This window comes from Streptomyces sp. NPDC040432, assembly GCF_055595445.1.
In genome coordinates this window covers 113875-168076 of record NZ_JBVIVP010000006.1, presented here as the reverse complement: position 1 = coordinate 168076, position 54202 = coordinate 113875, and the positions used below count along the sequence as shown (strand labels likewise).

Annotated in this window: 53 protein-coding genes and 1 tRNA gene (1 of these 54 cut by a window edge); 14 read left to right on the top strand and 40 right to left on the bottom strand. The window is 73.6% G+C overall.

Going from position 1 to position 54202, the window contains the following annotated elements:
- The first annotated feature begins 38 nt into the window (after positions 1-38).
- On the top strand, positions 39-1349 hold the full coding sequence (locus tag ACZ58N_RS16025; protein WP_471159509.1) for an alpha/beta hydrolase: 1311 nt from the start codon (positions 39-41) through the stop codon (positions 1347-1349).
- A gap of 18 nt (positions 1350-1367) precedes the next feature.
- Here the strand turns inward: ACZ58N_RS16025 and ACZ58N_RS16020 are convergent, their stop codons facing one another.
- Complete coding sequence (locus ACZ58N_RS16020) at positions 1368-2825, bottom strand: carboxylesterase/lipase family protein (RefSeq protein WP_471159507.1); 1458 nt, start codon at positions 2823-2825, stop codon at positions 1368-1370.
- Positions 2826-3051: 226 nt separating this feature from the next.
- Between ACZ58N_RS16020 and ACZ58N_RS16015 the strand changes: the two genes are divergently transcribed.
- Both ACZ58N_RS16015 and ACZ58N_RS16010 read left to right on the top strand, forming a co-directional pair.
- The gene (locus ACZ58N_RS16015; RefSeq protein ID WP_471159505.1) at positions 3052-3381 is read left to right on the top strand and encodes a hypothetical protein; all 330 of its coding nucleotides are present in this window, start codon (positions 3052-3054) and stop codon (positions 3379-3381) included.
- Between the two features lie 95 nt (positions 3382-3476).
- Positions 3477-3767, top strand: a complete 291-nt coding sequence (locus ACZ58N_RS16010; protein ID WP_471159503.1) for a chaplin — start codon at positions 3477-3479, stop codon at positions 3765-3767.
- A gap of 77 nt (positions 3768-3844) precedes the next feature.
- Here ACZ58N_RS16010 and ACZ58N_RS16005 read toward each other — a convergent pair whose 3' ends face one another.
- From ACZ58N_RS16005 to ACZ58N_RS15975, 7 genes are all read right to left on the bottom strand, one after another.
- Positions 3845-4708 carry a tyrosinase family protein gene (locus ACZ58N_RS16005; RefSeq protein ID WP_389705643.1) on the bottom strand — a complete coding sequence of 288 codons (864 nt, stop codon included), beginning with the start codon at positions 4706-4708 and terminating at the stop codon, positions 3845-3847.
- Between the two features lie 31 nt (positions 4709-4739).
- Positions 4740-5111: a tyrosinase family oxidase copper chaperone gene (locus ACZ58N_RS16000; RefSeq protein WP_471159501.1), complete on the bottom strand. Its 372-nt coding sequence runs from the start codon at positions 5109-5111 to the stop codon at positions 4740-4742.
- A gap of 59 nt (positions 5112-5170) precedes the next feature.
- Complete coding sequence (locus ACZ58N_RS15995; protein WP_471159499.1) at positions 5171-5725, bottom strand: GNAT family N-acetyltransferase; 555 nt, start codon at positions 5723-5725, stop codon at positions 5171-5173.
- A gap of 373 nt (positions 5726-6098) precedes the next feature.
- Positions 6099-7148 carry a hypothetical protein gene (locus tag ACZ58N_RS15990; protein ID WP_471159497.1) on the bottom strand — a complete coding sequence of 350 codons (1050 nt, stop codon included), beginning with the start codon at positions 7146-7148 and terminating at the stop codon, positions 6099-6101.
- A gap of 115 nt (positions 7149-7263) precedes the next feature.
- On the bottom strand, positions 7264-8385 hold the full coding sequence (locus ACZ58N_RS15985; RefSeq protein WP_471159495.1) for an acyl-CoA dehydrogenase family protein: 1122 nt from the start codon (positions 8383-8385) through the stop codon (positions 7264-7266).
- Entirely contained in the window at positions 8382-9572 is a 1191-nt protein-coding gene (locus ACZ58N_RS15980) for an acyl-CoA dehydrogenase family protein (protein WP_471159493.1), read from the bottom strand. The genes ACZ58N_RS15985 and ACZ58N_RS15980 overlap by 4 nt, the downstream gene beginning before the upstream one ends.
- Complete coding sequence (locus ACZ58N_RS15975; RefSeq protein ID WP_471159491.1) at positions 9569-10552, bottom strand: NADPH:quinone oxidoreductase family protein; 984 nt, start codon at positions 10550-10552, stop codon at positions 9569-9571. The genes ACZ58N_RS15980 and ACZ58N_RS15975 overlap by 4 nt, the downstream gene beginning before the upstream one ends.
- A gap of 221 nt (positions 10553-10773) precedes the next feature.
- Here ACZ58N_RS15975 and ACZ58N_RS15970 point away from each other — a divergent pair, with 221 nt between their 5' ends.
- Positions 10774-11898 carry a hypothetical protein gene (locus ACZ58N_RS15970; protein WP_471159489.1) on the top strand — a complete coding sequence of 375 codons (1125 nt, stop codon included), beginning with the start codon at positions 10774-10776 and terminating at the stop codon, positions 11896-11898.
- Between the two features lie 138 nt (positions 11899-12036).
- Positions 12037-12933, top strand: a complete 897-nt coding sequence (locus ACZ58N_RS15965; RefSeq protein ID WP_471159487.1) for an SDR family oxidoreductase — start codon at positions 12037-12039, stop codon at positions 12931-12933.
- Between the two features lie 90 nt (positions 12934-13023).
- Here ACZ58N_RS15965 and ACZ58N_RS15960 read toward each other — a convergent pair whose 3' ends face one another.
- From ACZ58N_RS15960 to ACZ58N_RS15940, 5 genes are all read right to left on the bottom strand, one after another.
- Complete coding sequence (locus ACZ58N_RS15960; protein WP_471159485.1) at positions 13024-13857, bottom strand: enoyl-CoA hydratase/isomerase family protein; 834 nt, start codon at positions 13855-13857, stop codon at positions 13024-13026.
- A 69-nt stretch (positions 13858-13926) separates the two neighbouring features.
- Complete coding sequence (locus tag ACZ58N_RS15955) at positions 13927-14691, bottom strand: PIG-L deacetylase family protein (protein ID WP_471159483.1); 765 nt, start codon at positions 14689-14691, stop codon at positions 13927-13929.
- A gap of 212 nt (positions 14692-14903) precedes the next feature.
- Positions 14904-16214: an alpha/beta fold hydrolase gene (locus ACZ58N_RS15950; RefSeq protein WP_471159481.1), complete on the bottom strand. Its 1311-nt coding sequence runs from the start codon at positions 16212-16214 to the stop codon at positions 14904-14906.
- A 245-nt stretch (positions 16215-16459) separates the two neighbouring features.
- A complete protein-coding gene (locus tag ACZ58N_RS15945) occupies positions 16460-17545 on the bottom strand; it encodes an S-(hydroxymethyl)mycothiol dehydrogenase (protein ID WP_471159479.1) in 1086 nt (361 codons plus the stop codon).
- A 128-nt stretch (positions 17546-17673) separates the two neighbouring features.
- On the bottom strand, positions 17674-18657 hold the full coding sequence (locus tag ACZ58N_RS15940) for a LysR family transcriptional regulator (protein WP_471159477.1): 984 nt from the start codon (positions 18655-18657) through the stop codon (positions 17674-17676).
- 70 nt (positions 18658-18727) lie between these two features.
- Here ACZ58N_RS15940 and ACZ58N_RS15935 point away from each other — a divergent pair, with 70 nt between their 5' ends.
- Together ACZ58N_RS15935 and ACZ58N_RS15930 are read left to right on the top strand one after the other, a co-directional pair.
- Positions 18728-19795, top strand: a complete 1068-nt coding sequence (locus ACZ58N_RS15935; protein ID WP_471159475.1) for a dihydrodipicolinate synthase family protein — start codon at positions 18728-18730, stop codon at positions 19793-19795.
- 371 nt (positions 19796-20166) lie between these two features.
- On the top strand, positions 20167-20874 hold the full coding sequence (locus tag ACZ58N_RS15930) for a transglycosylase SLT domain-containing protein (protein WP_471159473.1): 708 nt from the start codon (positions 20167-20169) through the stop codon (positions 20872-20874).
- On the opposite strand, the gene ACZ58N_RS15925 is transcribed toward ACZ58N_RS15930, so the two are convergent.
- The 6 genes from ACZ58N_RS15925 to ACZ58N_RS15900 form a co-directional block, all read right to left on the bottom strand.
- On the bottom strand, positions 20858-21787 hold the full coding sequence (locus ACZ58N_RS15925; protein ID WP_471159471.1) for a squalene/phytoene synthase family protein: 930 nt from the start codon (positions 21785-21787) through the stop codon (positions 20858-20860). The two genes, ACZ58N_RS15930 and ACZ58N_RS15925, sit on opposite strands and share 17 nt — an antisense overlap.
- 83 nt (positions 21788-21870) lie before the next feature.
- On the bottom strand, positions 21871-23595 hold the full coding sequence (locus ACZ58N_RS15920) for a serine/threonine-protein kinase (RefSeq protein ID WP_471159469.1): 1725 nt from the start codon (positions 23593-23595) through the stop codon (positions 21871-21873).
- A 27-nt stretch (positions 23596-23622) separates the two neighbouring features.
- Complete coding sequence (locus tag ACZ58N_RS15915; protein ID WP_471159467.1) at positions 23623-25278, bottom strand: peptide-N4-asparagine amidase; 1656 nt, start codon at positions 25276-25278, stop codon at positions 23623-23625.
- Positions 25279-25364: 86 nt separating this feature from the next.
- On the bottom strand, positions 25365-25850 hold the full coding sequence (gene rraA / locus ACZ58N_RS15910) for a ribonuclease E activity regulator RraA (protein WP_471159465.1): 486 nt from the start codon (positions 25848-25850) through the stop codon (positions 25365-25367).
- A gap of 219 nt (positions 25851-26069) precedes the next feature.
- Positions 26070-27008, bottom strand: coding sequence for a DMT family transporter (locus ACZ58N_RS15905; protein WP_471159463.1), 939 nt, complete (start codon positions 27006-27008; stop codon positions 26070-26072).
- On the bottom strand, positions 27005-28012 hold the full coding sequence (locus ACZ58N_RS15900) for a phosphatase PAP2 family protein (protein WP_471159461.1): 1008 nt from the start codon (positions 28010-28012) through the stop codon (positions 27005-27007). Before ACZ58N_RS15900 ends, ACZ58N_RS15905 begins: the two co-directional genes overlap by 4 nt.
- A 250-nt stretch (positions 28013-28262) precedes the next feature.
- On the opposite strand from ACZ58N_RS15900, the gene ACZ58N_RS15895 reads away from it, so the two are divergent.
- Entirely contained in the window at positions 28263-28865 is a 603-nt protein-coding gene (locus tag ACZ58N_RS15895; RefSeq protein ID WP_471159459.1) for a TetR/AcrR family transcriptional regulator, read from the top strand.
- A 161-nt stretch (positions 28866-29026) separates the two neighbouring features.
- Here the strand turns inward: ACZ58N_RS15895 and ACZ58N_RS15890 are convergent, their stop codons facing one another.
- The 3 genes from ACZ58N_RS15890 to ACZ58N_RS15880 all read right to left on the bottom strand — a co-directional run bounded on the left by ACZ58N_RS15890 (position 29027) and on the right by ACZ58N_RS15880 (position 31068).
- Positions 29027-29572: a TerD family protein gene (locus tag ACZ58N_RS15890; RefSeq protein ID WP_471159457.1), complete on the bottom strand. Its 546-nt coding sequence runs from the start codon at positions 29570-29572 to the stop codon at positions 29027-29029.
- Between the two features lie 179 nt (positions 29573-29751).
- Entirely contained in the window at positions 29752-30888 is a 1137-nt protein-coding gene (locus tag ACZ58N_RS15885) for a leucine-rich repeat domain-containing protein (RefSeq protein ID WP_471159455.1), read from the bottom strand.
- Positions 30889-30995: 107 nt separating this feature from the next.
- Positions 30996-31068 (bottom strand) — tRNA-Arg (locus ACZ58N_RS15880).
- Positions 31069-31439: 371 nt separating this feature from the next.
- On the opposite strand from ACZ58N_RS15880, the gene ACZ58N_RS15875 reads away from it, so the two are divergent.
- Entirely contained in the window at positions 31440-32252 is an 813-nt protein-coding gene (locus ACZ58N_RS15875) for a glutamate ABC transporter substrate-binding protein (protein ID WP_471159453.1), read from the top strand.
- A 268-nt stretch (positions 32253-32520) separates the two neighbouring features.
- Here ACZ58N_RS15875 and ACZ58N_RS15870 read toward each other — a convergent pair whose 3' ends face one another.
- Positions 32521-33087 (bottom strand): DJ-1/PfpI family protein, encoded by a 567-nt coding sequence (locus tag ACZ58N_RS15870; protein ID WP_471159452.1) that lies wholly within the window; start codon positions 33085-33087, stop codon positions 32521-32523.
- Positions 33088-33306: 219 nt separating this feature from the next.
- Between ACZ58N_RS15870 and ACZ58N_RS15865 the strand changes: the two genes are divergently transcribed.
- Positions 33307-34155, top strand: a complete 849-nt coding sequence (locus ACZ58N_RS15865; RefSeq protein WP_471159450.1) for an endonuclease I family protein — start codon at positions 33307-33309, stop codon at positions 34153-34155.
- Positions 34156-34195: 40 nt separating this feature from the next.
- Here ACZ58N_RS15865 and ACZ58N_RS15860 read toward each other — a convergent pair whose 3' ends face one another.
- Together ACZ58N_RS15860 and ACZ58N_RS15855 are read right to left on the bottom strand one after the other, a co-directional pair.
- On the bottom strand, positions 34196-34840 hold the full coding sequence (locus tag ACZ58N_RS15860) for a hypothetical protein (RefSeq protein WP_471159448.1): 645 nt from the start codon (positions 34838-34840) through the stop codon (positions 34196-34198).
- Between the two features lie 233 nt (positions 34841-35073).
- Entirely contained in the window at positions 35074-35679 is a 606-nt protein-coding gene (locus ACZ58N_RS15855) for a TetR/AcrR family transcriptional regulator (RefSeq protein ID WP_471159446.1), read from the bottom strand.
- Between the two features lie 93 nt (positions 35680-35772).
- Here ACZ58N_RS15855 and ACZ58N_RS15850 point away from each other — a divergent pair, with 93 nt between their 5' ends.
- On the top strand, positions 35773-36204 hold the full coding sequence (locus ACZ58N_RS15850) for a VOC family protein (protein ID WP_471159444.1): 432 nt from the start codon (positions 35773-35775) through the stop codon (positions 36202-36204).
- Positions 36205-36339: 135 nt separating this feature from the next.
- Here the strand turns inward: ACZ58N_RS15850 and ACZ58N_RS15845 are convergent, their stop codons facing one another.
- From ACZ58N_RS15845 to ACZ58N_RS15820, 6 genes are all read right to left on the bottom strand, one after another.
- The gene (locus ACZ58N_RS15845; RefSeq protein WP_471159441.1) at positions 36340-36723 is read right to left on the bottom strand and encodes a hypothetical protein; all 384 of its coding nucleotides are present in this window, start codon (positions 36721-36723) and stop codon (positions 36340-36342) included.
- 89 nt (positions 36724-36812) lie between these two features.
- Positions 36813-37658, bottom strand: a complete 846-nt coding sequence (locus ACZ58N_RS15840) for a C40 family peptidase (protein ID WP_471159439.1) — start codon at positions 37656-37658, stop codon at positions 36813-36815.
- Positions 37659-37856: 198 nt separating this feature from the next.
- Positions 37857-41660, bottom strand: coding sequence for an nSTAND1 domain-containing NTPase (locus ACZ58N_RS15835; RefSeq protein WP_471159437.1), 3804 nt, complete (start codon positions 41658-41660; stop codon positions 37857-37859).
- Positions 41661-41831: 171 nt separating this feature from the next.
- Positions 41832-43463, bottom strand: coding sequence for a beta-N-acetylhexosaminidase (locus ACZ58N_RS15830; protein ID WP_471159435.1), 1632 nt, complete (start codon positions 43461-43463; stop codon positions 41832-41834).
- Between the two features lie 80 nt (positions 43464-43543).
- A complete protein-coding gene (locus tag ACZ58N_RS15825; RefSeq protein ID WP_471159433.1) occupies positions 43544-43978 on the bottom strand; it encodes a GlcG/HbpS family heme-binding protein in 435 nt (144 codons plus the stop codon).
- Between the two features lie 46 nt (positions 43979-44024).
- A complete protein-coding gene (locus ACZ58N_RS15820) occupies positions 44025-45251 on the bottom strand; it encodes an MFS transporter (RefSeq protein WP_471159431.1) in 1227 nt (408 codons plus the stop codon).
- Between the two features lie 246 nt (positions 45252-45497).
- Between ACZ58N_RS15820 and ACZ58N_RS15815 the strand changes: the two genes are divergently transcribed.
- A complete protein-coding gene (locus tag ACZ58N_RS15815) occupies positions 45498-45959 on the top strand; it encodes a MarR family winged helix-turn-helix transcriptional regulator (RefSeq protein ID WP_471159429.1) in 462 nt (153 codons plus the stop codon).
- Between the two features lie 273 nt (positions 45960-46232).
- Here ACZ58N_RS15815 and ACZ58N_RS15810 read toward each other — a convergent pair whose 3' ends face one another.
- The 6 genes from ACZ58N_RS15810 to ACZ58N_RS15785 all read right to left on the bottom strand — a co-directional run bounded on the left by ACZ58N_RS15810 (position 46233) and on the right by ACZ58N_RS15785 (position 50672).
- On the bottom strand, positions 46233-46784 hold the full coding sequence (locus tag ACZ58N_RS15810; RefSeq protein ID WP_471159427.1) for a hypothetical protein: 552 nt from the start codon (positions 46782-46784) through the stop codon (positions 46233-46235).
- Complete coding sequence (locus ACZ58N_RS15805; protein ID WP_471159425.1) at positions 46781-47464, bottom strand: RNA polymerase sigma factor; 684 nt, start codon at positions 47462-47464, stop codon at positions 46781-46783. Before ACZ58N_RS15805 ends, ACZ58N_RS15810 begins: the two co-directional genes overlap by 4 nt.
- 8 nt (positions 47465-47472) lie before the next feature.
- Positions 47473-47949 carry an LAETG motif-containing sortase-dependent surface protein gene (locus tag ACZ58N_RS15800; RefSeq protein WP_471159423.1) on the bottom strand — a complete coding sequence of 159 codons (477 nt, stop codon included), beginning with the start codon at positions 47947-47949 and terminating at the stop codon, positions 47473-47475.
- A 223-nt stretch (positions 47950-48172) separates the two neighbouring features.
- On the bottom strand, positions 48173-49084 hold the full coding sequence (locus ACZ58N_RS15795; protein ID WP_471159421.1) for a nitroreductase/quinone reductase family protein: 912 nt from the start codon (positions 49082-49084) through the stop codon (positions 48173-48175).
- A 417-nt stretch (positions 49085-49501) separates the two neighbouring features.
- A complete protein-coding gene (locus tag ACZ58N_RS15790) occupies positions 49502-50131 on the bottom strand; it encodes a class I SAM-dependent methyltransferase (protein WP_471159419.1) in 630 nt (209 codons plus the stop codon).
- 169 nt (positions 50132-50300) lie between these two features.
- Positions 50301-50672 (bottom strand): YbjQ family protein, encoded by a 372-nt coding sequence (locus tag ACZ58N_RS15785; protein ID WP_281210661.1) that lies wholly within the window; start codon positions 50670-50672, stop codon positions 50301-50303.
- 145 nt (positions 50673-50817) lie between these two features.
- Here ACZ58N_RS15785 and ACZ58N_RS15780 point away from each other — a divergent pair, with 145 nt between their 5' ends.
- Complete coding sequence (locus ACZ58N_RS15780; protein WP_471160120.1) at positions 50818-51552, top strand: S66 peptidase family protein; 735 nt, start codon at positions 50818-50820, stop codon at positions 51550-51552.
- Between the two features lie 170 nt (positions 51553-51722).
- On the top strand, positions 51723-52544 hold the full coding sequence (locus ACZ58N_RS15775) for an SAM-dependent methyltransferase (protein ID WP_471159415.1): 822 nt from the start codon (positions 51723-51725) through the stop codon (positions 52542-52544).
- A gap of 7 nt (positions 52545-52551) precedes the next feature.
- Here the strand turns inward: ACZ58N_RS15775 and ACZ58N_RS15770 are convergent, their stop codons facing one another.
- From ACZ58N_RS15770 to ACZ58N_RS15760, 3 genes are all read right to left on the bottom strand, one after another.
- The gene (locus tag ACZ58N_RS15770) at positions 52552-53460 is read right to left on the bottom strand and encodes a helix-turn-helix domain-containing protein (protein WP_471159412.1); all 909 of its coding nucleotides are present in this window, start codon (positions 53458-53460) and stop codon (positions 52552-52554) included.
- Positions 53461-53585: 125 nt separating this feature from the next.
- Complete coding sequence (locus ACZ58N_RS15765) at positions 53586-53819, bottom strand: DUF397 domain-containing protein (RefSeq protein WP_471159411.1); 234 nt, start codon at positions 53817-53819, stop codon at positions 53586-53588.
- A 156-nt stretch (positions 53820-53975) separates the two neighbouring features.
- Positions 53976-54202: the 3' portion of a bifunctional serine/threonine-protein kinase/ABC transporter substrate-binding protein gene (locus tag ACZ58N_RS15760; protein WP_471159409.1), read on the bottom strand. It continues 1936 nt past the right edge of the window; 227 of the gene's 2163 nt are visible here — the last part of the coding sequence; the start codon falls outside the window, past its right edge; it ends in the stop codon at positions 53976-53978.

Here is a 54202-nt window from a genome sequence, read left to right as displayed (position 1 = left end):
CCCCGACGGGGCCAGCAACAGCCGGAGAGCCACCGCACATGTCGTACTCACCCGACGGGCCGCACCAGCCGCCGTACCGGCCGCAGGGGCAGCCGCCACAGCCGCAGCCGCAGCCGCAGCCGCAGCCGCCCTACGGTCAGCCCCAGTACGCCCGGCAGCCGCAGGCCCGACCTCCCCACGACCCGCCCGGGCCGTACGGCCAACAGGACCACGGACAGCAGGGCTACGGACAGCAGGGCCACGGGCAGGAGGACCGGTACCAGGGGTACGGGGGGTACGAGCCGCCGTACGAGGAGGAGCCGCCCCGCCGCACGTCGCGGGTCAGGCGCTGGGTGATCGCGGGCACCACCGTCCTGGCCCTCGCGGGCATCGCGGCGCTCGTGATGAACCACTTCGAGATACCCCCGTTCACCGACAAGGGCAAGGCCGTGTCCTTCGGCGGCCCGACCGGCAAGGGCGGCGCGAAGGCCGCCGCGAACTCGAAGATGTCCATGCCCACCGGTCCGGCGGCCGACTTCAAGAACTCGATGACCCTGGGCGACGGCACTCACGTCGCGGTGACCACGGTGACCGGCAAGAAGTCCGGGTTCACGGGCAAGGTCTGGGTGTGGGCGCCCAAGGAGTACGACGACCCCAAGTTCGCCAAGAGCGGCTTCCCCGTCATGATCGCCCTGCCCGGTGGCGCCGGCTACCCGAGCAACTACTGGATGGGCACCGACCTCGGCCTCCAGACCAGCATCAGCAAGTGGTACTCCGAGGGCAAGAGCAAACCCTTCATCCTGGCCATGCCGGTGCTGAACCCGGGCCCGGACGACAAGGGCGTCTATTGGGACGGCTCCGACATCCCCGGCCAGCCCAAGATGGGCACCTGGCTCACCGAGGACGTCCCCGACCTCATGCGGGAGAACTTCCGCACGGTGAAGTCCCGTGACGGCTGGGCCTTCATGGGCTCCTCCACCGGCGGGTTCGCGGGCCTGAAGGCCGTCCTCAAGCACCCCGACAAGTTCAAGGCCGTGATCGCCTCCGGACCGGACGTCGTCCCGGACTCCTCCCTGTGGAAGGGCCACGACAAGGAGAAGGCCGAGAACAACCCCGAGCTGCTCGCCAAACAGCTCATCGACAAGAAGGGCCCGGAGGTCTACCTGGCCTTCCAGGTCGGGGACAGCGAAAGCAACAAGAAGACCCTGCCCGACGTCCAGAAGTTCGTCGCCACCTACGGCAAGGGCCCCATCCACACCAGCCTGAAGGTCATACCCGGCGGCAAGCACAACGCCAAGACGTACGTGCCCAACATGGGCGAGGGCCCGATCCAGTTCATCAGCCAGGTCATGGAGGGCCCGGTCGAATAGCGGGTGCCCCGCCGAGCCCTACGGGGTGAGCACGGCTCCGGCGTCCGGTCCCACACCCCGTTCCTCCCGCTCCGGCCCGCCGAACCCCTTCGGCGGGCCGACGCCGTCCCAGGGCTCCCAGCCGGGCTCCCCCGAGACCGCGAAGCGCACCCAGGCCGCGTGCATCTCGTCGGCCAGCGCCTGCGGGGCGTCGGGCCCGGCCAGCCAGGAGGACTCCGGGGCCCCGAGCGTGTCGAACACGAAGCCCAGCTCCAGGGCGTGGCAGGCACCGAGGCCCGGGACGCCACTGCTCCAGCGGAACTCGTACAGGTGGCTCGGCGCCCGCCGGGGGGCCGCCGCGAGCCGTCTCAGGGGGTCGCGCAGGATCCGGTCGGTGAGCAGTTGCCCGGCGAGGTCGGCCGGTCCGGCCCCGGGATGCGCGGCGCGCAGCGCCCGTACGGCGGCACGGTCCTTGCCGCTGCGGACGCGCGCCAGGGACACGGCCGAGGGACCGAGCCGGTCCAGCAACCGCATGCCGCCGGTGGGAGCGAGCCAGAGTCGGTGCTCCTGCGCGGTCCAGCCCAGCAGCAGCGGTACGTCCGAGCCGGTGGCGGCCTCCAGCGGGTCGACGGGGAGCGAGTCCGGGTCGGTGACCAGGCCGAAGGCGGGGCCGCCGAGCACGGGCGAGGAGCGGCGCAGCACCGCCGCCTGCGCGGCGAGCAGGGCGGGTGTCCCGGCCGCCGTGAAGGCGGAGGCGGTGGCCGGGACCTTGAGCAGGGACGCCATCCGGCGCACCATCGCGCGCACCTTCTCACGGGGCGTCGCCTCGGGGGCGCCGCTCTGCAGGACGGCCCGGGCGAAGAGGCCGGACGCCCGGGGGGCTCCGAGCAGGGCGCCGATGCTGATCGCCCCGGCGGACTCGCCGAAGAGGGTGACCCGGTTCGGGTCACCACCGAACGCCTCGATGTTGTCCCGGACCCACTCCAGGGCGGCGATCTGGTCGAGGAGGCCGCGGTTGGCGGGGGCGTCGGGGAAGAGGCCGTAGCCGAGGACGCCGAGCCGGAAATTGATCGAAACCAGGACGACACCGTCACGGGCGAACGCCGAACCGTCGTAGACGGGCACGGCGGAGGAGCCGCGACTGTGGGCGCCGCCGTGGATCCACACCATGACCGGCAGTCCGGCCCCGGGGGTGGGGTCCGGGCTCCACACGTTGAGGTTCAGGCAGTCCTCGCCGGGGATCTCCGGGTCGGGGAGCAGCGCCGCGAACTTCGGCGGGTAGGGGACCTTGGGGGCGGTGGGCCCGAACGCGCCCGCGTCCCGTACGCCGTCCCAGCGCGCCGGGGGCGCGGGGGCGGCGAAGCCGAGGGCGCCGACCGGCGGGGCGGCGTAGGGGATGCCGCGGAACACCGCGGTCCCGCCGGCCTCGCGGCGGCCCTCGACGACGCCCCGTCCGGTGACGGCCCGGGGCCTTTCTCCACCCGCCGCTGCGTTCATGCGTCCCTCCTGATGTCCCTCGTGCCTGCCGTGCCGCCGGGGGCCAGTCGGGGCGGTGGCGCCGTCCGTCGGCCGTCCGTCCCGTCGTGGACCGTCGTGGACCGTCGTGGACCGTCGTGCGGCGGCCGGTGTTGTCCCTGCACGTCACACCTTGCGGCACGGTCGCACAGCCGTCCAACGGGTGACAAGGCGTGACCCCGGCGGGGCCCCGCCGGGTTGACCGGCCATGCGAGCGATTCTCGGGCCCCGCGCCCTCAACGGTCTCCTTCCCCTCCTGCTGCTGGCCGCGGCGGGTGCGACCGGTCCCGCCCTGGCGGCCGGTCCCGACTTCCAGTACGTGGGCCAGGACGATCAGGTCCACGGGCTGACCGCGCCGAAGGGCTGCGTGGAGGCGGAGGGCGGCGGTTCCCGGGCCGTCACGAACCGGACGCGGGGCACCGCCACGCTCTACCGCGAGCCCGGCTGCAAGGGCGTCGCGGTGGCAGAACTGAGGCCGGGAACGGTCACTCAGGTACGTCCGTACTTCGCTTCCGCCCGTTTTACGGTCACCGGTTAGGCCCCGGAGCCGTGACCACTCGGCGGTCCCAGCGTTGTATGCCATGTCAAATGCCGCAGCTTTTGCGGCGCCCCACGTTTCACGAGGAGATCTTGATGTCGCGTATCGCGAAGGCATTCGCCATCACCGCCGTCACCGGTAGCGCCGTGGTCGCCGGTGCGGGTCTGGCCGTCGCCGATGCCGGAGCGCACGGTGCGGCGGTCGGCTCCCCCGGTGTTCTGTCGGGCAACCTGCTCCAGGTTCCGGTTCACGTCCCGGTCAACGTCTGCGGCAACACCGTGAACGTGATCGCCCTGCTGAACCCGGCCTTCGGCAACACCTGCGTCAACGCCTCGGGTGGCGGCGAGCACCACAGCGAGCACCACACCGAGGGCTACGGCGGCTGATCGCGCCCCACTGGTCAAGGCCCCCGGCTTACGGCCGGGGGCCTTTCGCGTGTGCGGCGTCGGGCCCCCGAGCGGGGTCATTCGTAGCGGTAGGTGCCCTGGTGGCCGAGCATCTCGCGCGGGGTGACGTCCCAGGGGGGCATCGGCTCGTCGAGGGCGATGACCCTGCCGCGCTGGAGATCGCCGTAGCCGAGGGGGGCGGCGGGCAGGTAGCCGGAGCGGGGGTGCTTCTGCTGCCAGCGGTCCCAGATCAGGTCGACGAAGGCGTGGTGCAGCCAGAAGGCCGGGTCGTTGGGGGCCGTCCCGCCGGTCATGTGCCCGCCGATCCACTGGTGGACCTTGTTGTGGTTGCGCCAGCGTTCGCTCTTCGGGGCGGCCCACCCCTCCAGCTTGTTGCGGAAGCCGCCGGCGGTGGCGGTGGAATCCCACGGCGAGGTGTCGTAGGCCGGGTCGTCGAGGGCCCACTGGAGTTCCGCCGCCGTCGGCAGGGTGATCGGGTTCCCGGGGCGGCCGAGGTTACGGGTGAGGAAGCGGGCCTCGGTGACGCCGACGGTGACCGTCCAGTTGCCCCGGTCGTAGGCGAAGGGGCCCGTCATGACCCGCCGGTCGCTCTCCCGGCCGGTCCCGCCGAGGAAGTCGTCCGCCCACAGCGAGGAGACGGGGCTGGTGTCGGTCGTCCAGTCCCAGTAAGGGACGGAGACCCCCGGATCGACGGTCCGCAGCTGCTGTTCGAACTCCAGCAGGTAGCGCCGGTGCCAGGGGAAGAACGACGGGGACATGTGGCCCACGCGGAGCTTGCGGTCCCGGTCCGGGACGAAGTACTTGTCGTGGGTGCGCACGAACGCGTCGTAGGTGCCGTTGCGCTTCAGTTCCAGCACGGCCGCCGTGAAGCGCTTCTTCTGGGCACTGGTCAGGTTCTTCTGGTTCTGCCGGGTGTACAAGGGGCTCCTCCCGATTCCCGATTCCCGTCCCTCAGCCGTGGTGCGGGGCCGCGAGGGCCAACTGGGTCGTGCCCAGTTCGTCGACGGCCGCCCGGGCCAGCTCCATCGGGGTCCCGTAGGACTGGAAGTGGTTGATCCCGCTCAGGTAACTGCCGTCTGCGCGGCGCATGACGTGCAGGGGGCGCCCGTCGATGCGGACCGTCGCGGAGACCGGGTCGATCGCGATGTGCCTGCCGCGGTACGTCTCCTCGGCGAGGGGGGCCGGGGTCAACGTCTGGCGGGGGCGCCGGGCCCGCAGTACGGGAGCCACGGCAGCGGCCGTCCCGGCGACCACGGCCGCGGTGAAGGCCGTACGGAGGAACGCGCGACGGGTGGGTGGTGCGGCGCCGGGGCTTGCGTACATACGGTCTCCCTCGCTCTGTGGTCCGCGTTACGGGGTCTAACGCGGAGCGGCGGGCGAGGTCACCTCTCCGGCTCGTCGTCCTTCGGGTGCTTGTAGAAGAGGGTGGTCGGGCGCAGTCGGCCCTCGGGGTCGGTGGCGTAGTCCGGGATGGTGCCGGCCTCGGTCCAGCCCGCCGAGCGGTAGACCCGCTCGGCACCGCTGCCCGTCTCGGTGTCGAGGAACAACAGCACCACTCCGGCGCGGGCGGCCTGCGCCTCCGCCTCGGCGAGCAGCGCCCGGGCCGTGCCGCGGCCACGGGCGGCCGGATGGACCATCAGCTTGCGCAGTTCGGCACGGTGACGGCCGTTGGGCTTCGATTCGCGGTACCAGGCGACGGTGCCGTCGAGGGCGCCGTCCGCGCCACGGGAAATCCACAGGGCGAGGGAGCCGTCCTCGACGGAGGGCGCCAGGGAGTCCCACCAGTCGACGGCGCCCGCGTGGTCGAGGCCGGAGAGGAATCCGAGGGAGGCGCCGCCCTCGACGATGTCGACGAGGAGAGCGGCGAGTTCGTCGCGGTGGGCGCGCAGGTCGGGGGCGGAGAGCCGGGTGATGGCGGCCGTCGTACGGTGCGTCATGCGGTGAGGATAGGGATCGGCCCCGGCTCCCTCGCGGGCGGGGCGGGCGGAGTCCGCGGGAGTCAGCGGCCGACCTGAGGGCGAGGCGAGGCACCCGCCGGCCCCGGTGCGGGGCTCCGGCCCGGTGGAGGCCCGGGGAGGGCGTGCGGCACGGCGTCTCCTTCGCGGTGCCGGCGGGCTGCGGCGGACCCTCCAACGGCCGGGCGACTCGTCGAGCGGCCGGCCGGGCGACTCGTCGAGGCTGCGCGGACCTTCGCCGAACGCCCCGTCGGCCGTGGTGCCGCTCCCGCCCTCCTTCGACCGCCGAGCGTGCCCCGACCAAACGTCGCGCCGTCCCGTGCTCCGCCTCCGGGGCCCGCACCCCCGGCCAGGTTCAGCCGAGCCGTGTCGCGCCCGGTCCCGCCGTCGACCTCGCGGTGTCCGCCGCCGGGAAATCGTGAGCCGGGAGATCGGTGGCCGGAGGATCGACGGCGGGCGGATCGGCGGGCGGGGACGGTATGCGGGTGTGCGTCAGGGTGCGGAGCATGGCCGCGCCCGCCAGCACGGCGGCCAGGTGCACCGTGCAGGAGACGGCGGGATGCTCCGGCGGGATGAGGTCCGGGGGCAGGGCCACTGCCGCGTACAGGGTGAGTGGCAGCTTCCACGCGCTCCACGCGAAGAGCGAGCCGGAGCCGATCCAGCCGAGCACCAGGGGCACCCCGCGGGGCAGCCCGGCCGGACGGCTCCGTGCGAGCGTCCAGACGGCGGCGGAGCCGGTGAACGCCCAGAAGGCACCGATGGCACCGAGGACGTAACCGTCGGTGGTCCGCCGGTCCGGGTGTGCGACGCCGATCGTCCCGCCGAGCGCCCAGTGGAGCCAGACCAGGCCGACAAGCGCGCCGAGGACGGCTCCCCACGGCGGTGAGCTGCGCGGGCCGTCGCCGACGCGCCCGGAGAAGGCAGCCGGCCGGCGGCGCCGCAGATACGCGGGGACCGCGAGGGTCAGGCCCAGCCCCACCCCCAGGAGGCTGGCCTGGAGGAGAAGCCCTTCCCAGCGCGGCATGACGGGGTCTTCCCCTCCGGACCCACCACCGCCCGAACCGCCCGGGTCCCCGCCCGCTTCCAGGAGCGTCGAGAGCACGCCGAACGGCAGGAGGGAGACGAGGAATCCCGACCCCACCCACGCGCAGAACGCGACGGGCGCCAACGGCATCCGCATCCCCCAGGGCCGCACCAGCGCGAGGGACATGACGATCCCCGTCGCGGCCATGACGACGGTGACGGTGTTGAGCACCACCCATTCGGCCAACCCGAGGCCCTGGCCGACGGGCAGCGCGCCCGCCAGGGCCCCGGCCACCCACACGACCTTGATCACCAGGTACGGCGTCAGCGCGAGCGCGGCCCCGTGGGCCGCGATCCGCCCGGCCTTGTCCCACCCGTCCATCGGGTCCCCCTCCTCCGGCAGTGATCCCACTCTCGGACACCACCGGCAAGGGCCACGACCCCCGCTCGGGGGATGCGTCTCCCCCACCCGGGGGAGACGCATCCCACCGCCGGGCCTACGGAGCCGGGAGCTCCGCGAAGTCCGCGACGAGACCCCTGTGGTGGCCGGCCGTACCGAGCGCCAGCGAATCCGCCTTGGCCCGCTTGAGGTAGAGGTGGGCCGGATGCTCCCAGGTCATGCCGATGCCGCCGTGGAGCTGGACGCACTCCTCGGCCGCCCGGACGGCGACGCCCGAGCAGTGGGCCTGGGCCACGGCGACCGTGAGGGGCGCGTCCGCGGCTCCGGTGGCGAGGGCGTCTGCGGCGGCCCTGGCCGCCGCGCGGGCGGAGGCCACGTCGAGCCACAGCCGCGCGAGGCGGTGCTTGAGGGCCTGGAAGGAGCCGACCGGTCGGTTGAACTGGTGTCGGCCGCGCACGTATCCGACGGTCTCCGTCAGGCACCACTCGGCGATTCCGAGCTGTTCGGAGGCGAGCAGGCCGGCTCCGCCGAGCAGGGCGCCGGCGACGGCCGCGCGGGCGGTGGCGGGGTCGGCGAGCAGGGTGCCGGGCGAGCCGTCGAGGGTCACTCCGGCGAGGGGACGGGTCAGGTCCAGCGGGACGGACGCCGTGAGGCGGGCGGAGGCCGCGGGGACGGAGTGGAGTCCGGTGTCGGCGATGACCAGCAGGACATCGGCGGCCCCGGCGTCCGCGACGGAGGTGATCCTGCCCGTCAGCACGCCTCCCCCGGAGTCCCGCGCGGGCTCCGGCAACGGGGCTCCCGGGGCCAGGGTCAGCGGCAGGGCCGGTACGCAGACCTGCCGTCCGGAGGCGAGTTCCCCGAGCAGCGCGGCGACTTCGGGGGTCGAGGTGTCGCAGCCGAGCAGGATCTCCGTGGCGAGGACGGAACTCGTGAGGTACGGGAGGGGGGCGACCCGGCGCCCGAGTTCCTCCAGGACGACGGCGGCCTCCCGGTGGCTCGCACCCTGGCCGCCGAGCTTCTCGGGAACGAGGAGTCCGGCGGCTCCGATCCCGGTGGCCAAGGTGCGCCAGAGCTGCGGGTCGTGGGGCCGGCCGGTCTCGGCGCGCGCGAGGACGGTCGCCGCGTCGCACCGGTCGGCGAGCAGGTCCCTTACGGCGGAACGGAGTTCCTCCTCGGTTTCGGAGTACAGCAGGTCGAAGGGGGCGCGCTCGGCCGTCATCGGGAGAGGTCCTTCCAGGCGAGGTCCTTGTCGTCGCGCGGCTCGGCGGGCAGGCCGAGAACGCGTTCGGCGACGATGTTGAGGAGGATTTCGCTGGTGCCGCCCTCGATGCTGTTGCCCTTGGCGCGGAGGTAGCGGTATCCGGCGTCGCGGCCGGTGAAGTCGACGGTTTCGGGCCGGCGCATCGTCCAGTCCTCGTACAGCAGTCCCTCCTCGCCGAGGAGTTCCACCTCCAGGCCGCTGATCTCCTGGTTGAGGCGGGCGAAGGTGAGCTTCATGCCGCTGCCCTCGGGGCCGGGTTGTCCCGCGGAGAGCTGCTGGCGCAGCCGTTCGCCGGTCAGGCGGGCCACCTCGGCCTCGACCCACAGTTCGAGGAGCCGCTGGTGCAGGGCGTGGGTGCGCAGGGCGGGGCGTTCGCGCCAGGCCGCGGCGACGGGGGCGATCATGCCGCCCTCGCGGGGGATGCGCATGCCGCCGATGGAGACGCGTTCGTTCATCAGCGTGGTGCGGGCGACCGCCCAGCCGTCGCCGACGGCGCCGAGGCGGTGGGCGTCGGGGATGCGGACGCCGGTGAGGAACACCTCGTTGAACTCGGCCTCCCCGGTGATCTGGCGCAGCGGCCGGACCTCGACGCCGGGGGCGTGCATGTCGCACAGGAAGTAGGTGATGCCGCGGTGCTTGGGCAGGGTGGGGTCGGTGCGGGCGATGAGGATGGCCCAGCGGGCGGTGTGGGCGCTGGAGGTCCACACCTTCTGCCCGTCGACGACCCATTCGCCGTGTTCCTCGTCGAGGACGGCTCGGGTGCCGAGCGCGGCGAGGTCGGAGCCGGCGCCGGGCTCGCTGAAGAGCTGGCACCAGACTTCCTCGCCGGTCCACAGGGGGCGCAGGAAGCGGGCCTTCTGCTCGTCGGTGCCGTAGGCGAGGATCGTGGGCGCGGCCATGCCGAGACCGATGCCGATGCGCCGCGGGTCGTTGTCGGGGGCTCCGGCGGCTTCCAACGCGGCGTCCACGGCGGCCTGGAGGGCGCGGGGCGCGCCGAGGCCGCCGAGTCCCTCGGGGTAGTGCACCCAGGCGAGGCCGGCGTCGAAGCGGGCTCGCAGGAAGTCGATCGGCGTGGCGGTGGCCGGCGGGTGGTTGGCGAGGAGTTCGTCGGTGCGGGCGGCGAGGTCGGCTGCGGTGACGGTCATCGGGTGCCTCCGTGGAGGGCGGGTACGACGACCAGCCGGCCGGTCGTGGTGCCGTCGGCGAGGCGCTGTACGGCGTCGGCGGCGTCGGCGAGCGGGACGCGTTCGCTGATCAGGGGTTTGATGGCGCCTTCGGCGGCGAGGCGGGTGAGTTCGCCGTGGCAGGCGAGGACGGCCGCGGGGTCCTTGGTGGCGTACAGGCCCCAGTGCAGGCCGAGGACGGCGTAGTTCTTGACGAGGGCGTGGTTGAGGGCGGGGGTGGGGACCGTGCCGCCGGCGAAGCCGACGATCACGATGCGGCCCTCGAAGGCCACGCACTTGGCGGAGGCGTTGTAGGCGTCGCCGCCGACGGGGTCGTAGACGACGTCGGCGCCGTGTCCGCCGGTGAACTCCTTGACCCGGGCGGCGATCCCGGCGGTGTCCTCGTCCGTGCGGTCGATGACGAGGTCGCAGCCGAGTTCCTCGGCGATGAGCGCCTTGGCCTTGCCGCCGACGACGCCGATGACGGTGGCTCCGGCGGCCTTGCCGAGTTGGACGGCGGCGCTGCCGACGCCGCCGGCCGCGGCGTGCACGAGGAGCGTCTCGCCGCTCCGCAGGCGGGCGCGGCGGTGGAGACCGAACCAGCCGGTCTGGTAGCCGACGTGCAGGGCCGCCGCTTCGGCGTCGTCGAGGGTCTCGGGGGCCGGGAGCAGGCCCCGCTCGGGGGCGGTGACGTATTCGGCGAAGCCTCCGTGGGGCAGGCTCGGGTTGGCGATGACGCGACGGCCGTCCTCGGTCTCTCCGCAGATCTCCACGCCGGGGGTGAAGGGCAGCGGGGGCCGGATCTGGTACTGCCCGCGAGCCAGTAGCGCGTCGGGGAAGTTGATGTTGGCGGCGAGTACCTTGAGCCTCACCTCGCCCTCGCCGGGCACGGGTTCGGGAACCTCTTCGAGGCGCATGGCCTCGCGGGGCTCTCCGTGGGTGTGTACGCGCCATGCCTGCATCCGGGGCCTCCAGCCGCCGTCGAGGAACCATGCTCGGCGGCATACTAAGCGGTCGCTTGCACTCTTGGGAACCGGCCCGTCCGGGGCGAAATCCGGACGTTCCCGAAACGGTGGGCATCCTTCCGGCCAGCGCACGACGTCTCTGCGGGCAGCATGTGACCCGTACGCGTCATGACATGGCGTGGTACGTCACCCGACCCGGGGGGAATCGAATGAAGCGCATGACGGCAGCGGCGGGGGCCGCGGTCGCTCTGGCGGGGCTGATCACGGCGGGCGGTCCGGCCGCCGCGGCGCCTCCGCTCTGCAAGCCCGACGTCCTACGTCTGCAGGCCCTGCCCGACGGGCCGGCCGGCGGTTCCTTCGGCGACCGGGTGAACGCGCTGGGCTCCGGCGACCTGGCGGTCGGCACCTCGAAGCAGCGTCCCGCGTACTGGCAGGGCACCCGCGTCCACGCGGTGCCGCTGCCCGCCGGGTACGCCACGGGCGAGGTCCGGTCGGTCAACTCCAAGGGGCTGATGGCCGGCACCCTGAAGCAGGCGAACAGCGACAACCGGGTGCTGTTCACCTACCGGAAGGGCGCGCCGGCCGTACGGCTGCTGAGCGCACCGGCCCCGTCACCGTACGAGGGCAAGGCATTCGTCAATGACTCGGGCCGCGTGGCGGGCCTGGACGGCACGGTCGCCAAGGAGTGGGTGAACGGGCAGCCCGTCCGCACCCTGGAACTCCCGCCGGGCACCGATTCCCGGACCCGGATCACCGAGGTCAACGGCATCAACGGGCGGGGGGACATCCTGGGCTCCGCCCTCCTGCAGCACGAGACGCAGGACGGGATCGTCCACCGCTCCTTCCCCGTGGTGTGGCCCGCCGGCGGCGGGCCCGCGCAGGGGCTGACGCCGGTGAGCGAGGGCGACTACTTCCGCACGACCGTTCCGACGGGCATCGACAGCGCGGGCACGGTCGTGGGCCACGAATCGGAGGGTTGGCGCGACGTCCGGCGCGATGTCGCCCACCTGTGGCGGAGCCCGTACACGGCCGCCCCCGCGGCGGTTCCCGACCTGCCCGGTCAGACCGAACTGCTGACGAGCGGGATCAGTCCGACCGGCCGGGTGATGGTGGGCACGGCCTACTCCTGGGAGGACTACTCCTACCCGAAGCCCACCCAGGCCGCCCATTGGACCGGCAACGGCCCGGTGAAGGCCCTCCCCACGCCGACGGCCGGGGCGCACGGCGAGGCGACGGCGGTGTCGGGCGACGACCGGGTCGCCGGAGCCGAATGGTCGCCGGCCACGAACGGGTTGCTCGTGTGGACGTGCGCGTCACGGCAGGCGACCATCCCCCAGCCCTGACGGTCGGGCGTCGGAGCCACCCGACACCGTGCGGCGGATGACGACCCGGCGGGCGCGGCGGGACCAGGGAGGTCCCGGATCCGGTCCGGCCCGTCACGGGCATGGTGATCCGAGCGTCCGCACGCTATCGATGGGCGCATGGACAACCAGCCGCGCGGCCTGCCCGCGCCTCCCCCGCCCGGATCCGCCGCGCTGCCCCCCGGTACCTACGCGGGGCAGGTCGTCCTCGTGACGGGTGGCGGGTCGGGGCTGGGCAGGGCCATCGCCGCCGAGTTCGCCCGGCTCGGCGCCGATCTGGTCATCGCGGGCCGTCGCTCCGAACAGTTGGCGGCGGCCTGCGGGGAGTTGGCCGCCGTCCCCGGGGCGGGCCGGGTGACGGCCGCCGTCTGCGACATCCGCGACCCCGAACGGGTCGCGGACGTCTTCGACGCCTCGGAGGCGGCGCTCGCCCTCCCCGACGTCCTCGTCAACAACGCCGCCGCCAACTTCCCCTGCCCGGCGGAGGACCTGTCCCCCAACGCGTGGCGGGCCGTCGTCGACACCACCCTGACCGGCACCTGGTTCATGACCCGCGAGTTCGGTCGCCGCCACCTCGCGGCGGGCACCCCGGGGTCGATCGTCAATATCGGTGCCTCGTACGCCTGGACGGGCGGCCCCGGTTTCGCCCACAGCGCCGCGGCGAAGGCCGGCGTGAAGAACCTGGTGGAGACCCTCGCCGTCGAATGGGGCCCCTACGGAATCCAGGTCAACGGCCTCGTCCCCGGGCTGTTCCCCCACGAGGACATGACCGAGGACATCCGCGGTGGGCTGGAGCGGGCCGCCCCCGGCGCCAAGGACGCCCGGCAGCCCGCCCTGCGGGTGGGCGTTCCCCGTGAACTGGGCTGGGCCGCGACCTTCCTGGCCTCCCCCTACGCCCGTTTCGTCACCGGGCACACCCTCGTCGTCGACGGCGCCAACTGGCAGCGCCGGAGCCTCGTCAGCCCCGAGGTCGTCCCGCTGCGCGACCAGCTGGGGCGTCCGCCCTTCGGGCACTGACCCGCCGGGGCCGGCACGCGGGGACGGCCGAATCCGCGCACGGGCCGGACGACCGGGCCCGGTGCGAGCGGTACTCCACCCGGCCCGTCCTCACGTCCCCTTGAACTGCGGGGGGCGGTGCGCGGCGCCCGCTCCGTAACCCTCCCGGCAGTCGTCGGAGGTGAGGGTGAGGGCCGCGGTCATGGCGACCCGGTCCAGGGCGGCGGGCAGGGCGGCGTCCGCGAAGGAGTCGACAGCCCGTTTGATGCCCTGGACCGCGAGCGGCGCGTTGGCCGCGATCTCGGCGGTCAGCGTGCGCGAGGTCGCCTCCAGTTCGGACTCGGGCACGACCAGTTGGACCAGGTTGAGGCGCTCCGCGGTGGCCGCGTCGATCCGACGGCCGGTCAGGGCGAGGTACTTGGCCCAGCCCGCGCCGGCCTCACGGGCGATGCGCAGGTCGCCTCCGGCGTCGACGGCCACGCCCAGCCGGGCCTCGGGGAGGGCGAAGACGGCGTCCTCGGAGGCCACCCGGACGTCGGCCATGAGCGCCAGCTCGAAGCCGAAGCCGAGGCAGTAGCCCTGGACGGCGGCGACGACCGGCTGCGGGAGCCGGGCGAGGACCGCGAAGCGTTCGTGGACCCAGCGGATGCCCTCGTAGTAGTTGCGGGTCCGTTCCGCGGCCGACCCGCCCGTGATGGCTCCGCCGGGGGCGGTCACGTCGATGCCCGCGCAGAAGGCCCGTCCCTCGGCCCGCAGCAGGACGGCGCGCACCGAGGGATCGAACCGGATCCGGTCCGCGAGGAGGCCCAACTGGCGGGTGGACTCCCAGCTCCAGCCGTTCAGTTTGTCCGGGCGGCACAGGGTGAGGACCGCGACCGAGTCCTCGACGTCGAGCCGGATGCGTTGCGCACCCTCGCCGATCTCCGTGCCGATGGTGTCGATCACCGTGTCCCGCCCCGTCCCCGTCGAAGCACCCACCCACATCTGACGTACCGTCAGACTAGGGTGCGCGGATCAGCGGGGGAAGACCTCGAACGGCACTGCCGGACGGCCGTCGAAGCGGACCGCGGCCTGCTGGACGTTGCCCGTCAGGAACGAGCGCACGTACTCCTCGGGGTCCTGGTCCGTCAGCACCTCGATGTAGGCCTTGTGCTCCAGCAGCGACTTGATGGCGCGCTCCAGACCGGGGCCGGCGTCGGAGGCGTGCGTCGGCGTGACGGACCCGGACACCGCGACCCAGCGGACCCCGTTCCACGGCTCCAGGCCCTGCTCGGAGATCAGCTCCGGGAAGATCCACCGGTTGCCGGCGTCGGCGGCGGCGTCCAGGGTGGCCCGGCCGACCGCCCGGTGGTCGGGCGTGTTCCAGAAGCCGCCGCCGTCCGCTCCGCCCCAGGTGTCCCGGTGGTTGAGGGTGATCACCAGCTCGGGGCGGTGGCGTCGGATGGCCGCCGCGATGTCCCTGCGCAGGTCCAGGCCGTATTCGACGACCCCGTCGTGGTGGTCGAGGAACTCGACCGTGGACACGCCGACGACGGCCGCGCTCGCCCGCTGCTCCGCCTCGCGCAGCGGGGCGCATTCCGCCGGGGCGATGGTGTCGATGCCCGCCTCGCCCCGCGTGGCCAACACGTAGACGACCTCGCGGCCACCGTCCGTCCAGTCCGCGATGGCCGCCGCGCAGCCGTACTCCAGGTCGTCCGGGTGCGCGACCACCGCGAGGGCGCGCCGCCAGTCGGTGGGCATGGGCTGCAAGGGGGCCTGCTGATCGGCTCGTTCGCTCATGCCCCGCAGAATAGGCGAACGGTGCCCACGGGCAGGTGGTGGCCCTGCGCGACGCGACCGGAATGTTCTTCGGCTCCGCCCGCACCGTGTCCCCCGGCGCGGGGGACACGGCCCGGACGTCGACCGCTCGGTCCGGGCCGCTCGGTCCGGGTCGCTCCTTCGGGGGCGGCGCCGGCGACCGGTCGGTCGTCGAGCGGTTCCACGTCACATCCTCACGGTCGGTCGTCGAGCAGGGTGAGCAGCCGGTCCAGGACGCGGGGGCCTCCGGCGCGGACGCCGTCGTGCTCGAACTCGTCCGTCACCCAGGTCCTCAGGCCCCTGATGGCGCGGGCCGTGCGCAGGGAGTGGTCGGTGTCGACGTACATGTCGTCGTGATAGACGGCGGCCGCGACCGGAACCTCGTTGGCGGCGAGGCGGTCGGCGTCGTACAGCGGCTGCCACCCGGTGCGGGCCGCCAGCAGTTCGGCGGTCTCGCGCAGCGGGGCGAGGGCCGGGTCCGAGGTGAAGTGCCAGGGGTGAATGGTCTCCCCGGTGAACAGGAGCGGTTCGTCGCCCGTGAGGGTCTTGGCCGCGTCGAACCGCGCCAGGCCCGCGCGGACCCGTTCGGCGGCCCAGCCGGTGGGCACGGCCGGGTCCTGGGCGTAGATCGACTCGTGGAGCAGCGCGTAGAGGGGGTGCCCGGCGAAGGAGAGCTGCGCGTGGACGTTCTCCAGGAAGGCGTCGGAGAGGGCGGGCCCGCCCACGGTCGGGACGAAGGCGTCCTCCAGCAGGTGGTGCAGGTGGTGGCTGCCGTCGCCGGAGCCCAGGAGCATGCCGAGGGACTGGAAGGCCTCGACGGTCAGCCGGTAGCCACCGGGGAGCAGGGCGGGCCGCTCGGCGAGGTGGGCGGCGATACGACGGGCGCGTTCCACGTCCATGGGGTAGCGGGCGTAGTGCGCGAGGTTCTTGCGCTCGACGCGCGGGTACGCGGCCTCGTACACCTCGTCCGCGGTGGCGTCGAGGGAGGGCAGTCCGCCGGTGACGACGGCTGCGGTGAGGCCCTCGGGGGCCGTCGAGAGGTAGCGGGTGGCGCAGAACCCGCCGAAGCTCTGACCGAGGACGGTCCAGGGCGCGCCTCCCGTCAGTCCGGGTCGCACGGCCTCCGCGTCCCGGACGATGGAGTCGGACCGGAAGTGCGCCAGGTACTCGGCCTGCTGGGCGGGATTCCCCCGCAGGGGCAGCGTTTGCCGGGTGAGAGGTGTGGAGCGCCCCGTGCCGCGCTGGTCGAGGAGCAGGACGCGGTAGGTGGTGAGCGCCCGCTCCAGCCACGCCTGCCGGCCGACGAACCGTCGCGCACCGAAGCCCGGACCGCCCTCCAGGTACAGCAGCCAGGGCAGTCGTTCGGGGTCCTGTCCACCGGCCACGACCTCACGGGCGTAGAGCTCGATCCGCTCGCCGTCGGGGCGGGAGTGGTCGAGGGGGACGGTGAAGTGGTGGTCGGTGAGGACGACACCGGGCTGGCGGTAGCTGTGGGCGACGGTCACGAACGGCCCCTGGGGTGTGGGTACGGATCCCGCGCGCCCGCGCCCCGGCCGGATCGCGGCGGGGTGCGGGGCGGGGATTTCGGCGGACGGGCCGAGTGTAGGTCGTGGCCCCGCGGCCCGGCCGAGCAGCGCGGTGCCGGGGCGGGCGCCACGGCACCGGCCATCACGCCGCCACGGCATCCGGCCGCCACGCCACCCGGCCGCCGCGTCCTCGGATCCGGGCCTCCGTCAGAACCGGGCCTCCGTCAGAACTGGACCACCGAGCGGAGGACCTCGCCCCGTTCCATCCGGGCGAAGGCCTCCTCCACGCCGTCGAGCGGAATGGTCTCGGAGACGAAGGCGTCGAGGTCCAGCCGTCCCTGGAGGTACAGGTCGATCAGGAGGGGGAAGTCGCGCTCGGGCAGGCAGTCCCCGTACCAGGACGACTTGAGGGCGCCGCCGCGCCCGAAGACGTCCAGCAGGGGGAGTTCGAGCTTCATCTCGGGCGTCGGGACACCCACCAGGACGACGGTGCCGGCGAGGTCGCGGGCGTAGAAGGCCTGCCGGTACGTCTCGGGGCGGCCGACGGCCTCGATGACGACGTCGGCGCCGTTGCCGCCCGTCAGTTCCTGGATCGCCTTGACGACGTCCTGCGTACCGCCGTTGACCGTGTGGGTGGCTCCGAGGCCGCGCGCCCACTCCAGCTTCCGGTCGTCGAGGTCGACGGCGATGATCCGGGAGGCTCCCGCGAGCCGGGCTCCGGCGACCGCCGCGCTGCCCACTCCCCCGCAACCGATGACGGCGACCGAGTCCCCGCGGCCGACGTTGCCCGTGTTCAGGGCGGCGCCGAGGCCGGCCATCACCCCGCAGCCCAGGAGGCCGGCGGCGGCGGGCGAGGCGGCCGGGTCCACCTTGGTGCACTGTCCGGCGGCCACGAGGGTCTTCTCGGCGAAGGCTCCGATGCCCAGCGCCGGGGACAGCGGCGTGCCGTCCTCCAACGTCATGGACTGACCGGCGTTGTGCGTGGCGAAGCAGTACCAGGGGCGGCCGCGGCGGCACGCCCGACAGTTCCCGCACACCGCGCGCCAGTTGAGGACCACGAAGTCACCGGGGGCCACTGAGGTGACGTCCGGGCCGACGGACTCGACGACGCCGGCCGCCTCGTGGCCGAGGAGGAACGGGAACTCGTCGTTGATCCCGCCCTCCCGGTAGTGCAGATCGGTATGACAGACCCCGCAGGCCTGGATCTTGACCAGGGCCTCTCCGGGCCCCGGGTCGGGCACGAGGATCGTGGTCACCTCCACCGGTGCGCCCTTGCCGCGCGCGATGACCCCTCGTACACGATGCGTCACGTCGTACCCCGCTCTGGTAGTTCGGTCCCGGTGCCGCGGTCCTGTGGTCTCAGGGTCTCTGGACCTCGGATCTCCGGCACCTCTGGATCAACGAACGTACACGGGCCGCGGGCGGTGCGGGAGCCGTGTCACGTTCCGGCGCTCCGACCGGCCAGATCCGACGGTAGGGCGGATCGCAGCGAAGCGGTGAACGCGGCCACGGCGGGGTGCGCGCCGGCTCCGCTGCGGAAGGCGATCCGGGTACGTCGTTCCATGCGCAGCCGGGTGAGGGCGACGCCCGGCACCTCGGGTCCCGGGGTCCCGAGCTGCGGCACCACGGCGACCCCGAGCCCCGCCGAGACGAGGGCGAGGACGGTGGCGAACTCGTCGACCCGGTGCCGGACGCGCGGGCTGAAACCGGCGGCCTGGCAGGCCCGGACCGTCATGGCGTGGCAGAGCGTCCCGGGCGTGGCGGTGATCCAGGGGGCGTCCCGGTGGGACCGCAGGACCTCGTCCTGGCCGGGCGCGGCACCGGGGTCGGGGGCGCTGCCGGGGAGCGGGCCGGGGAGCGGCGTTCCGTCGGTGCCCGGCTCCGGTCCGGTGGCGGGGGCCGCCAGGTACATGGCCTCGCGGTACAAGGGACGGGTGGTCAGGCCCGGTTCCTCCGGGTCGGGGACGAAGTCGTAGGAGTGGACCAGCGCCACGTCCAGCTCACCGGCCCGCAGCGCGTGCGCGACGGCGGCCGGATCGGTCTCGCTGAGCATCGGCTCCAGCCCCGGGTGGCGCCGGGCCAGGTCGGCGAGGGCCGCCGGGACGATGGCCCGGGTCGCGGTGGGGAAGGCCCCGATGCGCAGGGCTCCGGCCAGGCCGGTGCGGGCCTCGGCGAGTTCCGCGTCGGCCTGCTCCAGTCGTTCGAGGACGACCTCGGCGTGGCGGACCAGGTTCTGCGCGGCCGGGGTGAGGCGGACCCGGCGCCCGGTGCGTTCGAGGAGCGGTAGCCCCGCCTCGCGTTCGAGGACGCCGAGTTGCTGGGATACCGCCGATGGGCTGAAGGACAGGGACTCGGCCACGGCGGCGATGGTGCCGCGCCGGGCGAGTTCGCGCAGCAGGCGCAGGCGGCGTACGTCGAGCATCGGATCAGCTTACGGTTCGGGTAAGGAATACGAACTGGATTCGACGGTCGTCGCGGGCGAGGCTCTGCTCATGCACCAGGAAACCTTCCAGGACATCGCCCACGCCCCCGCCCGGGGCACCACGTACGGCATCGCCCGTGATCCGGCCCCGGGCACCGCTCCCGACATCGTCCGGGATCCCGCCCCGGCCCCCGCGCACGACATCACCCGGGGGCCCGTACCCGGCGGGATCCACGTCCCGCTCGTCACGCCCTTCACCCCGGCCGGGGACGTGGCCGCCGAGGCCTTGGAAGCCCTCGCCCACGAGGTGCTCGACGCCGGGGCGGCCGGGATCGTCGCCCTCGGCACCACCGCCGAGAGCGCCTCACTCGACGAGGCCGAGCGGGACCTCGTCACCGGGGTCTGCGCCCGGGTCTGCGGGGAGCGCGGCGCGCTGCTGACCGTGGGCGCCAGGGCGAGCGCCACCCGCGCCGCGGAGGCCTCGCTGCTCCGACTGGCACGGTGGCCGGAGGTGGGGGCGGCCCTGGTCACGGTGCCGCCGTTCGTGCGGCCCTCGGCGGCGGGGGTGCTGGCGCACTTCGAGCGGCTGGTGGAGGTGAGCCCGGTGCCGCTGATCGTCTATCACGTCCCGTACCGCACGGGGCAGCGGTTGGACGCGGCGGCGCTGGTGGCCCTGGGGTCCCTGCCGGGGGTGGTCGGGGTGAAGTACGCGTCCGGCGGGATCGACCGGGACACGGTCGAGCTGATGGGCGCGCTGCCGGCCGGCTTCGCCGCGCTTGCGGGGGACGACGCGTACCTGTCGCCGATGCTCGCCCTCGGCGCGGCGGGCGGGATCCTGGCCTCGGCGCACCTGGCGACGGGGCGGTTCGTGGAGCTGACCACGGCCTGGGAGGGCGGTGACGTCATGCGCGCCCGAGCCCTGGGCCACGCGCTGGCCCGGCTCTCCTCGACGGTCTTCACGGAGCCGAACCCGACGGTGCTCAAGGGGGTGCTGCACGCCCTGGGCCGGATCCCGTCGCCGGACGTACGGCTCCCCCTGCTGCCGGCGTCGGACGCGGCGGTCGGAGCGGCCCTTGAGGCCCTCGCTGAACTCCCGGCGTCCGGACCGAACGCAGCGGGCCTGCCCGCGCACCCCTGAGGGATGTCCCGTAATCCCCGGTATGGGCGATTCACAACCAACGACCCGGTAGCCCGAATCAGGAGCATCGGGCGGGTAATTGACCGAAATGGATTCGAGCCCCTGAAACCGTGATGTCAGTCACGCGGAGCGGGACAACATCATTTCTACGGAATGGCGGATTCCCTTTCCCCCGAAAGGAAATCCGCCATCGGCCGGATCTCCTTTTCATGGTCATTTGGCGGCGGGAACCGGGGAGTCGATCCACCTCGGCAATTCGCATCTTGTTGCGGCCCCGCGCACTCGCCTACGGTCACCCTCACTCCCAGCGGCCGACGCCGAATAAGGCCGCCGCCGGGGCTCTCCCGTACCCCCACGTGAGGAATAGCGCCATGCCCGCAAAGGGAAAGCACCGCAGGCCGAAGCAGAACCCGCTCACCCGTCGCCTGGCATTCGCCGGCACGGGCACGGCCGCTCTCGCCCTCCCGCTGATCAGCGCCACGACGGCCGGCGCGGCGGAGACCGTGGCGGCGCCCGCCGTGCATTCCGTAGCCGCGCCCGCCACCTATTCCGTCGTCGCCGGCGACACCCTGTCCAAGATCGCGGCGAAGCATTCCCTCACCGGCGGCTGGGAGCAGCTGTACGCGGCGAACCGCGCGGCGGTCGGCAGCAACCCCTCGGCGATCCGTCCCGGGCTCACCCTGCAACTCGGCGTCGCCGCGAAGGGTGCCACCCAGGCGGCCTCGAAGACCACCGCGAAGGCCGCCGCCGAGTCGTACCCGGACAACCTCGACGGTTGGATCCGGGAGTCCTTGGCCGTCATGGCCCGGCACGGAATTCCCGGCAGCTACAACGGAATTCACCGCAACGTGATGCGGGAGTCCTCGGGGAATCCGCGGGCGATCAACAATTGGGACTCCAACGCCGCGGCCGGGATCCCCTCCAAGGGACTCCTCCAGGTCATCGACCCGACCTTCCGCGCCTACCACGTCCCCGGCACCCCGCACGACTCCTACGACCCGGTCGCGAACATCACCGCCGCCTGCAACTACGCGGCAGCCCGCTACGGTTCGATCGACAACGTCAACGGCGCCTACTGACGGGCTCTGCCGCACGACGCCGCACCAGCGCCCGCGCCAGGGTGCGCAGCGGGGCCACCAAACCGTAGCCGACGTCCTTGCGCAGGGCGCGCGTCCCGGCCCGCTCCACGGCCGTCAGCTGGTGGCCCATCAACTCCGTCATGGTCGTGACCACGGGCCGCAGCCCCGGTTCGGCCAGGTCGACGATCCCGTCGGCGGCGCGGAGGGCGGTACGGGCGCGCAGGCATTCCGCGGCGAGCAGGCCGCGGACGGCCGGGGTGTCACGGGCCGCCTCCAGGTCGGCGCGGGTCACGGCGTGTTCGGCGAGCCGCTCCCGGGGGATGCACAGCCGCCCGTCGGCGAGGTCCCCGGCGAGGTCGGCCAGGAAGTCGACCCGCTGCGCGGCGTCCACGAACCTGCGCCAGCCCGCGGCCTGTTCCTCGTCCGGGCCGCACCGGTACTGGAGGCCGGTGAAGGCCATCACCCCGGGCCAGGCGTAGGCGTCGAGGTAGTCCTGGAAATCCCGCTCGGTCGCGAAGCCGTCGAACACCGCCTCGGCGGTGGCGGCGCCCTCCAGGAAACGGGTGACCACGTCGACCGGCAGCCCCCGGCCGCGTACGGCGTGGGCGTAGGCCCGCAGCAGGGGGTCGGCGCTCTCCCCGGTGGCCAGGGCGGCCCCGGTCCGCTCGGTCAGGGCGGCGAGACCCGAGGCCCGCGCGGCCGGGGCGCCGCTCTCCGCGACGTCGTCGACCCGGTTCATGAAGGCCAGACCGGCCGCGAGGGCGGGGACCAGCGGCGGCGCGGCCAGCAGGCGCAGCGTCAGGTACGGAGCGGGCTCGCGGCGCAGGACCCGGCGGGCCGCATGGGTGTAGTCGGCCCTCAGCCGGGGGTCGGAGATCCCCGCCCCGGTGAGGGTGGTGCGCCAACTGGGCATGGTGTCCGTGCTCCTCGAACCGTGTCGGTCGGACCGTACGCGCCGAACCGTACGCGTACGGGTGCGGGTGCCGGTGCACGATGTCAGGAGGGCACCACCTTCCTGACCTTGCCGTCGATCCCGGCCAGGACGTAGCCGCCCTGGCCGTACTCGTCGCTGAGGTAGGGACGCATGCAGGGCTCCTGGTCCATCATCCACGGGTCGACGATGACGTAGCGCGAGGTCGGCTTCTCCACCTTCAGCTCCCGTTGCGCCTGCTCCAGCAGGCCGGGCAGCGCGTCCCAGCTGACGGCTCCCATGTCGATGAGCGGTGCGCCCTCCTTCACGGTGCCGTTGGGGCCGGTGCGCCTGGCCACGCCGTCCCGGTACTGCCAGGAGTCGACGGTCCTCGCGCCGGGGGCGGTGGGGACCGCGGCGATCACGTACTCCTCGTAGACCTTCATGTCGACGAAGGTGGTGGTGCCGGTCTTCTCCTTCAACGCGGCCAGGGCCGTGCGGACCCCGTCCGGGGTGAGCAGGCTCCCGCCGGCCTTCCTGTCCGTACCCGCGGTCGGCGCCTTGGACGTCGCCGCCTTCGGGGTTCCCGTGGCTCCGGCCGCCGAGGGGCCGGGCGTGGCCGGGGTGGAGGCGGTGGACCTGCCCCCCTTCGCCTCGTCGTCGCCGTCCGTCCCGCCGTCGGGGAGCAGTTGGACCACGCCGAACCCCGCACCGGCCAGGACGGCCGTCAGGAGGACGGCCGGCACGATCCGGGACCGGGCGGGGCGAGCGGCACCGGACGTCCCCGACACCGAGGTGGTCCCGCTCCCGGGTACGAACGGCTGCCGCGGGAAGGGTGCCGGCGTCGCGTACGGGTTGGGGCCGCCGGTCGGGGGCGTTCCGGGCAGCGGGACGGGGCGGGTGGTGGTGGCGGGCGGACCGTACTGTCCGAAGGCGGCCGGCGCAGCCGGCCCGGGTCCGCCGGTGGCGCCCTGCGCGCCGCGGAGCAGCGCTTCCAGGGCGGCGCCGTCGGGCCGCACGGCCGGATCCCGTACGAGCAGCCGCTCCAGCACGGGGGCCAGCGGGCCGGAACGGGAGGGAGCGGGGATCGGCTCGTCCAGGATCGCCACGACGGTGGCGAGGCTGGTGGCGCGGCGCAGCGGGTGGACCCCCTCCGCCGCGACGTACAGCAGCATGCCGAGCGACCAGAGGTCCGAGGCGGCCAGCCCTTCCTCGCCCCGCACCCGCTCGGGTGCGATGTACTCCGGCGAGCCGATCAGGACCCCGGTCGAGGTGAGGGCGGTCGAGCCGTGCAGGGCGGCGATGCCGAAGTCGGTCAGGACGGCCGAGCCGTCGGGCCGCAACAGGACGTTGGCCGGTTTCACGTCCCGGTGGAGCACCCCTTCGGCGTGGGCGGCCCGCAGCGCGGAGAGGACGTCGAGCCCGAGCCGCAGCACGTCGGCGACGGGCATCGGGCCGGCGGCGAGGCGGTCGTGCAGGGAGCCGCCCTTGACCATTTCCATGACGATCCAGGGGTGGCCGTCGGAGCCTTCCGCCGGTTCGACGATGTGGTGGATGGTGACCACGTTCGGGTGGGCGAGGCGGGCGAGGGCGCGGGCCTCGCGGACGGCCCGTTCGCGCAGTTGGACGGCGAGGTCGGGCTGGGCGGCGGCCATGGCCGGGTCCGGCGGGCGCACCTCCTTCAGTGCGACGTCGCGGTGCAGGGCGATGTCACGGGCGCGCCACACCGTTCCCATGCCGCCCGCGCCCAGCGGGCCGATCAGCTCGAATCTGCCGTCCACGAGCCGTCTGCCGGCCTCACTCGTCTCCATGGGGCGTCATCGTAGGGGGCGCTGCCGTCAGCAGTGGCGGCGGTCCACCGTGAGGGCGCCCTGGGCGGTTGCCACCGTCCGGTCGTAGCAGCCGTCTCCGCTTCCGGTCCCGTACAGGCGGTATCGGGCGGTCGTGGTGCCCACCGCGTGCCGCTGGTCGCGCGGGACGTTCGTCGTGTACGTCGCGTCGCCCGTGTACCGGTCGTCGAGCGCCGACCGGTCGACCTCGCGGCCGCCGCGGAGGGTGACCGTGTCCGCGCGGTCGCCGAGCGAGAGGACCGTGCGCAGCCGGTCACCGGCGCCGAGGGTGGTCGCGCCGTCCATGGTGTACGTGCGGACGGTGCGGGTGGTCGTGGTGCCCCGGGTCACGCTCTCCTCGTCGTTCCACGAGGCGGTCAGCGCGTCCCGTGCCTCGCCGTCGGTCCAGCGGTGCGCGGAGGTGTTGCGGACGGCCCGGGTGACGGTGGTGGTGACCCGGCCGTGGGAGGTGTCCAGGTATCCGGCGACGGTGAGCCGGTGGCCGCCGGTCGTGTCGAGGCGGTGTTCGCCGCCCGTGGGTGCGGGGGTCCAGTGGGTGGAGCGGGTCGGGGTGTCCTCGTCGTGGCGGGTGAGGGCGCCGGTGACGACCCGGCGGCCGTGGTCCTGCCAGAGCAGCAGGTTGGCGGGGGTGCTCCAGCCGCTCTGCCCTGCCGGTACGCCGGTGACGGAGACCTCGACGCGGTGGGGGCGGCCGTCGTTGAGGAGGGCGGCGTAGGGGCTGAGGTCGTAGCGGATCGGTTGGACGTCGAACGCGCGCGGCCCCGGGGTGACGTACCAGAGGAAGGGGTTCGACCAGCCGCCGGTCCAGACGGTGGGGAAGGGCGCGGCGATGCCGGCGAGCCGGCCGTCGACCGACACCCGCACTTCGCGGTAGGGGCCGTCGGTGGCCTTGCAGGAGTAGGGCGCGGCGTCCGGGACGGTCAGGTACCAGTACTCCTCGCAGCCGCCACCCGAGCCGGTGGCGTACACCTCGGCGATGACCCGCTCGGTGTTGCGCGGGGTGGTGACGGCGGGGGTGGTGAGCGGGAGGACCAGGTCCGGGGTGTCGGCGGGGGCGGTGGCGCCTTCGGCGACGTGGAAGGTGAGGGTGACCCTGACGTCGATGACACCGGTGTAGGTGTCGTTGACGACGTTGCCGATCAGCATCTCGACGGGTTGCGGCCGGCTGAGGGTGTCGCGGTAGTGGGTGACGTCCTTCTCCACGTTCCAGGTGATGCCGTCGGGCGAGGGCTGCGGGGTGGAGGTGCGCAGGATCTCGACGCCGCCGAGGGTGAGGTTGCCCAGGCGGTCGTACTGGCGTCCCTTGACGCTGCCGTCGAGGCGCAGCACGACCTTCGCCCAGCGGCTGCGGCCGCAGTCCTCGGGCGGGGTGTAGTTCCCGCGGTAGGGGGTGAAATCGCTGAACCGGGCCTCGGCGAGGGTCACGCGGCAGGAGCGGGTGGCCGGCCGTTCGACGGGCGGGGCGGCGGTGACGGGGTCGTGCCAGTCCGTCCCGAACTCGGCGGGCGGTTCGGGGGTGGGCGACGCGGTGGCTCCCGCGGCGGCCCGGGCGGGGGCCGCCGCCGCGGGTCCCGCGGTGGTCACCGGGGTGCCCGCGGCGAGGGTGAGCGCGGTCAGCAGGCCCAGGATCCGGAGTCTTCTCATGGCCCCGCAGTGAAACGCGTCGGGGCCGCGGGCCGCCAGGGTTGCCGGCCCGGACGTGGCGGGATCCCGCCCCTGTCCGGCGGCGGTCAGTGACCGGCGGGCAGCACCACGACGCCGTCGTCGTCGACGTACACGGTGTCGCCCGTGCGGAAGGTCACCCCGCCGATGGTGACGGGTTCGTCCACGGCGCCCGCGCCGGTCTTGCCGCTCTTGCGGGGGCAGGTGCCGAGTGCCTGCACGCCGAGGTCGAGCCCGCCCAGGGCGACGCTGTCGCGGACGGCGCCGTTGACGATCAGGCCGGCCCAGCCGGAGCGCTGCGCCGCGCCGGCGATGAGGTCGCCGACCAGGGCCGTGCGCAGCGAGCCTCCGCCGTCCACGACCAGGACCGCGCCGTCACCGGGCGTGTGGAGGAGTTCACGCAGCAGGGCGTTGTCCTCGTGGCAGCGGACGGTGCGGACGGGTCCGGCGAAGAGGGCCCGACCGCCGATGCGCCGGAAGGCGGTGGTGCAGATGCCGAGGCCCTCACCGTGCTCGTCGTACAGGTCGGCGGTGGGGACGGGGGTGACGCTCATGTGGATCCGGGCTCCTCGCGGTTCGTTGCGTCGCGCCGTGCGGGCCCAGCGTAGGCGCGGGCCCGCACGGCACGACACAGGTGTCCACGGGCCGGCGGAATGTGGCGGGTCGTACGGCGCCCCGGTGCCGGTGGGGGCCGACCGGGCCGGCCCTGTCGGCTCCTGCCGGTTCGTTGTCGGTTCCCGCCGGGGGCGGGGCCCGACGGAACCGACAGGGATCTACGGTCGCGGCAGTGCGGGACCCGTCGGGACCTGGGCGATGGGGGGACGGACCGGAGTCGGGGCCGGGGCCGGGGCGTGGGACAGGGCTTCCCCGCCGGCTCGTTCCCGGGACGCCGGGGGTTCCGACGTACGGGTCAGCAGTAGGACGCCGCGGGTGGCGGCGAGGGCGCCTCCGGTCGCGAGGAGGACTCCGACCGCACCGCCCTGGAGTCGTTCGCCGAGCAGGACCATGCCGATCGCGGCGGCGGCCAGCGGGTTGGCGAGGTTCACGACGGCCAGCGGAGCCCCGAGACCGCCCCGGTAGGCCCGTTGGGAGAGCAGCATGCCGCCCACCGCGAAGACGGCCACGAGCAGGGCGACGGCGGCGACCCGAAAGCTCAGCAGGGCTCCGCCGCGACCCGCCGCGACGGCCACGGTCTGGGTCAGCGCGGAGGCGGCGGCGGAGGCCAGCCCGGAAGCGGTCGCGTGCCGCAGCCCCGTACGGGGGTCCTTGCGGGCGGTGAGCAGCAGGATCACGGCCGCGGTGGCCCCGGAGACGGCGAGGGCCTCGGTGAGGGTGAGGGTGTCGTCGGGGGCGGGGCCGGAGGCGGGGAGGAGGAGCAGTCCGAGGCCGGCGACGGTGGCGGCGGTGCCCCTCCACTCGGTGGCCGCGACCCGGCGTCCGGCTCCTCGGGCGCCGAGCGGGACGGCGGCCACCAGGGTGAGCGCGCCGAGGGGCTGGACCAGGGTGAGGGGGCCGTAGCGCAGGGCGGCGGCGTGCAGGAGGGCGGCGGCGGCGTTCAGCCCGGCCGACCACCACCAGTCGCCGTTGCCGAGGAGGGCCTTGGCGCTGCGGGCGACGGCCCGACGGGCGAGGCGTTCCTGGGCGACGGCGGCGGCCGCGTACGTCACCGCGGAGGCCAGGCAGAGGACCACGGCGAGGGCGGTGGCGTTCACCGCCCGGCCCCTCTCGCCCCGGAGGCCGCCACGGCCACCCCGTCGGAATCGGCCGAGGGAGCGCCGTCCCGCACGGGTGCGGGCACCACGGCGCGGCCCGGTGCGCCGCCCCGGGCGGAGCCGGGCCCGGGCGACCCGATCGGGACGTGGCCTCCGCCGGGAGCCACGTCCCCCACCGGAACCGGTCCGACCGGTGCAACCGGTGCATCCGCCTCGGCCGGGGCGACCGGCCCGCCCGGCGGTGTCGGCGCGACCCGCCCCGCCGGCACGGAGGCCCCGACCGGCCGGGGAACCAGCAGGAGGGCGCCGCCCAGCAGGGCGGTCGCCACGAGGGCGTCGAGCCAGTAGTGGTTGGCCGTGCCCACCACCACGAGCAGGGTGACGAGCGGGTGCAGCAGCCACAGCACGCGCAGTCGCGAGGACGTCGCGGCGATCATGCCGAGGGCCAGCATCAGGGCCCATCCGAAGTGCAGCGACGGCATCGCGGCGAACTGGTTCGCCATGGTGTCGGTGGCGGGGGCGGCCCCGTAGACGGAGGGGCCGTAGACCAGGCCGGTGTCCACCATGCGCGCCGCTTCCAGCATGCGCGGGGGCGCGAGCGGGAAGGCGAGGTGCAGAGCGAGGGCGGCGCCGGTGAGGAGCGCGAGGACCCGCCGGGTCCACAGGTAGTGGGCGGGTCTGCGCAGGTAGAGCCAGATCAGGAACAGGGCGGTCGCCGGGAAGTGCACGGCCGCGTAGTACGTGTTGGCCGTGTGCACGACGGCGTCCGAGTGGAGGAGGAGCCGCTGTACGGCGCCCTCGCCCGGCAGGCGCAGGGCGCGTTCGGCGTCCCACACCAGGTCGGCGTTGCGGAAGGCTTCGCCGGTGCGGCCCGTGGAGAGCGTCCGACCCGCCTTGTAGACGGCGAACAGTCCCGCGACGAGCAGCAGCTCGCGTATGAGCCGCCGCCTTTCGTCCTTCTTCCCGGCGGCGCGTGGCCCGCCGGGTGTGGTGTGGGAGGTCATCCCCCGGTCTCACTTCTTTCGGGTGTCCTGCTGGTGGTGCTGCTGGTCGTGCCGGTGCTGCTGGTGCTGCTGCCGATCGGGGCGGGAGGGACCGCGACGGGGTGGCCGCCGGCCGAATCCGTTCCGCATCGACACGCCAGTGTATCGATACATTGGCGTATCGATACGCTGGTGTTCCGATAGTCTCCATGAGCCGTACACTCGGAGCACGGAACAGGCCGCCCGGAAGCAGCGAGGAGAGCCCACCCCCATGACGTCGACGCCGCAGGTCACCGCGCGCCGCTCCAAGATCAGCCCGGAGCGCGAGCAGGAGTTCTACGACGCCGTCCTGGACGCCCTGCGCGAGCACGGGTACGAGGCCCTCACCATGGAGGGCGTCGCCGCCCGCGCCAGCTGCGGAAAATCCACGCTCTACCGGCAGTGGCGGACCAAGCCGCAGCTCGTCGCGGCGGCCCTGCGTGCGAGCCGGACCGACCGCACGCTGGCCAGCGTGGACACGGGAACACTCGTCGGGGACCTGCGGGAGGCCGCCCGCATCGCGGCCGGCACCTCGGGCAGCGACACCCGGCTCACCCAGGCCCTGGGGCACGCCGTCCTCAGCGACGAGGAGCTCCAGCGCGCGCTGCGCGAAGCCCTGGTGGAGCCCGAGCTCGCCGCCTTCGACGCGATCGTCGCGCGGGCGGTGGCGCGGGGCGAGATCCGCGCGGACCACCCCGCGGTGGAGTTCCTGCCGGCGCAGCTGATGGGTGTGCTGCGCATCCGGCCGGTGCTGGAGGGCCGGTACGCCGACGCCGACTACCTGGTCAGGTTCGTCGACGCGGCGCTGCTGCCGGCCCTCGGCATCACCCCCTGAACCGGTGGGCCGCCGTCCACGATGACCGGACGGCGACCCGCTCGCGCTGCCTCGTGGGGACGGCGGCAGCGCGCCACCGGACGGGGTGGCGGTCACTCCCGAGCAGAGTGACCGCCACCCGGTCCGTAAGGGTGGCGCACCTCACCGGGCGGCGCCCGGGATCACCCGTGCACGGCGCCCATGACCCGGGCGAACTCCTGCGGTTCCACGTCGAATCCGTGCGGCCGGGCCTCCAGGGCCCAGCCGCCGTGCGTGTCGCGGACGAACTCGGCGACCCGGGCCGCCGTCGCGTCCGCGACCCCGGCGAAGTCGGTCTCGGCGAGGTTCTCGTAGCCCTCGCGGATCCGCAGTCCGGTGCCCGCGACCGCGGCGAAGGTCTTGCGGTGCGCCGGGTCCGCGGCACCGGAGTCCTGGATCACCACTCCGACCACGACGCGAACCAACTCGGGTGCCAGTCGGTCCAGTTCGAGGACCATCACCTCGTCGAAGCCGAAGCCCTGACCGGTACGGCTGTCCCGACTCAGGGTGATGGTGCCGTCGGGCGCCCGACTGCCGAAGTGCACCAGGTAGACGGGCTCCCCCTGCGGGTCGGCCGTGGCGTACACGGCGGCGACGATGTCGAGGTCGTTGGCGGGTGCGCCGGCCGGACTCGGGTCCCAGCGCAGGGCTATCTCCACCTTGGCCAGGCTCTTGCGTACTCCGCTCACCGAACTCCCCCTCCGCTCGGGCACTTTGGCCCGTGTTGCCTGTTCCACGCTGCCCCGCCATGCTGTCACGGCCGGTCGATCGCGGGTCGGGCGACCGTACGTTCCCGGCCAGTCGCGACCGCCCGGGACGGCTCGGACGGTATCGGGGTTGGGGGCTCCGGCGAGCGGGGCGACCCCTGTCAGCGGTACACGCTTCCGATGGCCCGCACGTCGGGGTGGGCGGCCCGGGCCGGGCGCAGCCGCTCGGCGAAGGAGCGCTTGACCCGGCGGGGCGTACCGGGGCCCAGGCCGATGTGTTCGAGGGGGGCGCCCTCGGGCAGGGCGGCGAGCAGGCTCTTGGCGCCGCGTCCGGTGATGCCGGTGTGGCGCAGGTCGAGGCGGCGCAGCGGGCTGCCGGGCAGGGCGGCGGCCAAGGCGTACGCCCCTTCGTCACCCGGGTGGTTGCCGGCCGCTCCGAGGCTGCGCTCGGACGGGGTCCGGCCCAGGTCCAGGGCCTCGATGCCGGCGAGGGCGGCCGCGAGGGCGTGGACTCCGGGCACCCCGATGCCGTTGCCACCGAGCCCGAGACGGACGGGGTGCGCGAGGTCGGCCGCCGCGGCGGCCAGGGTGGCGACGCCCGCGTCGCCGAGGTGGTTGGCCGGTACGTACAGTTCGCGCACCCCTGCGTGGCGGATCAGGGCGGCCAGGAGCGGGGCCGCCTCGGCGGTCAGGCCGTTGCCGCCGAGGAAGATCCGCTCCAGGGGCTCCTCGCGGACGAGGAGGGCGTCGAGGACCAGGCGGATGCCGTCGGCCCCGATGCCGGTGTTGACGAGGTCGAGGGTGCGCAGCGCGGTGTTGCGGCGCAGCAGGCCAGCAAGGGTTCGGGCACCTTCCTCGAACAGGGGGTTCCGCTTGAGCCAGAGGGCGCGGACGGTGGTGTCGTCGGTGAGCGCGGAGGCCAGGGCGAGGGCGCCGTCGGGGCCGATCCGGTTGCAGCCGAGGTAGAGGGTGCGCAGACCGTGGGCGCCGCGCAGGGAGCCGGCCAGGATGCGGACGCCGTCGTCGGCGAGGGCGTTGGTGCCCAGCAGGAGGTGCTCCGCATGCGGGGAGGCGACGGCCGCGGGCAGCAGCAGGGCAGCTCCGGCGGGACCGAGGCCCTGCTTGCACAGGTCGACGCGGCCGTCCGCGCGCAGGGTTCCGAGGGGAAAGGCCTCGTCCACCTCGACCGGCCGGTTCTCGGCCAGTCGGGCCAACAGGGGGCGCAGGTCCGCCGGATCGGCGAGCGGCAGATCAGGATGTTCGATCGCGGGGCACCGTACGGGCGTCGACCCTGTCATCACCACTCCACCACTCCACCGCTTCATGCGCCGGCGCCCGGTGGCCGACTGTTCGACGACGCGGCCGTGACGGCACGCGGATGCGCCTCCGCGGCGGGAAGAAGGCGCAAGACCGGTCGGATTCGAACCGACGTCCTCCAGCTCGACGCTCGGGCGCGACGACCTCTGCGCCACGACCTTGCTGCGGCGATCATAGCGGCCGGGAATTCCGCATTCGATCATGCGTTTGAGCAACTCCCTCGCGGGACAATGTCCGGATGAGCCCGATCCGGGGCGCTTCCGCGACAGCGGGGAGTGTTCGGCGGCTCACTCCGCGCAGGCCGTCCCGGCCGACAGCCTTCCCCCGCCGGGGCCGGGCCGCCGCAGGATCTTCGGCCGAACCGGATCGTTATCCTCAAGTTTTACTCAGATCTAGTGACGCTGAGCCCGAGACCTTCCTAGCTTCCTCGTACACGTGCGTTCACGTGCGTTCACACGCCGCGGTCCCCCACGTGCCCCGTTCCCGCGATTCACGCCTCCGTGGTTCCGCGTTCCCGAGGAAAGAGTTCAGCATGAAGGTTCCCAAGGCCGGTGCGGTCGCCGCCGCGATCGCCATCGCCGCCACCGCCTCGGGCTGTGCCGGTGAGGAGCCCAAGGAGCCCATTGCCATCGGGATCAAGTTCGACCAGCCCGGCATCGGGATGCGGGAGAGCGACGGCACCTTCACCGGTTTCGACGTCGACGTGGCCACGTACATCGCGAAGGAGCTCGGCTACAAGCCGAGCGAGATCGAGTTCAAGCAGGTGTTCAGCTCCGACCGGGAACTCCTGATCCAGTACAACGAGGTCAAGTTCGTCGCGGCCAGCTACTCGATCAGCGACAAGCGCAAGGAGAAGGTCGACTTCGCCGGCCCGTACTTCGTGGCGCACCAGGACCTGCTCGTCCGCGCGGACGACACTTCCATCACCAAGGCCGAGGACCTCAACACCAAGAGGCTGTGCTCGGTGACCGGCTCCACCTCCGCCGAGAACGTCAAGCGCAACCTCGCCCCGAAGGCGAGCGTGCTGGAGCTCGGCGGGTACTCCGAGTGTCTCGTCGCCCTCCAGGACAACCTGGTCGACGCGCTGACCACCGACAACTCCATCCTCGCCGGGTACGCGGCGAAGAAGGGCAACGAGGGCAAGTTCCGGCTGGTCGGGCTGAGCCTGAGCAACGAGAACTACGGCATCGGCGTCAAGAAGGGCGACGGGGACCTCCAGCGCAAGATCAATTCCGCGCTCACCAAGATGGTCTCGGACGGAGCCTGGGAAGCCGCCGTGAAGAAGAACTTCGGGCCGGCCAACTACAAGCACGAGCCCGCCCCGCAGGTCACGACGAACGGCTGAGCCAGCGGCTCGCGGACACCCTTGACCACCCCCGGGTCCGCCCCGACCCGGGTCACAGACCCCCGCGCCCGCCGGCCGCGGCCCCACGGAGGCCTGCGGACGGCGGGCGCGGCGCTCCGCGCCGGCCCCGGCGGCCGGTCGCGCCTCGCCTCTCACGCCTCGCCTCTCGCGCCCGAACATCACTCCGGCGCCTCGCGCCCGCGGGTCACGACTACGGATCCGCGGGTCACGACTGCGGATCCAGGGGCCGTGACCGCGGATCCACGGCTCAGGACTGCGGCGCCTTGGCCCGCAGCACGGTGAGGAACTCCCGCATCCAGGCGGAGTGGTCGGGCCACGCCCGGGCGGAGACGAGCGTGCCGTCGACAACCGCCTCGGAATCCTCGAAGGAGGCCCCCGCCGCGCGCATGTCCGGCTCCAGCGCCGGATAGGCGGTGACCCTCCGACCGTCCAGCGCCCCGCTCGCGGCGGTGATCAGCGGGCCGTGACAGATCTGCGCGATCGGCTTGTCGGCGCTCGCGAAGGCCGCCAGGATCCGCCGCACCTCGGGGTCGTTGCGCAGGTACTCGGGTGCGCGACCGCCCGGGACGACCACGGCCGCGTACTCCTCGGTCACCACGTCGGCGAAGGCGATGTCGGCCGGCCAGGTGTAACCCGGCTTCTCCGTGTAGGTGTCGAAGCCCTCCTCGAAGTCGTGCACCACGAAGCGCAGTTTCTTCACGGCGGGTGCGGCGATGTGGACGTCGTAGCCCTCCTCGCGCAGCCGCTGGTAGGGGTAGAGGACCTCCAGCGACTCAGCGGCGTCACCGGTCACGATGAGGATCTTCACTGCCATGTACGGCTCCTGTCGGGGCTGTTCGGGCTCGGTCGGACCCCACCCGGGGCCACCCGTACCCTGCCCCTCGGGAGGGCCCGAAACACCCTCGGGATCTTCACGCCCGACACATGGAATCAACCTGTAGGGCACATGACAATGTGAACCTCGCTCTGCCACCAGACACCCCGCCAACTGCCAGGTCGGGGACGGTGCGTGTGGAGAGGTATCCCCCACGTCATGAGAATCTCCCGTTCGGCCACCTGGGCGAGCGCCCTCGCGGCCGCCTCCCTCCTCCTCATACCCGCGACCGCTTCGGCGGTCCAGGACCGGACGGCGGCGCATCCCCACGCCGACCTCCGCGACACCACCGCGGCCGCCCCGGCCGCAGCCGCGGTCGACCCCTACGCGGACTACTACGCACCCGCCGCGGGCAAGACGGGCGCGGCTCTGAAGTCCGCCCTGCACGGCATCATCAAGAACCAGTCGAAGGTGTCCTACGACGGGGTGTGGAACGCGCTCAAGGTCACCGACCAGGACCCGGCCAACTCCAACAACGTCATCCTGCTCTACTCGGGCCGCTCCCAGTCCAAGTCCACCAACGGCGGTGGCGCCAACGACTGGAACCGCGAGCACGTCTGGGCCAAGAGCCACGGCGACTTCGGCACCGCCACCGGTCCCGGCACGGACCTGCACCACCTGCGGCCCGAGGACGTCACGGTCAACAGCACCCGGGGCAACAAGGACTTCGACAAGGGCGGCAGCCCGGTCTCCGAGGCCTCCGGCAGCTACACCGACGGTGACTCCTTCGAGCCGCGCAACGCGGTCAAGGGCGACGTCGCGCGGATGCTGCTGTACATGGCCGTGCGTTACGAGGGCGGCGACGGCTTCGCCAACCTGGAGATGAACGACAGCGTCAACAACGGCAGCGCCCCGGCGATGGGCCGGATCAGCCTGTTGAAGCAGTGGCACCAGCAGGACCCGCCGGACGCCTTCGAGCAGCGCCGCAACCAGGTCATCTTCGACTCCTACCAGCACAACCGGAACCCGTTCATCGACCACCCGGAGTGGGTCGGCGCCATCTGGTAGACGGCCCGCGAGCACGCCCGCCCCGGTCGGGGGGAGGGCGTCAGGGAGTGAAGACCTGGTCCAGGGTGTCGATCGCGGGGCCTTCGCCGGAGCCCCCGTCGACTCCCAGGTGGTAGCGGAAGACGAGACCCTGGTCCGGGTGGGCGACGAGCCAGTCGATGAGTCGCTGCAGGGTGATCCTCTGGTTCTCGGTGCTCGCGACGATCGGGGTGACCGCGGTGACCTCGGCATCGGCGGCGATCGGGAGGAACGTCTCCTTGCCCACCGTCTCGAAGGGTGCGCCATCGGTGTCGGGGGCGCCGCAGCCCCAGTTGCCGTGCTTGACGATCAGGCTGTGGAATCCGCCCTCGGGCGTGTAGCGGTCGACCTGGATCTCGTCCGGGGAGATCGGCATCCTGTGGTCGCAGGTGGCCGCCGGGGCCGGGGACTCGGGCTTCTTGCTGGGGGTCGCCGCGACGGCGGCGGTCGCCGTCGGCGTGGCCTTCGGCTTCTGCGACGCCGATACCGCCGCGGACGCCGTCCCGGCGGGCTTCGCCCCGGCCGAGGAGGTCGCGGCCGGGGCGGCGGGCGACGCGCCCGGCGACGCCCCGTCGTCGCCGTCGTCACCCTGGCATCCCGAGAGCGCCAACACCCCGCACAGGGCCACGGCCCCCAGGGTCGCCCGTCGGTGTCGTACTGCTCGCATCGCCGTCTCCCTCTGCCGCCGCCACGTGCCGCCGCCCGGCCGCGCCCGGCCGGGCCGAAGCGTCGGGCGTCAACGTGGCGCGGGAATCCGGCCAGGGCGATGGCCCGATCCCGTTCGTCACCGAGCCGGAATCGCACCGTTGCCGACACCGGACGTCCATGACGCCGCCACCCGCCCGGTACGGCCGTGAGCCGACCGGGCCGGCCTCGCCGCGGGGGTCGGGGTCGTGCGCGCTACGGTGCCCGCAGGCCCGACAGGAGCCGGTCCAGGGCGCGTTCCGTGGCCGGCAGGTCACCACCCCTGGCGAGCCAGAGCACCGCCTCGTTCATCGCCCCGGAGAGCAGCCGCGCCAGTGGTTCCACCGGTTGGGCGGGGAGGACCCCGGCAGCGACGAGGGCCGTCAGTGCTTCCGCCAGGTGCCGGGCGGAGTGTTCCTCGTCCAGCGCCCGCCACTCGTCCCAGCCGAGCACCGCCGGCGCGTCCACGAGCAGGATCTGCCGCACCGAGGGGTTGGACCCCGCGGCCAGGAAGGCCCGGCACCCGGCCCGGAGCTGCTCCCAAGGGTCCGCGTGCTCCTCCGCCGCGGCGGCGACCCGCTCCCCCAGCTCGCGTTGGACCTCGGCGACGACGGCCCGGAAGAGCCCCGCCTTGCTGTCGAAGTGGTGGTACGCGGCCCCCTTGGTCACCCCGACCGCCTGCGCCACCTCGGCGAGCACGACGTGGTGGTACCCGTCGTCCGCGAACCGTCGCCGCCCTTCGGCCAGCAGCGCCCGGCGCGTGGCCTCCCGCTGCTGTGCCCGGTTGACCGCCATGGCACGTACCGCCTTCCCATTTCGCATACCCGGGGTATGCTAACCCCAAGGTTCACATACTCCGGGTATGCGAATGGAGCGGGCCGGCGTCGAACTCCGGCCGGACGTGAGGAGACGGTCATGACCAACGCACTCGGCGGCTTCTACCCGGTGATCGCCACCACGGACGTGAGCGCCTCCCGCGACTTCTACACCCGCCACCTCGGCTTCGAGATCACCTTCGAGGCCGACTGGTACGTGAGCATGCGCCGACCCGACGCCCCGCAGTACGAACTGGCCCTGCTGGACCCGGCCCACCCGACCGTCCCCGAGGGCCACCGCGTCCCCCTGCGCGGCGGCCTCCTGCTGAACTTCGAGGTGGCCGACGTGGACGCCGAACACCGGCGCCTCGTGGCCCGCGCGGGACTGACCGAGGTCCTCCCGCTGCGCACGGAGGAGTTCGGCCAGCGGCACTTCATCGTCGGCGCCCCGGACGGCGTCCTGATCGACGTGATCACCGTCGTCCCGCCGACCGCGGCGTACGCCGCCCAGTACTCCGACGCGCCCGCGTGAGCACCCCCGGCCCCGACCGACGGTCGGAGGTACCGCACCCGGGCGCGCGAAGGGCCGCTCCTCCCCGTACGGGAAGGAGCGGCCTCGGCCCGTAGGCCCGGGCTCGGGTCGGCGGGCCGGCGGACGATCAGGCCGTCAGCACTGGCGCAGGCCCGGCGCGGGGTCGACCGACGTGTGGACGTCCACGGCCGGGACGTTGCCCCACTGGCCGTTGTCCAGCTGGGTCCAGTACCAGACGTTGTTGCCGCCGGAGTGGTTGTCGCCGCGGCCCCAGCACTGGAACCAGCTGAAGCCCGTGTTGAGCGGACCGCGCACGGCGGAGCCGTAGGAGCGGTGCTCGTAGCCCCTGGCGCCGGCCCTGTTGCCGCACCACAGCTTGCCGTCGGAGCGGACCCCGCATTCGGCGGCCGCGCCCTTCACGGCCGTGGGCGTCGCCATCGCCGGTCCGGTGGCGGTGGCCAGGCCGCCCGCCAGGGCTGCGGCGGCGAGACCGAGGGCGATCTTCTTGCGTGCGGACATGTTTCCTCCTCGAAGGGGCTCCGTCGGGAGCCGGTGATGGGTGTGGTGGTGAGGGGTAGGTCTGGTGGTGAGGGGTCGCCGGCCGGTGGTCAGCGGCAGGTGGGCACGCCGTCCAACCAGGCGGGGCCCTTGAGGTAGATGTTGGTGATCCACGCCCGGTACTCGGGCAGGTAGGACCAGGCGTCGTTGGTGTAGCCCTCCGCCGTCACCGTCTCGGCGTGCTTCTGGCACTCGACGCGCACCGATGTCGGACCGGGGAAGCGGTGGACCCGCTCGCTGCCCGTCGACGGTTCCGTGTGGGTCCACACGTCGGTGCCCCAGGTGCTGAACGTTCCCGGGGCCTGCGAGGCCGCGTCGATGCGGACCGCGCCCGCGTAGTCCCCGCCCGTCCGTACGTCGCCGACCGCGATCCGGGTGCCCGACTGCCGGGCCTCCACCATCCTTCCGGCACCCAGGTAGATCGCGATGTGGTGGACGGAGCCCCCGGTCCCCCAGGCAAGGAGGTCGCCCGGCAGCAGCGGCGCCGTCCCCCGGGCCGCCGGGAAACGCTGCTTCACCTGCGGGGAGTTGAACTGGTGGTACGCGTTGCCCGACAGCGGATCGCCACCGGCGGCACGGGCGTAGGCGTACCGGACCAGCCCGGAGCAGTCGAAGCCCAGCCGCTCCGGGTCGTGTTCACTGGCCGGGTCGCTCGGGTCGACCTGGCCGTACGTCGGCCCCGGTCGTGATCCGTGACCGCCGCCCCAGGTGTACCAGACGCCGACCTGCTCGCAGGCGGCCCGGACAGCGGCCTCCGCCACCGCCGAGGCCCCGGGGGCGAGCACCCCGCAGGACGCCGCCCCCGCCACCGGCGCCGCCGCCGCGCGGACCCCTCCCCAGCCGGCCAGGAGCAGGATCGCCGCCACCGCCGCCCCCACCGTTCTGCGCATCCCCATGTACGTCTCCCCGTCCCCGTCGCGGTGTCGCCGCGGGTGTCGTCGCCGTGGTCGCGGTCCGGTCGTCCACCGGGCCGTCGGGCACTCCGAGACTGTGCCCCGGTACCCCCGGGTGTCGAGGAGCCCGCGGTCGCCCACCGGGACGGGAAACGGGAAACCTTCGGGAAACCCCCTCCCACCAGGCATGTTGATCCGGCGTCAGCCCGGCGGGGCGGCGCCGGGAGCGGCGGACGAGCACGGTGGCCGGTACGGGCGTCCCGGCAGCAGGAAACGCCAGCGCCCCGGCGTCGGATCCCCGATCAGGGTGCAGATCTCGGCCGTCCGCCCGCCCGGATCGACGGACCAGAAGCGGACGGTCCCGTCGGTGCCGCTGCTCGCGGGCCGCCCGCTGGACGGGTCGTAGGCGACGCCCCACACGGCCCCGCCGTGTCCCGCGAGGGTGGCGACCGGTCGGAAGCCGACCGCGTCCCACAGCCGGACCGTGCCGTCGATGCCGCCGGAGGCCAGGACCCGCCCGTCGGGCCCGAAGGCCACGGCGCGGACCGCACCCGTGTGCCCGGTGAGGGTGGCGAGGGAACGACCCGACGCGGGCTCCCACACCCGGACCGTCCCGTCGTTGGCGCTGCTGGCCAGGCGCTCCCCGTCGGGACTGAAGGACAAGCTGCGCACCGCGCCCCCGTGGCCGCGCAGTACGGTCCGCGGCGAACGACCGGCGACGTCCCACAGCCGCACCGTCAGGTCGTCGCTCCCCGAGGCCAGGACCCGCCCGTCCGGGCTGAACGCGACCGCGTTGACGAAGTCCTGGTGCGCGGTCAGGGTGCTGAGCTGGGTCCGTCGGGCGGTGTCCCACAGTTTCACCGTGCGGTCCGCGCTCGCCGACGCGAGGGTCCGGCCGTCCGGTGAGAACGCCAGCGCGAAGACCGACCCGCCGTGCCCGGTGAGGGTGGCGATCGGTGTCCGCCGGGCACAGTCCCACAGTCTGACCGTGCGGTCGGCGCCCGCCGACGCCACGAGGCGTCCGTCCGGGGAGAACGCCACGGCGAAGACGGCCCCCTGGTGCCCCGTCAGCATCCCGGCGGGGCGGCGCTGCCGCAGGTCCCACAGGCGGACGGCCCGGTCCGCGCCCGCCGAGGCCAGCAGCCCGCCGCCCGGTGCGAACGCAGCCTGCCACACCTCGGCGAAGGGCCGGACCACCAGCGCGGTCCGGCCCGGGTCCCACACCACCGCCGACCGGTCGAACCCTCCGGTGGCCAGCAGGTCGCCCGGTCCGACCGCCACCGCGAGCACGTAGTCGGTGTGCCCGGCGAGGACCTGCGTGACCCGGTGTCCGGCCGTGTCCCACAGCTTGGCCGTGCCGTCACCGCTGGTGCTGACGACGGTGGTGCCGTCCCGCGTGTAGGCGACGGCGTTGACGTCGTCGCTGTGCCCGCGCAGCACCTCCGTCTGCGCGGCCCGGCCCGGCCCGGAGAGGTCCCAGATCCGGACGGTACGGTCCGCGCCGCCCGAGGCGACGGTGCGGCCGTCCGGTGCGAAGGCCACCCCGAGGACCCCGTCGTCGTGTCCTTCGAGGACCTCTTCCCCATCGGTTCCCGCATCGGCGTCGATCACCTCCCACAACCGGACCGTGCGGTCGGCGGCCCCCGAGACCACCCGGCGCCCGTCCGGGGAGAACGCGACCCCGTGCACGGCGTCGGTGTGGCCGCGCAGCGTGCTCCGCGGCTGCCCGGACGCCGTGTCCCACAGGCGTACCGTCCCGTCGACGCCCCCCGACACGAGGGTCCGGCCGTCGGGCGAGAAGGCGACGGCGCGGACCCCGCCGCCGTGTCCGTAGAGCGTGCCCGCGGGCTGGCGTTCCGGGAGCCGCCACAACCGGACCGTCCCGTCCGCGCTCGCCGACGCCAGCAGCCGGCCGTCCGGGGCGAAGGCCACCCCGAGCACCGGCCCGCCGTGCCCGGTGAGCGTGGCCACCGTCGAGCGGTGGCCGGCGCCGCCCCACAGGCGTACGGTCGCGTCGGCGCTGGCCGTCGCGAGCAGCGTGCCGTCCGGGGCGAAGGCCACACCGTTGACGGGGCCCGTGTGCCCGGACAGTCTGCCGGTGAAGGCCTGCGCCTGGGTGCTGAGGAGCGCGCCGCGCGCCTCCGTGGTCGGGGCCGTCCGGTACGCCTCCGCCGCCAGCAGCATCGACGCCTCGGGCTGGCCCGAGGCCAGCGCCCCGGACCGCACCGCCAGCGCCTGGGACTGTGCGACCAGGCGTTCCTGCACCGCCCGGGACCACTGGTGGAAGGCCAGGCCGCCGGCGGTCAACGCCAGGACCAGCAGCAGGCCCAGCGTCACCAGCAGCCTGCGTCGCGTCCGCGCCCGGCGCAGGGACCGCAGCCGCCGTCCGTGTTCCTCGCCCCGGCTCGCCGCGAGGAACTCGCGCTCCCAGGGCCCGGGCGGGTCCCGGCCGTCCTGCCGCTCGGCCCATTCCCCGGCCGCGGCCAAGCGGCCTCCCCGGTAGAGCAGTTCCGCGTCCCGGCCGCCACGCACCCAGGCCGCCGCGGCGTCGGCGAGCTGTTGGCGCAGCAGGAGCCCCGCCCGGTCGGAGTGGATCCATTCGCGCAGCCGGGGCCAGGCCCGCAGGAGGGCCTCGTGGGTGATCCGCACCGCGGACTCCCCGGCCGTCACGAGGCGGGCCCGCACGAAGGCGTCCAGCGCGGCGCCCGCCGCGCCCGCGTCGCGCAGCCCCGCGAGCAGCCGGTCGGGTTCGACGCGGCGCCGGGTCTCCACGTCCCCCTCGCCGATCTGCACCAGCCGCAGCAGCACGCGCCGGGCCGCGTCCTTCCCGGCCCGGTCGAGTCCGGTGAACACGTCCTCCGCCGTCCGCGCCACCGCGCCGCGCAGCCCGCCCGTGGCCTCGTAGCCCGCGACCGTGAGGGTGCGCCCCGAGCGGGCGCCCCAGGTCACCAGGAGGGCGTGCGACAGCAGCGGCAGGGCTCCGGCCGAACCCGCCGGGGTGCCGTCCTCCGCTCCGGCGTCCCGTGCCAGCAGTTCCACCAGGCCGGGTTCCAGCAGCAGCCCGGCCCGCTCGGCGGGGCGGGTGATGGCCGCGCGGAGCTCCTCGGGGGTCATCGGGGCGAGGACGAACAGGCCGCGGCTGAACACGTCGGCGAGCTCGGGGTGGGCCAGGCAGCGCCCGCTGAAGTCGGCGCGCAGGCCCAGGACGACGAGGGCGGGGGTGTCGGTGTCGCCGCCGGAGAGGGCCGACAGTTCGGTGAGCGCGGTGATGAAGGCCCGCCGTTCGGCCTCCTCGCGGCACAGGGTGAACACTTCCTCGAACTGGTCGACCACCAGGACCAGTAGGGCCCCGACCGGCGCGGGACAGTCCTCCGACGGCGCCGCCGGCGTCGGAGCGGCAGCGGGATCCAGCACCCGCGCCAGCTCCCGCATCGGGTGGGCCGTCGGTGTGCAGAGCACCACGCGCGGTGCCCGGACGCCGAACGGTCCACCGCCGCCCTCCCGCAGGGCGGGCACGAGCCCGGCCCGCAGCAGTGAGGACTTGCCGGCGCCCGAGGGCGCCACCACCGCCAGGGGACCTTTGCCCGCCTGGCCCGCAAGCCGCTGCAACAGCGTCGATGTGGCGCGTTCCCGTCCGAAGAACCAGTCGGCGTCGCCGGGACCGAACGCGGCCAGACCCCGGTACGGGCAGGCCGCGGGCTCGGCCTCCGGTCTGCGTGCCTGCGGCAGCGTGTCCGGCACCAGCCGGGCCAGTGCGCCGCCCGCCCCGAGCGCCTCGTCGCAGCGTTGCGCCAGATCGGCGGTGGGCGGCTTGGTGCCGTTCTCGATCTTGCTGAGGTAGCCCTTGCTGTAGTGCATGAGCCGTGCCAGCGCGGAGAGCGACAGCCCGCGTTCGGTCCTGGTCCGACGCAGCGCCGCCCCGAAGGCCGCGGTCGGCCCGGCGGTGCCCGCGCCGGCCGGGGCGGACCCTGCGGCTCCGTCCGGCGACGGGTCATGTGCGTCCATGGGCGCCTCCGTTGAGATCCGGCGGCCCACGCTAGCGAGGCGCCCGGGGCCCCCGCGCCGCACGCCCACCCGTTCGGCTGAATCCGCGTGGCGGCGGCATGGAAGTCCAGGCAGGGGGTAGCGCCGCGAGATTCACGGTTGGCGATTCGGGTGCTTCAAGCGCTACGGGCGCTACGGGGTCCGCAGGCGGTCGGCGAGGGCCTGGAAGCCGGTCCAGGGCTGCTGCGGGGGCCGCGCGTCCCAGACCTTCTGGGACAGGGCTGCCAGCGGCATCCGGATCCCGGCCGCCACCTGGGCGGGGGTCTGCGCACCGGCCAGATCGGCCCAGATGGCGAGCCGGGCACCGAGTATCTGCGGGTCGTAGCGGGCGGGCACGGCCGTGGTGCCGCGCAGGACCCGCGGGGTCCACTGCTCGTAGATGCGGCGGCCGGTGGGGTAGGTGAACTCGTTCGGCTCACCGAGCACGTAGTAGAGGTACTCGTCGTTGAGGTTGACGACCTCGCGGCCCGCGTCGAGGTACTCCAGCGGCGGCCGCGCGCCGATCTCCTTGCCGGTCCAGTACTCGGCCTGGATTTCCGGGGCCGCCGCGACCACTCCCCCGCGGAAGAACCCGTCGTTCCACGCCTTCAGGGCCTTGCCCGACGGGCGGACGACCGCCGCCCTGTCGTTCAGCCATCCCGCCGCGAGGTCCTGGACCCGGGCCGCGGGGCCGTAACGCTGCCGGGCGGCGGCCGCGAGCTGCGGGAAGGAGGCCTGCGGGTCGCGGACGACCAGGGCCTGGTATTCGTCGGCTCCCAGGTGCCAGGCTCCGGCGGGGAACAACGGGATGAACTCGCGCAGCAGTTCGTCCACCAGCTTGGCCGACGCCGGGTCGGATATGTCGACGGCGCCCTTGACGGCCTTGCCCTGCGCGTCGCGCAGTTGCAGGTTCGGATGGGCGCGCAGGACGGCGCCGAGGTGTCCGGGCGAGTCGATCTCGGGGACGACCGCGATGTGCAGCCGGGCGGCCAGCGCGGTGATCCGGCGGACCTCGTCCTTGGTGAGGTGGGGGGTGGAGACGATCTCGGGGTGACTGTCGGACTGGATCCGGAAGGCCTGGTCGTCGGAGAAGTGCAGGCCGAGCTGGTTGAGCTTGAGGTCGGCCATTTCGCGCAGCCGGTCCTCGATCCACTCGGGGGTGAAGTACTTGCGTGCGATGTCGAGGTTGAGGCCGCGCTGCGGTTTGGCCGGTGCGTCCTTGACGATGCCCTCCGGGGCGGATCCGGCGCCGCGCACCGCCTGCTTCAGGGTGCGGGTGCCGTAGAAGACGCCCGCCTCGTCGGGTCCGGATATGCGGACCCGACCGTCCCGGACGGTGAGGGTGTAGGACTCGGCTTGGCCGGAGCCCTTCGCACCGAGGTCCAGTTCGACGTCGCCGGACCTCACCTCGTCCGACTCCGCGTACCCGAGCTTCAGCTCGCCGGCGAGCAGCTTCCCCTCGTCGGCGAGGGCCGCGCTGTCGGCGGGGGCCACGACCACGCGCGAGCCGGCCGCGGGCTTCCAGCCGGGGCCCCGCGCGGCCTCGTGTTCCCGTACGGCCGGGACGGTGAGCGGCGCGGTGGACATCGGGTAGGAGGACGCCGGCGGGGGCGTCGGGTCGGGGGCGGCGCTCGTGGTGGTCGCGGAGGCTCCGGGACTGGCCGGGGCGGCGGGCGCGGTCCCGGAGGAGGCCGAGCACGCGGGCACCGCGAGGGTGACCAGGGCGGCGGCCGTTGCCGTCGCGATGGTCCTGCCTCTGCCGAACTTCCCGGTCGTCTGTCGCATGGTGTGCCCGTGTCCCCTCTACCAACCTGGCACGGGGGACACGGGCGCGCGACCCGGGACAGCCCTTGGGGCCTGTCGCCCTAGGCCAGGGCGTCGAGGGCGGCGGCGGCGAAGCCGTGGTCCTGGTCGGGGGCGCCGCCGCCGACGCCTATGGCGCCGATGAGCCGACCGTCGCGGTGGACGGGCAGGCCGCCCGCGATGAAGAGCAGCGGCCGGTCGAGGGCGGTGGGCAGGGTGTGGAAGGGCCCGCCGGGCCGGACCGCGTCGACGAGGTCGGCGGTGGGGGCGTCGAGCTGGAGGGCGGTGAAGGCCTTGCGGGTGCTGGTCTCGCCGGAGATCAGCACGGCCCGGTCGTCGCGGCGGAAGGCCAGCAGGTGGCCGCCCGCGTCGAGGACGCTGACGCTGACGGTGACGCCGGCCGCTTCGGCGGCGGCCCGGGCGGTGGCGACGAGCAGGTCGGCGTCTTCACCGGTCAGGGGGGTGACGGTGGTGCGGGCGGTGGTGGTGCCGGACATGCGGGGCTCCTGTGGTGTGTGTGGGGGGACGGAAGAAGTGGGACGGTCAGTGGTGGGCGGGCTGCGGTGCGGGCGCCGGCACCGGGGATCCGGCGACGACACGGTCCGTTCCCGCCGCGTCGCGGCGTGCCGTGCGGCGTTCCAGGGCACCGGAGACGACGGCGAGGACGAGCGCGGAGGCGGCGAGGACGGCGCCGACCCAGTTCGGCGCGGTCCAGCCGAGGCCGGCGGCGAGTACGACGCCGCCGAGCCAGGCGGCGAGGGCGTTGCCCAGGTTGAAGGCGCCGATGTTGACGGCGGAGGCCAGGGTGGGGGCGCCGGCGGCCTGGTCGAGGACCCGCTTCTGCAGCGGGGGGACGGTCGCGAACCCGAGGGCGCCGATGAGGACGATGGTGATCGCGGCTCCCGCCTTGCTGTGAGCGGTGAGCGTGAAGACGGCCAGTACGAGGGCCAGGGCGCCGAGGGACACGTACAGCATCGGCATCAGCGCGCGGTCGGCGAACCGGCCTCCGACGAGGTTCCCCGCGACCATGCCGAGGCCGAAGAGGACGAGCAGCCAGGTGACGGAGGTGTCGGCGAATCCGGCGACGTTGGTCATCATCGGGGTGATGTAGGTGATGGCGGCGAACACCCCGCCGAAGCCGAGAACGGTCATCGCCATGGCGAGCAGGACCTGGACGTTGCGGAACGCGGCGATCTCGTGCCGGATCCGTACGCCTTCGGGTCGGGGCAGTTCGGGGACCAGTCGCGCGATGCCGAGGAGTCCGAGGACGCCGAGCGCGGCGACGATCAGGAAGGTGACGCGCCAGCCGAGGCTCTGCCCGACGAGGGTGCCCAGCGGGACGCCGACGACGTTGGCGACGGTCAGGCCGGTGAACATCATGGCGATGGCGCCGGCCTTCTTCTCGGGGGCGACGAGCCCGGCGGCGACGACCGAGCCGATCCCGAAGAAGGCGCCGTGGGCGAGGGAGGCGACCACCCGTCCGGCGAGCATGAGGCCGAAGGTCGGGGCGAGCGCGGAGAGCACGTTGCCGACGATGAAGAGGCCCATCAGCAGCATGAGCATCCGCTTGCGGGGGACGCGGGTGCCGAGGACGGTCATCAGCGGGGCGCCGAGGACGACGCCGAGGGCGTAGCCCGTGACCAGCAGGCCGGCGGTGGGGATCGTCACGCCGTAGCCGGCGGCGACCTCGGGGAGCAGGCCCATGATCACGAATTCGGTGGTGCCGATCCCGAAGGCCCCGATGGCGAGGGCGAGGAGCGCGAGAGGCATGAGGGAGGTGCCCTTCAGGGTTCGAGTGAGGGGTGGGGACGGGGTGGATCGAGGCGTCCGGCGCGGCGCGGTCGGGCACGGGACGGCTCTCATATACGGCGGAAATAGTGCGTTCGCCGTTTGCCTTCGTCCACATTAATTGCAGACGCGGGATATTTGCAAGCGCGGGCTATTGCGGGAGTGACCTATCCTGGCGGTACGCGTCGGCGTCGTAGGGCGACGCCACCGGCAATCGACGGAGGAGCCATGACGGCCACGGACAGCGCACTGACCGCTCTCGCACAGGGCTGGTGCGCCCTCTCCCTCCTCCACGGCCGCATCGAGTCCCACATCGAGCGGGCGCTCCAGGCGGGCCACGGGCTGAGCGTGCGCGAGTACTCCTTGTTGGACGTCCTCAGTCGGCAGCACCAGGGCCCCGGCGGACACCTGCGCATGCACCAGGTCGCGGACTCGGTGGTGCTGAGCCAGAGCGCGACGACCCGCCTGGTCAGTCGGCTGGAGGACCGCGGCCTGCTGAACCGCTACATCTGCGACACCGACCGCCGGGGCATCTACACCGATGTCAGCGAAGCGGGCCTGACCCTCCTGTCCCGGGCCCGCCCCACCAACGACGCGGCCCTGCGCGAGGCCCTGGACGAGGCGGCGACCAACCCCGAACTGGCGCCCCTGGTCAAGGTGATCGAGGCGACCGGCTCGACCCGCGCCTAGGTCGTCCCTTTCGGATCCTGTCGGTCGGGCCCGCGTCGTCCGGCGCCGTGCATCGCAAGGCGGAGGAGCGCCCGTGTACTGGGCGCACTCGGGCGCTCCGACCATGCGGCGAGGTGCGGTGCCGGTCGGCGCCGGCCCGGCATGATCCGGAAGGGCGGCCCGGGACCCCGCCCCCGGACGGAACGCATCCGGCCCGACACGGCGCCGCACGCGCGGCCGCCCCGCACCCCGGCGGAGAGTCGGGGTGCGGGGCGGGACGGGGCGCCGCGGTGGTCAGGTCGCCGGTGCGCTCGGAGTGGCCGAGGGCTTGCCGGCCGAAGGGGCCGCGGTGGACGGCGGGACCGAGTTGGACGGCTTGATCACGGGCGTCCGCTGCGGCGTCGGAGCGGAGCCGGGCCCGGCGGTACCGCTCGGCGGGGTCCGGGACGGCACGGGCTTCCCCGAGGGGGTCGCCGAGGGCGACGGCACCGCACCCGGCTGGGAGGACGCCGGCGGCCGGCTCGGAGTCGGGGTGGGCTTCGGGGTGGGGCTCGGCGAGGTCAGCTCGGGCGGCGCGGCGGGCGGCACCGGTCGGGGCGCCACCGACTCGGGTCCGAGCGCGAGGTACCCGGCCAGGGCTGCCGCGGCCAACCCGGAAAACCCCGTGAAGACCCGGACCGAGCGGCGTCGCCACAGCGCGCGCACCGACGGCCGCCGCAGATGGGGACCCGGCGGGTCGGCCGGCCGGAGCCCGATGACGGTCACCTCGTCCGCCCGCGCGGCCAGGGCCTGCCGCAGTCGGTACTCCACGGGGCGTTCGCCGTCGTGGTGCTCCCTGCCCGTCATACCCGGCCCTCCAGAATCTTCTCCAGCGCGTCCAGACCGCGGCTGGCGTTCGACTTCACCGCTCCCCGGCTGATGCCGAGGGTGGTGGCGATCTCCGCCTCGCTCAGATCGGCCCAGTAGCGCAGCACCAGCACCTGGCGGCGGCGCGGGGACAGCCCGCGGAGCGCGGCGAGCACCTCCCGGTGCGCCTCCCCCCACACGACCGACGCCTCGGCCGAGGGCATGTCCGCCGTCACCGGCGGCACCCAGGCCCGCGCGGTGCGCCTGCGACGCAGCACGGAGCGCGAGGTGTTCACCACCGAGGTCCGCAGGTAGCCCAGTGCGTTGTCCACCTCCGTGATCTGTTCTCCGTACCGGCGGTACAGGGCGGTGAAGGCGTCCTGGACCACGTCCTCGGCGGTGGCCACGTCGTCCACGAGGAGCACTGCCAGGCGCACCATGCCCAGCCGGTGCGCGTGGTAGAGCTCGCTGACGGTCGGCCGGGGCGGGGGCAGATCCGGGCCGTGCGTCCCGTCGTCGTCGAAGTGCCGGGCGTGCCCGTACGTGTACGCGTACGGGCGCGTCCCGGGATCGGCCGGCGGGGCGGAACGGTCGCTGCGCGAGAGCCACCACCACAAGCCCCGCCACGCCCGGGCGAAGCCGGGCGTGAGGGGGCCGATGGTTGGTGCGAGGTCGAGCACGTGGATCCTCAGTTGGCGGTGCGGCGCCGTACGGCGTACAGGGCTCCGCCACCGACGGCGACGAGCCCGGCCGCTCCCGCGCCGAGGGCGACGGTGGTCGCCGAGGAGCCAGTATGCGCCAGCTCGGATCCACCGGGAGTCGCGGAGGGCGTCGCCGACGGCGCGGTAGCGGGGGCGGTCGGCTTCGCGCCGGACGGAGCACTGGCGCTCGGGGTCGGCTTCGGGCTCGTCGGGGCGGTCGGCTTGGCACTCGCGGGCACGCTGGCCGACGGGGTCGGCTTCGCGCCGGCGGGGGCGGTCGCGCTCGGGCTCGGCACGGAGCTGGGCGCGGCGCTCGGGGTGGCGCTGGCGGTGGGCACCGGTGCGCCGGCCGCACCCTGCGCGGCGAAGGCCGGCCCGCCGAGGACGACGGCCGCACCCGCGGCGACGGCCACGGCCACGGCCGCCCGGCGGGCGGAGAGGGGGGCGCGCTTGATGTTCTTCACAGTGGTTCTCCACGGTCGGGTCGAGGGCGCTCAACTACGCCCTTCACCCCCGCACGACGCGCGAAGGTCCGATCGGTTGCCGCCGTTTCCGAAAAACTTTTCGGGACCGTCTCCGGAGCGCGGTCCGATCGCTTCCCGTACGCGGTCGGCGAACCGGTGCGCCGCTGCTCGAAGGCCGGCCACCGGCCCCGCTCCCCCTGCCCCTGCCCCTCTGCCCCTGCGCTCAGTCGCGGCCCGGCGGCTGCGGCGGCCAGGGGATCTCGGCGAGCAGCGGGACGAGTTCCGCCTCCTCGTGGTCGAGGTGCGCGGTCAGCTCGGCCGTCATCCGAGCCAACTCCCTTCGGAACAGCTCCGGTTCGGCGATGTGGACGCCGTCCAGGAGGGCAACGAGAGCGCCCTGGATCCGGGCGAGTTCCTCGTGTTCCCGCCGCAACCGGGCGAACGTGCCGGCCAGGTGCGGGTGGTGGGGGGCCATGCCGGGGAACAGGTGGTCGTCCTCGCTGGTGTGGTGGAACGCCAGGGCCTGGCAGAACGCGAGGCAGCGCTGCCGGATCTGCAGGCCGAGGCCCGGCGGCGGCCCGTCCGGGCCGGTGTGCGAGGCGCGGGCGGCGAAGTGGGCCTCGGTCTCGTCGCTCACGTGGTGCAGTTGCGCCCGCAGCCAGGTGTGGACCTCCATGACCTTGGCCGCGAGGTCGCGGACCTCACCGGGTGCCTGCCATCCGTCGGGATCGGCCGGTCCGAGGACCACCACGGGCAGGATCCGGTCGGTGTGGTCCTGGTAGTCGCCGTACCCGGGTTCGGCGGCGAGCACGTGGGCGAAGAGCTCGTCACGGCGGGCCGCCTCGGCCGGGACGGCGAGGGCCTCGAAGGTGTCGGCGCCGAGCTCCACCCGCACCTGGGGATGGGCGAGGAGGTTGTGGTACCAGTCGGGGTGGCGCGGGGCGCCGAGGTTGGAGGCGACGACGAGCAGCCCCTCCGGGTGGCGGACGAAGCCGAGCGGCGTGGTCCGCTCGGCACCCGACCTGGCGCCGGTGGTGGTCAGCAGGAGGAGTTCCGACCCCTCGAACGGGCCGCCCACCTTCCCCTCGTGGGCTCGGAACTCCTCGATGACGGACTGGTTGAAGGACGTGGGCACGGTGGTTCGCCTCTCGGGGCAGGAGTGGGCACGCCGCCGGGCCCGCGGGGCGTACCCGGGGCGGGGCGTGCGGAAGGACGACCCGGACGGACGCCGAACGGCGCTGCGGCGGCGCAGGGCCGCGGGGCGTACCGGGTGGTGGAGGTGGGGTGCTACGGAGCTGCGCGCGGCCGGTGTACGGCCACGAACGCGTCAGCTGCGGGGCGCGGAGTTCTGACTCAAGGCGCGTCCTCGGATGTGAAGGGTGTTCGCCCGATCACCGGCCGGCCCACTGCTCTGTGGCCGGAGTCACGCGACACCGCTTCCCATTAGACGTACCGGGTAGCCCCCTGTCAAGATCGATGATCTTGTCGAAGTCCGTGGTGACCCCCGGCCCTGCCGTGGCCGGTGCCGGGGGGCGGACGCCCCCCGGGCCGCTCAGGCCGGGCGGCGCGCGAAGCAGAAGAGGTGCTCCTCGGGGCCCGCGAGCGGGTCCGCGGGCGTGAACAAGGCCGTGTGGTGGCGCAGCACGTCCAGTCCCGCCTCCGCGAGCAGTGAGAGGTGGTGCTCCGTGGAGAGGCTGCTGACGGTGACGGGGTGGCCCATCCACTCGATGTCCAGGCCCCGGATGTCGCCGGGCACCGTGCCCAGTACGAGGTAGCCACCCGGCACGACCCAGGACGCCATGCGGCGCAGGGCGGCCGCGATGTCCGGCTGGTCCATGACCAGCAGCGGGAAGAAGGAGCAGACGGCGTCGTACCGGCCCGGCTCCGGCACGTACGTGCGTACGTCGGCCTGCTCGAAGCGGGCCCCGGGGACCCGGGCGCGGGCCGCTTCGACCATGGCCGCCGAGACGTCGATGCCGGTCACGGCGTGGCCGGCCCGGGCGAGCACCTCGGCGGTGGGCCGGCCGGTGCCGCTTCCGACGTCGAGGACCCGGGCGCCCGCGGGGAGCCGGTCCGCGAGCCAGTCGAGGGCTTCGAGCTGGCCGGGTACCCGTCCGAACAGGTCGTCGTACCGCTCCCCCAGTGCGTCGAACACCTCTGCCGCTGACTTGCGTCGGGTCATGGCGCCTCCTCGTCTCGGGAGGCCACCGTACCGAGGGGTCGGCGTCGGGCGGGGGGGCCTTGTGAAGTCCGGAGGTCGGAGCCGGTGGCCGACGTCGGCTGCGGCGAGGGGAGGTCCGGCTTCCCGGCGCGGAAGGGGGTTCACGGCCTCCGGGCCGAACGCGCCCCGGTCAGGAGCCGGGCACCAGCACGACGGCCGTACCGTAGGCGCACACCTCGGTGCCGACGTCGGCGGCCTCCGTGACGTCGAATCGCATCATCAGCACCGCGTTCGCGCCGCGCGCCTTGGCCTGGTCGATGAGCCGGTCCATGGCCTGGTTTCGGGTTTCGACGAGGGTCTTGGTCAGGCCCTTCAACTCCCCGCCGATCATGGACTTCAAGCCCGCGCCGATCTGGCTGCCCAGGTGCCGGGAGCGCACCGTGAGCCCGAAGACCTCCCCGATGACCTGCTCGACCCGGTACCCGGGGACGTCGTTGGTCGTGACCACCAGTACGCCGGTCTGCTGGGCGCCGGGCCCACCGCCATAGTCTTCGATACCCATGGGCCCACTGTGGCGCCACCCCGGCCGCCCCGCATCCGCAAACCCGCACCGGACCGCACACCCGTTCGCTCCGGCGGTCTTCGGGCGGCCCCCCGAAGACGTCGGAGGGGCGGGCCCCGGCCTCGTCCACGATCGCCCGATGACCATGATCGCGCCCGTCCACCCGGCCAAGCCCCGCCCCGGCGACCTGGTCGCGGTGGTGTCCCCCTCGTCCGGGCTGCCCGGGCTGTTCCCGTTGCCGTACGAGCTGGGCCTGCGCAGGCTCCGGGAGGAGTTCGGGCTGCGGACCGTCGAGTACCCGACGACCCGGCGCATGGGCGCGACGCCCGCGGACCGGGCCGCGGACCTCCACGCGGCCTTCGCGGACCCCGAGGTCAAAGCCGTGATCGCCAGTATCGGGGGCGACGACCAGATCACGGTCCTGCCGCACCTGGACCGCGAACTGCCGCGCGCCCACCCCAAGCCCTTCTTCGGCTACAGCGACAACACCAACCCGCTGCTCTTCCTGGGGGACCTCGGCATGGTCACCTATCACGGCCGGGTCCTGTTCCTGGAGACCTCGGAGGAGATGCCGGGCGCCGAGGAGGTCCACCGCGTGCTGCGGAGCATGGGCGAACGCGGTCTCCTGCGGCAGTTCCCCGCCCTGTTGATGGGCCGGGCCAAGAGCTGGTCGTTCGACCACCCCCTCGACGCCGCGGAGGGGGCCCGCTTCCGGCAGCGACAGCGGGATGCCGTCCTGCGGGCCCTGCGGGAGTACGCCCCGGACACGATGGCCGTGTTCGACGTCGACCTCGGCCACACCGACCCTCAGCTAGTGGTCCCCGTCGGCGGAAACATCCGGGTGGACGGCCCGGCGCGGCGGATCGTCGTCACCTACTGAGCCGTCTTCCGGCCGGCGGGCACCCTCCGCCGGACACCGGGCCGGCCGGAAACCTGCGGAGGACCGCAGGACCGGTCGAAAGCCGGTACGGGTCATTGGCAGGGGGACCGGCTGCTCCTACCATGGCCCGGTTCCACGGCACAGGCCCGACAGGGCCACGAGGAGGGCACATGGACTTAGGGCAGAACCCCCAGCCACCCGTGATCGACATGCACACCCCGAGCGTGGCGCGGATGTACGACTGGCTGCTGGGCGGCGTGGAGAACTACGACAGCGACCGCACGGCCTGCGCCAAACTGCTGGAGATCGCACCCAGCACCCAACTCCTGGCCCGGAACAACCGGGCGTTCCTCACCCGGGTCGTGCGGACCCTCGTCGAGGACTACGGCATCCGGCAGTTCCTCGACCACGGATCCGGCCTCCCCACCCAGGACAACGTCCACGAGGTGGCCCAGCGCGTCGATCCCCGCTGCAAGGTCGCCTACGTCGACAACGATCCGATGGTCCTCGCGCACGCCCAGACGACCCTCCACGACAACGCGGGCACCCTGGTCATCTCCCGGGACATGCGCGACACCGCCTCGATCCGGCGGGCGACGGACACCTTCCTGGACTGGGGGGCGCCGATGGCCGCCCTGTTCGTATCGGTCCTGCACTGCATTCCCGACACCGGTGACGAGATGGATCCCGCGGCGGTCGTGCGCCGGACCGCGGCCATGCTGCCGCCGGGCAGCTTCATGGTGATCTGCCAACTCGTCAGCGACGATCCGGTCGTGCGCGAGGACGTGACCCGCCTCATGGACGTGAGCACGCACGGGCATTGGGGCCGGGTGCGCGAAACCCACGAGGTCGAAAAGTACTTCGACGGTCTGGACATCCTCGAACCACGCCTCGTCGACGTGGTGGACTGGCGACCGGACAGCACTCCCCCGCCGGCCGAACTCCGGCCGAGGGACTGGGTCGAGTGGGGCGGCGTGGGCCGCCTGCGCTGACCCCGGTTCAGCGGAAGGCCTCCAGCGCCTCGACGACCAGTTCCCGGCTGCGGTCCCTGGAGGCCGCCGCGACCCGCAGGTTGCTCAGCGCGTTGCGGTGGTCGTCCAGGGCCCGCGGCCGGGTCACGTAGTTCGCGCCGTTGATGTGCTCGACGTACGCCAGCTCGCCGGGTCCGCCGTCGCGGAACTTCAGGTGGGTGATCGGGTAGGGCGGCGCGGCGACGTACCCCGACGTCATGTCGAGGATGCGGATGTTGACCCTGGCGGTGTCACCTGCACTGAGCAGGTACGACAGCTGCTCGCGCATCACCTCCGCGCTGCCGCAGCGGCGTTTCAGGACGCCCTGGTCGAGCAGCACGGTCAGCCGCGGCACCTCGCCCTCCATGAGTCGCAGACGGCGCTGCGTCCGAAGCTGTACGACCCGGACGATCTCCTCGTGCGGGGCACTGGGCATGACGGCCCTGACCATGTGCGCGGCGTAGTCGGGTGTTTGCAGGATGCCCGGGACCACGAGGTTCTCGTAGAGGCAGATCTCCTCGGCGTCGCCCTCCAGTTGGATGAGGCGCCTGAGGTATCCGGGGGTCACGTCGCTGTACTGCTCGTACCACTCGCAGTCCTGGGCGAACTCCAGGAGCCGTTCGAGGGTTCGCGTCTCCTCGGCGTCCAGTCCGTAGTGTCGGGCCAGGTCCAGGACGTCCTTGGGCTTGGGAGGGCTCTCGCCCCGCTCCAGACGACTGATCTTCGAAACGGACCCGCGGATGACGGGAGCCACGTCCCGCAGGGTGAGACCGCGGTCCTCACGGAACCCCCGCAGCGCCTGACCCAGGACACGGCCGGCCGCCGCCCGGCCCGGTTCTCTGCCCAGCGGTAATACCGGGGCGACCTGATCGGGCAGCGGCTCGGGGAGAGCGGACATGTGAACTCCTATACGACCGGGGCGGGTCCCCGCCCTCAGAATGGAGTCCCTCCAGCCGACCGTCCAAGCTTTGGCCTACGATTTAGCCCGGAATTCAGCCTGCGGAACGGCCCGGAGTCCGGCCGTCATCCCGTCAGATCGTCGAACTCGGATCGCTTCACTCCGTCGACGAACGCCTCGATCTCGGCCGCCGTGAACACCAGCGCGGGCCCGTCGGGGAAACGCGAGTTCCGCATCGCCACACCTCCGCCGTCGAGCGCGGCGACCTCCACGCAGTTGCCGTTGCCCACGCTGGCACTGCTCTTCACCCACGTCACGTCGGGAATCTCGCTCGCCACGACCCCATTGCGTAACTGCATGTTCGGTCCCCTTCTCCTCGGACGGGCATGATCACGCAATCCCATATGGGATTGCACGACAAGCACTTACGAGAATGCTAGCCACGCACGGGACGAACGGGAGTCCCCCGAAAGGGTGCTCGCATATCGGCCAGGACCGGCCGGTTCTCTCCGCCGTCACGCGGGCCAGACCGTCTGCCGGTCCCCGAGCAGGCGGAACCGGCCCGAGGACACCGTGTAGAAGTGCAGGCCCCCGTCGCCGGTGAAGGTGCCGTTCGCCGCTTCGAAGGCGTACTTCTTCGACACCCCCTCGTACGTCGTCGCGCGCACCGTCGCCAGCAGGTCCCCGCGCTCCACCCGGTCGCGGCCCAAACCCTGCGCGCATCGGGCCAGCAGGTGCACGG

Excerpts from the sequence above, each read along its gene's own strand:
- ACZ58N_RS15980 (WP_471159493.1), bottom strand. The coding sequence starts at position 9,572 with ATGACCGTCACCGCAGCCGACCTCGCCGCCCGCACCGACGAACTCCTC.
- ACZ58N_RS16020 (WP_471159507.1), bottom strand. The coding sequence starts at position 2,825 with ATGAACGCAGCGGCGGGTGGAGAAAGGCCCCGGGCCGTCACCGGACGG.
- ACZ58N_RS15920 (WP_471159469.1), bottom strand. The coding sequence starts at position 23,595 with ATGGAGACGAGTGAGGCCGGCAGACGGCTCGTGGACGGCAGATTCGAG.
- ACZ58N_RS15995 (WP_471159499.1), bottom strand. The coding sequence starts at position 5,725 with ATGACGCACCGTACGACGGCCGCCATCACCCGGCTCTCCGCCCCCGAC.
- ACZ58N_RS15940 (WP_471159477.1), bottom strand. The coding sequence starts at position 18,657 with ATGCTCGACGTACGCCGCCTGCGCCTGCTGCGCGAACTCGCCCGGCGC.
- ACZ58N_RS15990 (WP_471159497.1), bottom strand. The coding sequence starts at position 7,148 with ATGGACGGGTGGGACAAGGCCGGGCGGATCGCGGCCCACGGGGCCGCG.
- ACZ58N_RS15765 (WP_471159411.1), bottom strand. The coding sequence starts at position 53,819 with ATGCAGTTACGCAATGGGGTCGTGGCGAGCGAGATTCCCGACGTGACG.
- ACZ58N_RS15870 (WP_471159452.1), bottom strand. The coding sequence starts at position 33,087 with ATGGCAGTGAAGATCCTCATCGTGACCGGTGACGCCGCTGAGTCGCTG.
- ACZ58N_RS15900 (WP_471159461.1), bottom strand. The coding sequence starts at position 28,012 with ATGACCTCCCACACCACACCCGGCGGGCCACGCGCCGCCGGGAAGAAG.
- ACZ58N_RS15780 (WP_471160120.1), top strand. The coding sequence starts at position 50,818 with ATGATCGCGCCCGTCCACCCGGCCAAGCCCCGCCCCGGCGACCTGGTC.
- ACZ58N_RS15985 (WP_471159495.1), bottom strand. The coding sequence starts at position 8,385 with ATGACGGCCGAGCGCGCCCCCTTCGACCTGCTGTACTCCGAAACCGAG.
- ACZ58N_RS15855 (WP_471159446.1), bottom strand. The coding sequence starts at position 35,679 with ATGCGAAATGGGAAGGCGGTACGTGCCATGGCGGTCAACCGGGCACAG.
- ACZ58N_RS15810 (WP_471159427.1), bottom strand. The coding sequence starts at position 46,784 with ATGACGGGCAGGGAGCACCACGACGGCGAACGCCCCGTGGAGTACCGA.
- ACZ58N_RS15885 (WP_471159455.1), bottom strand. The coding sequence starts at position 30,888 with ATGACAGGGTCGACGCCCGTACGGTGCCCCGCGATCGAACATCCTGAT.
- ACZ58N_RS15775 (WP_471159415.1), top strand. The coding sequence starts at position 51,723 with ATGGACTTAGGGCAGAACCCCCAGCCACCCGTGATCGACATGCACACC.
- ACZ58N_RS16025 (WP_471159509.1), top strand. The coding sequence starts at position 39 with ATGTCGTACTCACCCGACGGGCCGCACCAGCCGCCGTACCGGCCGCAG.
- ACZ58N_RS15785 (WP_281210661.1), bottom strand. The coding sequence starts at position 50,672 with ATGGGTATCGAAGACTATGGCGGTGGGCCCGGCGCCCAGCAGACCGGC.
- ACZ58N_RS15875 (WP_471159453.1), top strand. The coding sequence starts at position 31,440 with ATGAAGGTTCCCAAGGCCGGTGCGGTCGCCGCCGCGATCGCCATCGCC.
- ACZ58N_RS15815 (WP_471159429.1), top strand. The coding sequence starts at position 45,498 with ATGACGGCCACGGACAGCGCACTGACCGCTCTCGCACAGGGCTGGTGC.
- ACZ58N_RS15935 (WP_471159475.1), top strand. The coding sequence starts at position 18,728 with ATGCACCAGGAAACCTTCCAGGACATCGCCCACGCCCCCGCCCGGGGC.
- ACZ58N_RS15930 (WP_471159473.1), top strand. The coding sequence starts at position 20,167 with ATGCCCGCAAAGGGAAAGCACCGCAGGCCGAAGCAGAACCCGCTCACC.
- ACZ58N_RS16015 (WP_471159505.1), top strand. The coding sequence starts at position 3,052 with ATGCGAGCGATTCTCGGGCCCCGCGCCCTCAACGGTCTCCTTCCCCTC.
- rraA (WP_471159465.1), bottom strand. The coding sequence starts at position 25,850 with ATGAGCGTCACCCCCGTCCCCACCGCCGACCTGTACGACGAGCACGGT.
- ACZ58N_RS16000 (WP_471159501.1), bottom strand. The coding sequence starts at position 5,111 with ATGTACGCAAGCCCCGGCGCCGCACCACCCACCCGTCGCGCGTTCCTC.
- ACZ58N_RS15830 (WP_471159435.1), bottom strand. The coding sequence starts at position 43,463 with ATGCGACAGACGACCGGGAAGTTCGGCAGAGGCAGGACCATCGCGACG.
- ACZ58N_RS15850 (WP_471159444.1), top strand. The coding sequence starts at position 35,773 with ATGACCAACGCACTCGGCGGCTTCTACCCGGTGATCGCCACCACGGAC.
- ACZ58N_RS15895 (WP_471159459.1), top strand. The coding sequence starts at position 28,263 with ATGACGTCGACGCCGCAGGTCACCGCGCGCCGCTCCAAGATCAGCCCG.
- ACZ58N_RS15925 (WP_471159471.1), bottom strand. The coding sequence starts at position 21,787 with ATGCCCAGTTGGCGCACCACCCTCACCGGGGCGGGGATCTCCGACCCC.
- ACZ58N_RS15845 (WP_471159441.1), bottom strand. The coding sequence starts at position 36,723 with ATGTCCGCACGCAAGAAGATCGCCCTCGGTCTCGCCGCCGCAGCCCTG.
- ACZ58N_RS15915 (WP_471159467.1), bottom strand. The coding sequence starts at position 25,278 with ATGAGAAGACTCCGGATCCTGGGCCTGCTGACCGCGCTCACCCTCGCC.
- ACZ58N_RS15970 (WP_471159489.1), top strand. The coding sequence starts at position 10,774 with ATGACGGCAGCGGCGGGGGCCGCGGTCGCTCTGGCGGGGCTGATCACG.
- ACZ58N_RS15975 (WP_471159491.1), bottom strand. The coding sequence starts at position 10,552 with ATGCAGGCATGGCGCGTACACACCCACGGAGAGCCCCGCGAGGCCATG.
- ACZ58N_RS15820 (WP_471159431.1), bottom strand. The coding sequence starts at position 45,251 with ATGCCTCTCGCGCTCCTCGCCCTCGCCATCGGGGCCTTCGGGATCGGC.
- ACZ58N_RS15825 (WP_471159433.1), bottom strand. The coding sequence starts at position 43,978 with ATGTCCGGCACCACCACCGCCCGCACCACCGTCACCCCCCTGACCGGT.
- ACZ58N_RS15790 (WP_471159419.1), bottom strand. The coding sequence starts at position 50,131 with ATGACCCGACGCAAGTCAGCGGCAGAGGTGTTCGACGCACTGGGGGAG.
- ACZ58N_RS15965 (WP_471159487.1), top strand. The coding sequence starts at position 12,037 with ATGGACAACCAGCCGCGCGGCCTGCCCGCGCCTCCCCCGCCCGGATCC.
- ACZ58N_RS15860 (WP_471159448.1), bottom strand. The coding sequence starts at position 34,840 with ATGCGAGCAGTACGACACCGACGGGCGACCCTGGGGGCCGTGGCCCTG.
- ACZ58N_RS15835 (WP_471159437.1), bottom strand. The coding sequence starts at position 41,660 with ATGGACGCACATGACCCGTCGCCGGACGGAGCCGCAGGGTCCGCCCCG.
- ACZ58N_RS15840 (WP_471159439.1), bottom strand. The coding sequence starts at position 37,658 with ATGGGGATGCGCAGAACGGTGGGGGCGGCGGTGGCGGCGATCCTGCTC.
- ACZ58N_RS15770 (WP_471159412.1), bottom strand. The coding sequence starts at position 53,460 with ATGTCCGCTCTCCCCGAGCCGCTGCCCGATCAGGTCGCCCCGGTATTA.
- ACZ58N_RS16010 (WP_471159503.1), top strand. The coding sequence starts at position 3,477 with ATGTCGCGTATCGCGAAGGCATTCGCCATCACCGCCGTCACCGGTAGC.
- ACZ58N_RS15955 (WP_471159483.1), bottom strand. The coding sequence starts at position 14,691 with ATGAGCGAACGAGCCGATCAGCAGGCCCCCTTGCAGCCCATGCCCACC.
- ACZ58N_RS15865 (WP_471159450.1), top strand. The coding sequence starts at position 33,307 with ATGAGAATCTCCCGTTCGGCCACCTGGGCGAGCGCCCTCGCGGCCGCC.